The 43,997-nt window shown below is 69.0% G+C and carries 41 protein-coding genes and 3 pseudogenes; 31 read left to right on the top strand and 13 right to left on the bottom strand.

Features of this window, described 5'->3' with window-relative positions; all coding sequences use genetic code 11:
- Positions 1–95 precede the first annotated feature (95 nt).
- Positions 96–991, bottom strand: a pseudogene (istA, locus tag ACFCZF_RS34905) (IS21 family transposase); the annotation flags it as partial.
- Positions 992–1,208: 217 nt separating this feature from the next.
- Between istA and ACFCZF_RS34900 the strand changes: the two are divergent.
- Complete coding sequence (locus tag ACFCZF_RS34900; protein WP_376675054.1) at positions 1,209–2,783, top strand: ISL3 family transposase; 1,575 nt, start codon at positions 1,209–1,211, stop codon at positions 2,781–2,783.
- A gap of 2 nt (positions 2,784–2,785) precedes the next feature.
- Positions 2,786–3,401 (top strand): annotated as a pseudogene (locus ACFCZF_RS34895) (transposase); the annotation flags it as partial.
- A 234-nt stretch (positions 3,402–3,635) separates the two neighbouring features.
- On the opposite strand, the gene ACFCZF_RS34890 reads toward ACFCZF_RS34895, so the two are convergent.
- From ACFCZF_RS34890 to ACFCZF_RS34880, 3 genes and pseudogenes are all read right to left on the bottom strand, one after another.
- Positions 3,636–5,969, bottom strand: coding sequence for a tyrosine-type recombinase/integrase (locus ACFCZF_RS34890; protein ID WP_376675053.1), 2,334 nt, complete (start codon positions 5,967–5,969; stop codon positions 3,636–3,638).
- On the bottom strand, positions 5,966–7,033 hold the full coding sequence (locus tag ACFCZF_RS34885; RefSeq protein ID WP_376675052.1) for a tyrosine-type recombinase/integrase: 1,068 nt from the start codon (positions 7,031–7,033) through the stop codon (positions 5,966–5,968). The genes ACFCZF_RS34890 and ACFCZF_RS34885 overlap by 4 nt, the downstream gene beginning before the upstream one ends.
- 76 nt (positions 7,034–7,109) lie before the next feature.
- Positions 7,110–7,316, bottom strand: a pseudogene (locus ACFCZF_RS34880) (transposase); the annotation flags it as partial.
- Between the two features lie 65 nt (positions 7,317–7,381).
- On the opposite strand from ACFCZF_RS34880, the gene ACFCZF_RS34875 reads away from it, so the two are divergent.
- Positions 7,382–7,537: a hypothetical protein gene (locus tag ACFCZF_RS34875; RefSeq protein ID WP_376675051.1), complete on the top strand. Its 156-nt coding sequence runs from the start codon at positions 7,382–7,384 to the stop codon at positions 7,535–7,537.
- A 99-nt stretch (positions 7,538–7,636) separates the two neighbouring features.
- Here the strand turns inward: ACFCZF_RS34875 and ACFCZF_RS34870 are convergent, their stop codons facing one another.
- The gene (locus ACFCZF_RS34870; protein WP_376675050.1) at positions 7,637–8,209 is read right to left on the bottom strand and encodes a hypothetical protein; all 573 of its coding nucleotides are present in this window, start codon (positions 8,207–8,209) and stop codon (positions 7,637–7,639) included.
- A gap of 291 nt (positions 8,210–8,500) precedes the next feature.
- On the opposite strand from ACFCZF_RS34870, the gene ACFCZF_RS34865 reads away from it, so the two are divergent.
- Positions 8,501–8,848 (top strand): STAS domain-containing protein, encoded by a 348-nt coding sequence (locus tag ACFCZF_RS34865; RefSeq protein WP_376675049.1) that lies wholly within the window; start codon positions 8,501–8,503, stop codon positions 8,846–8,848.
- A gap of 97 nt (positions 8,849–8,945) precedes the next feature.
- Here ACFCZF_RS34865 and ACFCZF_RS34860 read toward each other — a convergent pair whose 3' ends face one another.
- A complete protein-coding gene (locus ACFCZF_RS34860; protein ID WP_376675057.1) occupies positions 8,946–9,515 on the bottom strand; it encodes a hypothetical protein in 570 nt (189 codons plus the stop codon).
- Between the two features lie 651 nt (positions 9,516–10,166).
- Between ACFCZF_RS34860 and ACFCZF_RS34855 the strand changes: the two genes are divergently transcribed.
- Positions 10,167–11,819, top strand: coding sequence for a YhjD/YihY/BrkB family envelope integrity protein (locus ACFCZF_RS34855; protein WP_376675048.1), 1,653 nt, complete (start codon positions 10,167–10,169; stop codon positions 11,817–11,819).
- 125 nt (positions 11,820–11,944) lie between these two features.
- On the opposite strand, the gene ACFCZF_RS34850 is transcribed toward ACFCZF_RS34855, so the two are convergent.
- From ACFCZF_RS34850 to ACFCZF_RS34840, 3 genes are read right to left on the bottom strand one after another with little or no spacing between them, the layout of a single operon-like run.
- Positions 11,945–13,438 (bottom strand): phytoene desaturase family protein, encoded by a 1,494-nt coding sequence (locus ACFCZF_RS34850; RefSeq protein WP_376675047.1) that lies wholly within the window; start codon positions 13,436–13,438, stop codon positions 11,945–11,947.
- A gap of 1 nt (position 13,439) precedes the next feature.
- Positions 13,440–14,564: a glycosyltransferase gene (locus ACFCZF_RS34845; protein ID WP_376675046.1), complete on the bottom strand. Its 1,125-nt coding sequence runs from the start codon at positions 14,562–14,564 to the stop codon at positions 13,440–13,442.
- Complete coding sequence (locus ACFCZF_RS34840; protein ID WP_376675045.1) at positions 14,561–15,406, bottom strand: carotenoid biosynthesis protein; 846 nt, start codon at positions 15,404–15,406, stop codon at positions 14,561–14,563. Before ACFCZF_RS34840 ends, ACFCZF_RS34845 begins: the two co-directional genes overlap by 4 nt.
- A 182-nt stretch (positions 15,407–15,588) precedes the next feature.
- Between ACFCZF_RS34840 and ACFCZF_RS34835 the strand changes: the two genes are divergently transcribed.
- The 11 genes from ACFCZF_RS34835 to ACFCZF_RS34785 all read left to right on the top strand — a co-directional run bounded on the left by ACFCZF_RS34835 (position 15,589) and on the right by ACFCZF_RS34785 (position 26,594).
- A complete protein-coding gene (locus ACFCZF_RS34835; RefSeq protein ID WP_376675044.1) occupies positions 15,589–17,190 on the top strand; it encodes an FAD-dependent oxidoreductase in 1,602 nt (533 codons plus the stop codon).
- Positions 17,191–17,467: 277 nt separating this feature from the next.
- A complete protein-coding gene (gene ctaD / locus ACFCZF_RS34830) occupies positions 17,468–19,204 on the top strand; it encodes a cytochrome c oxidase subunit I (protein ID WP_376675043.1) in 1,737 nt (578 codons plus the stop codon).
- 44 nt (positions 19,205–19,248) lie between these two features.
- Positions 19,249–19,566: a hypothetical protein gene (locus tag ACFCZF_RS34825; protein ID WP_376675042.1), complete on the top strand. Its 318-nt coding sequence runs from the start codon at positions 19,249–19,251 to the stop codon at positions 19,564–19,566.
- 105 nt (positions 19,567–19,671) lie between these two features.
- Positions 19,672–20,736, top strand: a complete 1,065-nt coding sequence (locus ACFCZF_RS34820; protein WP_376675041.1) for an NAD-dependent epimerase/dehydratase family protein — start codon at positions 19,672–19,674, stop codon at positions 20,734–20,736.
- Entirely contained in the window at positions 20,733–21,569 is an 837-nt protein-coding gene (locus ACFCZF_RS34815) for a UbiA family prenyltransferase (RefSeq protein ID WP_376675040.1), read from the top strand. The genes ACFCZF_RS34820 and ACFCZF_RS34815 overlap by 4 nt, the downstream gene beginning before the upstream one ends.
- Entirely contained in the window at positions 21,569–22,750 is a 1,182-nt protein-coding gene (locus ACFCZF_RS34810) for an NAD(P)/FAD-dependent oxidoreductase (RefSeq protein WP_376675039.1), read from the top strand. The genes ACFCZF_RS34815 and ACFCZF_RS34810 overlap by 1 nt, the downstream gene beginning before the upstream one ends.
- Entirely contained in the window at positions 22,747–23,835 is a 1,089-nt protein-coding gene (locus ACFCZF_RS34805) for a type III polyketide synthase (protein WP_376675038.1), read from the top strand. The genes ACFCZF_RS34810 and ACFCZF_RS34805 overlap by 4 nt, the downstream gene beginning before the upstream one ends.
- Positions 23,832–24,350: an isoprenylcysteine carboxyl methyltransferase family protein gene (locus tag ACFCZF_RS34800; protein WP_376675037.1), complete on the top strand. Its 519-nt coding sequence runs from the start codon at positions 23,832–23,834 to the stop codon at positions 24,348–24,350. Before ACFCZF_RS34805 ends, ACFCZF_RS34800 begins: the two co-directional genes overlap by 4 nt.
- A gap of 11 nt (positions 24,351–24,361) precedes the next feature.
- Positions 24,362–25,390, top strand: coding sequence for an NAD(P)/FAD-dependent oxidoreductase (locus ACFCZF_RS34795; RefSeq protein ID WP_376675036.1), 1,029 nt, complete (start codon positions 24,362–24,364; stop codon positions 25,388–25,390).
- Positions 25,391–25,758: 368 nt separating this feature from the next.
- The gene (locus ACFCZF_RS34790) at positions 25,759–26,277 is read left to right on the top strand and encodes a hypothetical protein (RefSeq protein ID WP_376675035.1); all 519 of its coding nucleotides are present in this window, start codon (positions 25,759–25,761) and stop codon (positions 26,275–26,277) included.
- A complete protein-coding gene (locus ACFCZF_RS34785; RefSeq protein WP_376675034.1) occupies positions 26,274–26,594 on the top strand; it encodes a hypothetical protein in 321 nt (106 codons plus the stop codon). The genes ACFCZF_RS34790 and ACFCZF_RS34785 overlap by 4 nt, the downstream gene beginning before the upstream one ends.
- A 74-nt stretch (positions 26,595–26,668) precedes the next feature.
- On the opposite strand, the gene ACFCZF_RS34780 is transcribed toward ACFCZF_RS34785, so the two are convergent.
- The 3 genes from ACFCZF_RS34780 to ACFCZF_RS34770 all read right to left on the bottom strand — a co-directional run bounded on the left by ACFCZF_RS34780 (position 26,669) and on the right by ACFCZF_RS34770 (position 29,121).
- Positions 26,669–27,649: an IS5 family transposase gene (locus ACFCZF_RS34780; protein ID WP_376675056.1), complete on the bottom strand. Its 981-nt coding sequence runs from the start codon at positions 27,647–27,649 to the stop codon at positions 26,669–26,671.
- 335 nt (positions 27,650–27,984) lie between these two features.
- A complete protein-coding gene (locus ACFCZF_RS34775) occupies positions 27,985–28,557 on the bottom strand; it encodes an RNA polymerase sigma factor (protein ID WP_376675033.1) in 573 nt (190 codons plus the stop codon).
- Between the two features lie 111 nt (positions 28,558–28,668).
- The gene (locus ACFCZF_RS34770) at positions 28,669–29,121 is read right to left on the bottom strand and encodes an SRPBCC family protein (RefSeq protein ID WP_376675032.1); all 453 of its coding nucleotides are present in this window, start codon (positions 29,119–29,121) and stop codon (positions 28,669–28,671) included.
- Positions 29,122–29,417: 296 nt separating this feature from the next.
- Here ACFCZF_RS34770 and ACFCZF_RS34765 point away from each other — a divergent pair, with 296 nt between their 5' ends.
- From ACFCZF_RS34765 to ACFCZF_RS34735, 7 genes are all read left to right on the top strand, one after another.
- Entirely contained in the window at positions 29,418–29,591 is a 174-nt protein-coding gene (locus tag ACFCZF_RS34765) for a hypothetical protein (RefSeq protein WP_376675031.1), read from the top strand.
- A 114-nt stretch (positions 29,592–29,705) separates the two neighbouring features.
- A complete protein-coding gene (locus tag ACFCZF_RS34760; RefSeq protein WP_376675030.1) occupies positions 29,706–29,903 on the top strand; it encodes a toxin-antitoxin system HicB family antitoxin in 198 nt (65 codons plus the stop codon).
- Entirely contained in the window at positions 29,900–30,196 is a 297-nt protein-coding gene (locus tag ACFCZF_RS34755) for a hypothetical protein (protein WP_376675029.1), read from the top strand. Before ACFCZF_RS34760 ends, ACFCZF_RS34755 begins: the two co-directional genes overlap by 4 nt.
- Before the next feature lie 134 nt (positions 30,197–30,330).
- Complete coding sequence (locus tag ACFCZF_RS34750; RefSeq protein WP_376675028.1) at positions 30,331–31,017, top strand: GAF and ANTAR domain-containing protein; 687 nt, start codon at positions 30,331–30,333, stop codon at positions 31,015–31,017.
- Between the two features lie 1,094 nt (positions 31,018–32,111).
- Entirely contained in the window at positions 32,112–32,630 is a 519-nt protein-coding gene (locus tag ACFCZF_RS34745; protein ID WP_376675027.1) for a hypothetical protein, read from the top strand.
- The gene (locus tag ACFCZF_RS34740; RefSeq protein ID WP_376675026.1) at positions 32,627–32,899 is read left to right on the top strand and encodes a hypothetical protein; all 273 of its coding nucleotides are present in this window, start codon (positions 32,627–32,629) and stop codon (positions 32,897–32,899) included. Before ACFCZF_RS34745 ends, ACFCZF_RS34740 begins: the two co-directional genes overlap by 4 nt.
- 16 nt (positions 32,900–32,915) lie before the next feature.
- Positions 32,916–33,083, top strand: a complete 168-nt coding sequence (locus ACFCZF_RS34735) for a hypothetical protein (protein ID WP_376675025.1) — start codon at positions 32,916–32,918, stop codon at positions 33,081–33,083.
- Positions 33,084–33,447: 364 nt separating this feature from the next.
- Here the strand turns inward: ACFCZF_RS34735 and ACFCZF_RS34730 are convergent, their stop codons facing one another.
- Positions 33,448–33,762 carry a hypothetical protein gene (locus ACFCZF_RS34730; protein ID WP_376675024.1) on the bottom strand — a complete coding sequence of 105 codons (315 nt, stop codon included), beginning with the start codon at positions 33,760–33,762 and terminating at the stop codon, positions 33,448–33,450.
- A 537-nt stretch (positions 33,763–34,299) separates the two neighbouring features.
- On the opposite strand from ACFCZF_RS34730, the gene ACFCZF_RS34725 reads away from it, so the two are divergent.
- The 8 genes from ACFCZF_RS34725 (at position 34,300) to ACFCZF_RS34690 (ending at position 43,653) form a co-directional block, all read left to right on the top strand.
- Positions 34,300–37,578 (top strand): RHS repeat-associated core domain-containing protein, encoded by a 3,279-nt coding sequence (locus ACFCZF_RS34725; RefSeq protein WP_376675055.1) that lies wholly within the window; start codon positions 34,300–34,302, stop codon positions 37,576–37,578.
- 2 nt (positions 37,579–37,580) lie between these two features.
- Entirely contained in the window at positions 37,581–37,754 is a 174-nt protein-coding gene (locus tag ACFCZF_RS34720) for a hypothetical protein (RefSeq protein ID WP_376675023.1), read from the top strand.
- 1,878 nt (positions 37,755–39,632) lie between these two features.
- Positions 39,633–39,866 (top strand): hypothetical protein, encoded by a 234-nt coding sequence (locus tag ACFCZF_RS34715; protein WP_376675022.1) that lies wholly within the window; start codon positions 39,633–39,635, stop codon positions 39,864–39,866.
- On the top strand, positions 39,866–40,138 hold the full coding sequence (locus tag ACFCZF_RS34710; RefSeq protein ID WP_376675021.1) for a hypothetical protein: 273 nt from the start codon (positions 39,866–39,868) through the stop codon (positions 40,136–40,138). Before ACFCZF_RS34715 ends, ACFCZF_RS34710 begins: the two co-directional genes overlap by 1 nt.
- 213 nt (positions 40,139–40,351) lie before the next feature.
- The gene (locus ACFCZF_RS34705) at positions 40,352–41,698 is read left to right on the top strand and encodes a hypothetical protein (RefSeq protein WP_376675020.1); all 1,347 of its coding nucleotides are present in this window, start codon (positions 40,352–40,354) and stop codon (positions 41,696–41,698) included.
- A 373-nt stretch (positions 41,699–42,071) separates the two neighbouring features.
- On the top strand, positions 42,072–42,395 hold the full coding sequence (locus ACFCZF_RS34700) for a DUF6083 domain-containing protein (RefSeq protein ID WP_376675019.1): 324 nt from the start codon (positions 42,072–42,074) through the stop codon (positions 42,393–42,395).
- A gap of 68 nt (positions 42,396–42,463) precedes the next feature.
- Positions 42,464–43,051 carry a hypothetical protein gene (locus tag ACFCZF_RS34695; protein WP_376675018.1) on the top strand — a complete coding sequence of 196 codons (588 nt, stop codon included), beginning with the start codon at positions 42,464–42,466 and terminating at the stop codon, positions 43,049–43,051.
- Complete coding sequence (locus ACFCZF_RS34690; RefSeq protein WP_376675017.1) at positions 43,048–43,653, top strand: DciA family protein; 606 nt, start codon at positions 43,048–43,050, stop codon at positions 43,651–43,653. Before ACFCZF_RS34695 ends, ACFCZF_RS34690 begins: the two co-directional genes overlap by 4 nt.
- The last annotated feature ends 344 nt before the right edge of the window (positions 43,654–43,997 follow it).

The following is a 43,997-nucleotide window of genomic DNA, read 5'->3' as shown; positions in this document are numbered from 1 at the left end:
CGATCACCGATCGCCTTCGAGAACGCCTTCCACCTCACACCAACTACGCTTGCACCAGCCGCATAACCCGTGTTCAGGATTCGGGGTCAAGGCCCGACCTCACCGTGGGTGCCGTGGACCTTAGCCCGCCGCAACGGAACCCAGGCGGTGAACGCGGCGTTCAGTTCCTCGACCGACGAGAAGGCGCGTCCGGCCAGGACATGGTCGCGGACGATCAGGACCTGGCGCTCGACCCGACCCTTCCCAGTGGGCCGGTAAGCAGCCAGGACGTCGGGATCGAAGTCGTAGTGCCCCGCGAAGGCGACCGCCTCCGGATGCAGAGGAACGGCCTCACCAGGGGCGACATGCCGGCGGACCACGGTCTTGGTCCGGTCGTAGACGATCGACATCGGGACACCGCCGAAATGTGCAAACGCCTGCCGGTGGCAGTCGAAGAAGGTGCCCAGATCCTGGCTGGTGGTAAAGCAGCAGAACGGATCTCGCGAGTACGACAGCGTCATGTGGAACGAGTAGACCTTCGGGATCCCGACATGGGCGAGGATCCTGCCCTCATCCCCCAGTCCACCTGGGCCTGCGCTCCGGGCACCACCTCGAACCGGCGGTGCAGGCCGGCCAGCTCACCCGGGCTGATGCCCAGTTCCTCCGCGATCCGCGGCCTGGCCTCCTGCAAGTACATCTTCACGCGCTGGTAGTTGCCGGTGAATCCGTACTCCGCCACCAGACGCTCGTGGATCACCGCCCCCTTGAGCAGGACCTCGGCCCGCAACATCGCGTCGATCAGCGGCGCGACCTCGTCCACCACCCGCTGACGCGGCTGACCGTTCGCGGCCCTCTTCGGAGGCGCTACCGGTACCTCACCCGACAGGTACTTGGCGACCGTGCGACGGTTCAGCCCGGTCTCCTTCGCGATCTCCCGCAGGCTCATCGCACCCGACTCATACAGCCCGCGAAACCGCCTCAGCTCCAGCCACCGATGCGGGTCCAACACCACTGTCAGCCGCCCTCCGCCGATCCCAACCGACGACAGCAGGCTCCCGGCCACGGCCTTTCAACGCATCAAGAACGGTGCACTCTCATTCGTACGAGGTGGCGCACGTTCACGGCCCTGGCAAGATTTCCGTGAAGCGGGGGTGTGCCTCCGTGCGCCGGTGACGCTCCGTCACGGGTAGCGGGACCGTCAGCGAGTGTGTGATGACCTCGTACGGATTATGTCTCCGCACCTGGATGTGGTGCGGGTAGAGCGGGTGTGGTCGGCGGGCGACGTGGTCCGTATCGCCGCTCGGACGCGCGAGTTGATGGTGGAGTGTCCGGACTGCGGGCACCAGTCGGCGCGGGTGCACAGCCGGTACTTCCGCACGCTGAGCGACGTCGCTACCGGTGGACGCCCGGTGCTGATCACTCTGTCGGTGCGGCGGTTGTTCTGTGACAGTCCCAGCTGTGGTCGGCGGACGTTCGCCGAGCAGGTAGAGGGGCTGACGGTGCGCTACCAGCGTCGCAGTCCGCTGCTGCAGCATCTGGTGGAGATGGCCGGCGTATTGCTTGCCGGCCGTGGCGGGGCCCGGCTCCTGCACATCTTGAAGGCGCCGCTGTCGCGGACGAGCGTGCTGTTCCAGCTGATGCGCATGCGGCTGCCGTCGGTCGCGACACCGCGGGTGCTGGGCGTGGACGACTTCGCGTTGTACGCGGACATCTACGGCACGCTGCTCGTCGACGCGGATACGCGGTTGCCGATCGCGTTGTGGGCCGGGCGCGACGCCGAGCAGCTGGCCGCCTGGCTGCGTTCGCATCCCGGCGTCGAGGTGGTGTGCCGGGACGGCTCGCTGGTCTACCGGCAGGGCATCACCGACGGGGCACCGAACGCGGTACAGGTCAGCGACCGTTTTCACCTCTGGCGGGGGCTGTCAAAACGGGTCTCGGACATTGCCGCCGCCCACCGGGGCTGCCTGTCCGCCGCAGTACCTCAACCCGAACCCGCTACATCATCGTCGGCAGAACCGTCCGAGACGGCTGATTCTCCCGCTCGCCGCCACGCCAAGCGGCTGTTCGAGGCGGTGCACGCTGTCTCGGACTCCGGCCGCTCGCTCAGCGCGATAGCCCGCGAGCTGGGCCTGAACCGACGCACCGTGGCCAAATATGCCCGCGCTGCCTCCTGGCAGGAATGCATACGGCGCACTCCGCCCCGCCGAACCACGAGCCTCGACCCGTACCTGGAGTACCTACGTCAACGCTGGGACGAGGGCGAGCGAACCGCGACGGTGCTGCACCAGGAGATCGTCTCCAAGGGTTACTGCGGCCACTACCAACGGGTCAAAATGGCCATCGCACCGCTGCGTCGCGGGCTGCCGATCGACACACCGCGTGAACGGCTACCCGCGCCCCGCCAGGTCGCCCGGTGGATCGCCACCACACCCTCCCAACGCGGCCTGCATGCAACCGAGGGCCTCCGCCAGCTGTTCGAGCACTGCCCGGAACTGGAGCGCACCCACGACCTGGTACGGCAATTCGCCGCCATGCTCGACAACCGCGACGCAGCCGGGCTGACCGATTGGCTCGATCACCTCGCGGCCTCGAACCTCCCGGCCCTGGCCAGCCTGGCCAAGGCCATCCGCGAGGACCAGGCCGCGGTCGTACAGGGCATCACCACACCGTTCAACTCCGGCGTCAACGAAGGCCGGATCACAGACCTGAAGCTACAAAAACGGATCATGGCCGGGCGCGCAGGAGTTCCGCTCCTGCGCCACCGCGTCATCCTCATGGCAGGACTCCGACGCCGCTACCCGTGACGGAGCGTCACCGGCGCACGGAGGCACACCCCCGCTTCACGGAAATCTTGCCAGGGCCACGTTCACTTGTACGCCGACACCTGGTCGAGGAAGCCATGGGGCGCCAGACACTCGCGCTGCTGCGGCAGTTGGAAGCCGCGTGCACGAGCGCCGATGATCTTGCCGATGCTGCGGTGCAGGCGTACGAGGCACATGCTGATGCCGAGATCATCATCAGTTTCCCAGGGCTGGGTCCGCTCAGCGGAGCTCGGGTTCTGGCCGAGATCGGCGACGACAGGACTCGGCGCCGACGCCAGAGGTCTGAAGGCGTATGCGGGTTCCGCCCCGGTCACCCGGGCCTCCGGCAAGAGCGTGTCCGTCGCGGCCCGCAGGGTGAAGAACCAGCGGCTGGCCGGCGTCGGCTATATGTGGGCCTTCTCAGCGATGGCCCATTCAGACGGAGCGCGGGCTCACTACGACCGCCGACGTGAGGCCGGAGACCGGCACACGGCCGCTCAGAGGAACCTCTTCAACCGGATGATCGGCTGCCTCCACCACTGTCTGACTCACCGTGTCCCGTTCAACGAGGCCGTAGCCTTCCCGACCTCGCGAGAACCCCGCCTTGCCCTCGCCGCTTGACACGTTCTTCGCATCGGATGTCTTCTTCCCGGCGTCGAAGCCCCGCGAGCCGTGGGTAACAGTGGCGTCCGCCTTCACCGACTGCGAGTCGATGATCGCCGCACTCGGTTCCGGATCACGGCCTTCGGCAACGCGGACGGTCTCGCACAGCCGGTCGTGCAGCTCCGCCACGAGTCCCGCGTCCCGCCAGCGGGCGAAGAAGGCATAGACCCGTGGCCAGGGCGTTCTGTGGAATCAGTTTTGTCTACTTCCTGCTGGTTTGCCCTGCCTGACGTCGACGATCAGCAGCAGGGTCGCGGTGGCGGGAACACCGATCTGACGCGGAGTGGGACCCGCTGGCGTGGGGACGTCGGTGAGTCGCTCCAGTAGCTGGTCGAGGGCCGCCTGGCCGTCGTCGACGGCAGCGCGTTCGTCGTCGGTCAGGGGGATGGCGGCGAGCATCTTCTGCAGGTTCTCCTTGGCCTCCAGGAGCTGGCCCTTGCTGGATGCCTTCGGGGTGTAGAAGTCGCAGCGTGCGCAGGCCATGCGGTGCTGGCACTGCTCGAAGAACGTATAGGTGCACCAGCCGTGGCCGAGGTCGTAGTACTGCCAGGGGTCGCCGTTCGCGGCGGCTCCGGACGCGACGGCGTCGCGGTCGACGAGGACTTCGACGGTGCGGACGTTGCGGGCGAAGTAGCCGGCGTCGTTGTAGGCCCGGGCGAGGGTGTTCGGGGTGATCTTCGCGTAGTGGGCGGTGGCTTCGGGAGTCCGGTGTCCGAGCCATTCCTGCAGCTCGAACAGGGTCATCGGCTCCTTGGCGTTGTAGAGCTGGCTGGCGATGGTGGAGCGGGCTCGGTGGCTGGTGATGTTGCCGCGGACGTCGGCGGTGGGGACGCCGGCCTTGCGGCAGAGCATCGGGATGATCGTGCCGTTGATGTAGTGCTTGGAGACGCGGCGGGCGCGGAAGGCGAACAGGAAGTCCGCGCGCTCGTTGGTCTTCGGGTCGAGGATGGCGGGCTGGTCGGGGCGGACCGCCTGCCAGGCCTCGATCGCCTGCCCCAGCAGCGGGTCGACCGGCTTGGTGAACGCGGTGCCGGTCTTGTGGGTGGGGACGTCGAGCAGGCAGACCGCGTCCCAGGCCAGGACCTCGCCGGAGTCGCCGGGGATGGGCATGCCGTCGTGCTGCCAGCGGATGCAGCCGACCCGGAGCCGGGCGACTTCGTCGCTGCGCTGTCCAGCGAACAGCCAGGTCAGCGTGATGGCCCGGATCAGCTCGGCCGGGTAGGTGCGGCCGTCGGCGGTCGGCAGGTCGCCGGACTCGACGTTCAGCCCGGCCCACAACAGCTTGGCCCAGATGTCGTCCGCGATCACGCGGGGGTCGGGGCCCATGAGGGCCTGGACGCTGCGGGGCGTCCTCAGCGCGTGGGCAGGGTTGAACTGTTGCGGGATCCACTCCCATTCGTGCAGGTCGCGGAAGAACGCGCGGGGCACTTTCAGGTAGCCGGACTTTGCCTGCGGGGTGAGCGGCTTGCCGATGCGGCCCTGCGACCGCATGCCCGCCGTCCACTGGGAGTAGTCGCCGACCGTCATGCGGTCGACCGCGGCAACCCACGACACGCAGGTCTGGCGGGTCCAGAGCTCCGGCCCGGTGACCTCGGGGTGTTCGGCGGCCAGCCAGCGACCGATCTTCGCGAGGACGCTGCGGTAGCTGCTGCGGACGCCCGGCGTCAGCGTCGAGGTCGCGTGCCAGCGCTCGACCCAGTTGGCCCAGCTGCCCGCTGTGCCCTCGATGGCCGTGGGCCCGGGGCCGTGCCGGGGACGCGGCGGCGGATCGGCGTGGCCAAGAGCGGCAACGGCGCGGTGAATCCCGTGCAGGTCGCTGGCCCACTCGCTGTCCTGCATGGCTGCCGAGGCGCGGACCGCGTCCAGGGCCGCAGTGGACAGGTCCTCCAGCCGGGGGCTGCGGTTGAGCAGCAGGATCTGGCAGACCGCCGAGGTGAGCCGGCTGGGACGGCGCTGGTAGCCCCAGTCGCCGAGGACCGCGAGGACCTTCCCGACCGCGGCGTCGACCGCGCTCTCGCCGAAGACCCGGTGGGCGAGAGTGGGTCGCTGGAAGCGTCCGACCTGATCGAACGCGGTGAAGCCGCCGAGGAGGTAGGCGTAGGCGATCACGAACGGGCGGGCGTTCGGGCCGATCTGACCGCCCCACCGGCGCCGGAAGTCGGCCCCGGACCGGTCGATCAGGTCGGCCCAGTCCTGGTCGGACCAGCCCCAGTAGCTGCGGCCGCGTTCACCGCAGCGGACCAGGACAAGGCCGGCCGCGTCGCGGGCGAACCGTCGCTGGTGGCCGGTGCCCGGTGCCCACTGGAGGCATTCCCGGGCGTGGGCCAGCGGCTCGACCAGCCGCCTCGGGGCCGCCTGCGGCGTCAGTCCCAGGCGTCTGACCTGCTCGATCCCCAGGGTGCCGAGCGCCTTCGCCTCGGCGTGGGTCAGCAGGGCTCGCCGGTCGTAGCGGGCGAGGTCGAGCGGCCATATCCAGTCCGCGGCGTCCGCGCTGTCCGCGGACGTCGCCGGAGTCGTCGCTGTCAACGGTCCACCCCGCCCGGATGGCCGGCGCGGGTGAGCATGTCGATGCGCCAGGAGTGGATCTGCTGCATGCCGCGGTTCAGCTTCTCCGCGAGGTCCCGTCCGGACAGGTGGATGTAGGTCATGGTCGACTCGGTGTGGCGGTGTCCGGCGAAGGTCGCGATGGCGTGCAGTTCCCAGCCCATCCTGGCCAGGTCGGTCAGGCAGAGGTGGCGGGTGGTGTGGGTCGAGAAGCGCGGCAGATCGGCGGCCAGGGCGACGCGGCGGATCACCTTCGACCAGGTCCACAGGCTCAGCGGCTGACCGTGGTTGCGGCGCGACTCCGACAGGAACAGCGGGCCGCGGGCCCGGCTGATCGTCGCCCTGTGCGCGAGGTAGCCGGACAGCAGCACGCCCGTCGGCGCGGAGTACGGGACCACGCGCTCGCGGCGGGTCTTCGTCGTCTCCGCCCTGATCCGAAGCGTCCGGTGAGCTGGATCGACGTCGTCGGTCCGCAGCGAGCACAGTTCCTCGCGTCGCAGAGCGGCGTCGTAGGCCAAGGCCAGCATCACCCGGTTCCGTGCCGGCTCATCGCGTACGACGTCCAGCAGGTCGAGCCACTGCTGTTCGCTGGGGATCCACGGCAGCTTCACCAGGCGCGGCACCAGCCCGCGCTCGTGGCTGCCGAACTTCCGGCCCGGCGTGTAGCGGCCTCGGCCGACCGGGTTCGACTCCCGCAGCCCTTCCTCGATCAGGTAGTCGTAGAACAGGCGGACCGGCACCAACCGCTGCTGCAAGGTCGCGTTCGCCAGACCCGCCCCGGAGTCCAGCGCGACCACGTTCGCTCCACGGCGACTCGGCCGAGTGGACAGGTCCTTCACGAACGCGGCCACGTGCAGCCGGCCCGCCGTCATCGGATCGACGTCGTCCCGCTCGCAGATCAGCAGGTACTCGGCCAGACCCCGCGCGTACGCGTCGATCGTCCGCGGAGCCCGCCCGAGGTCCGTCCACACCCGCAGCCACTCGGCCGCCCGCTCATGCCGGCCCAGGACCGGCCACTTCTCCTCCAGCACTACCGCGCTGCCCAACACGCCTCCTCAGCCCATGGGGACGCCGCAGGATACGAGACGCATCCTGCGGCGCGTGATTCCACGTAACTGATAGAAAGTCGTGCGGGAGGTAGCGCCACTGAACCCCGGTCCGGTCCACGTACAAGATCGCGTCCACGATGTCGCGCAGGTCATGTTCCGGCGGCCGGCCGAAGTCCAGGGCCCTGCCCCGGCGCTCGAAGCGCCAAGCAGACAGCACCGGCTCGATCAACTCCCAGCGCGCATCGGACAGATCACTCGGGTACGGGCGTCGCGTCGGCATGCTTCGTGGTGTACCGCCGCGGACTGAGTGCGCCCAGGCGAACAGCCCTGGTTCAAGGCGTCCAGTTGCTGTTCGCGTTCGTCGAGCCAATTCAGAAACGTGATGGCGGCCTGGATGTCCTTGATAACTCCGGAGGCGGCACCGTAGGAGTAGCGGCCTCGGGCAGCCCGCACGCCGACGTCGTCACCTGGCTCACCGACCCGAACGACACCCAGAGCTGACCGAACGCCGGACACGCCACGGGCCCCGGGGGGATCAGCCATGACATCTCCGGGGCCCGGAATAGGCTTGCGCTGTCCAACGACCGCGCGCCCCCGGCGTCACGCGGGGGCCGGCTGCGGCTCCTCTAGAACCTCGGCGACCTTTCGCGCCATCTCCGCGACGTGCGGCGGCAGGTAGTCGCCCAGGGAGCCCACGTCGTCACACAGGCGGGCGCGCAGCCCGTGAAGGCACGCCTCGGTGAACAGCTTCTGCGGGTCCTCTTCCGGCCTCCCGGCCTCCTCCGCCACCCTCTGCCCGCTGTGGAACTGCATGCTGGGCCACGTCTGAGGCACCGTCGCGCTGGCGGGAGCGTCTTCGCCCAGCAGGCCCGCCAGCTTCGCCCACTCGCCGTCACCCGGACCGGCCGACCGGTCACGCTCTTGGCAGAGCTGGAGGTAGGACTCCAACCGCTCCCGGTGCATGCCCATGCGCTGGTAGTACGCGGCGATCAGCATGGCCGCCATGTTCATCGTGTCCGCCGCGTCCGTGGCCCGGCACAGCGTCATGCGCTTCCAGTCGTGCGCGGCGAAGGGCTCGGTGTAGGTCAGCACCTCCTGGCAGTTCTGCACCGCCTCGGCAACCAGCTGGTGGATCGCCCGCCGCAGCGGCTCGGGCATCTGGGTGTCTTCCATGACCGCACGCTAGAGGGGGCCATGCCCTCGGAGACCGGCGTCGCGGCTCTTGGTCACCCGGACGGACCAGAGGCTGACACGGGCGCCGGATTGAACTACGGGCATGGCGGCCTCGGCGGGTGCCGTGTGACGATGGACGGACACCGAGACTGGCCAGCACAGCGAATCGCCGGCCAGGGGAGCTGAGAATCGCCCTCGCTTGGGCATTCAGCTCCCGCCATGGTCGCTCCGCCCCTCTGGGGGCGTTTCGTCTCTGGGCTCATGACCCCCGGAAAGGGGGGCGCGCCCATCATGTACATCACCACCACGACCGACGGCACCAGCGTCCGGATCGTCCCGCACGGGACGATCGACTACGCCACCCTGCCCGCGCTGCGCGCTGCTCTCAACGAGCTGTCGCCAGCCGTACGCGATGTGACCTGGGACCTGCACGATGCCGTCTTCATGGACGTCGCCGGTCTCCACTTGCTGTCCGAGACGCCGCCGCACGCCCCGTACCCGGAACGGCAGCGGACGGTGGCAGTAGCGGGCCTGGCCTCCCAGCCGCTTCGCCTGCTGAAGCTGGCCGCAGAGCTGTTCCCCACCCGGGCGTTCGCATGTCTGCTGCCTGCCGATGCGCCCCCGGACCCGGTTCCGTGACGGTCGGCGCTCATGCCGGACCGGAGCACGTGAGCAGCTGGTCATCGAGGGCACGAGGCTCCGGCTTGAGCGGCAAGCTCCCGCCGGGGGAGACTGCTTACGGGACGAGCGGGGTCATAGAGCGGGCGTGGTCCCACATGCCGTGGAACTGTTCCATGGGGCGCTGCTGTTCGCCGTGGAGGGCGTTGAGGACGACGAGGCATCCGGTGAGGGCCGGTACCGCCCACTGCGCGCAGGCGAGCTGGCGCCGCGCCTGGTGCAGGTCGATGGGGTGCTGGCCCGCCTTCTCGTTGTCCTCGGGGGCGGAGGAGGTGGCCAGCTCGACTCTCTTTCCGAGAACGCGGGCGTAGGCGGTGGCGGCCAGGGCCGCCGCCGTGGCCACCGTCTTGGCGGTGGTGGAGGCGCCCACGCCCTGCTGGGTTCTGACCCGGTGGGTGTTCACGGCGAGCAGGCCGCCACCGCCGAACAGATGCGCGCCGATGGCAGCAGCGTTGACCGGAACCCACTTCGCCCAGCCGGCCGAAGCGATCCGCGCCCTGGCGGCGACCGTGGAGCCCTCCTCCTCGGCCGCCCCGTTGAGCCCGACCGCACCCATCAGGGAGCCGCCGAACCAGGTGGCCAGGCCCACGTCGTGCAGGCTGCGGATGAGGGTGTGGCGATCAGACAGGAGCGTGCTCCTTGAGAGGAAGCGGGATGGTTTGGCTTGGTTTCGAGCGCTTCTCAAGCCTCGCCGGATTTGACCTTCGCCGCCATCACGGCTGACCCAGACGGTGTGTCCGCAGGTACCGCCGCCGAGCCCAGTCCGTGGCCGGGAACCACTGGGGTGAGCGTCAACGGCGTACGTCCGGCGCCGCGTTCCGGGCAGGTGCCACCGGAGGTAGCCCGATGAGCTGCGACGTCCTGGACAGGGACAGCACTGACTTCCGTGACACGTAAGCGGATGCGGTCGCTGAGCTGATCAGGGGTGAGAGTGAGCACCGGGAGCAGGTGGCCGCACCGGGACGGGCACCCGCGGCGAAGCCAGGTCTTCAGAGAGAATGTGCCTGGGGCGGCTCAGCCGACGACTGGCCATGCGGCCAGTCCGAGCGCCTTTCCGTCGCCCGCCGAGTCCGCTCCAGAGCTCTGATCGTGAACCGGCTTCGGTGGCCGGCGCTGCACCCCAGCTTGAGGGAAGCCGACGCTATGGGGTGCTCCAGGGACGCTCGCGACACGCGTTCTGTGGGCGTCCTTCAGGGACTCGGGCGGTTCGCTGCGCTGTGTATCGTCCGGACAGAGCCGAAGACGCGTCAGCGGACGTGCGAAGGAGCAGCGTGTGTCAATGGGCGCTGGACACAGCATGTGGTCGGCGCTGCGCCTGCTCATCACTGAGGTGCGCAGTGGTCTGCGCGGTAAGCACGTGGCGTTGGTGGCGGCTGGTACGGCCTTCTTCTCGCTGATCTCCCTGGTCGCCCTGATGCTGGTGCTGCTCCGGCTGTGCGGGTGGCTCCTCGGTGTGGACGGCACGCGAGGCGCCGTGTCGCAGATCGGTGACGCGCTGCCGGCCGGGCACGGGGTACAGGCAGGCGTGACGGCTCTGGCCGGGGCGGCAGTGGAGCTGTCCCTCGTTGCCTTCGCCCTGGCGCTGCTGCCTGCCAGCCTGTACGGGGAGGGGCTGCGCCGCAGCTTTCTGCATCTGTCACCCGTGGCCGTGCAGGATGACACGTTCACCGGCTGGCGGGGCAGACTGGGCATGGTGCCTGCCGTGGTGGCGGCGCCCTTTGTGATGAGCACGGCTCTGCTCGCCGCCCCGTGGCTGGCTGGACTGGCCAACGCGGGCGGTTGGCGCCTTGTCCTGTCCGCCGTCGTAGCGTTTCACCTGCTGTGGGTCTTGTTGTCGACGGAGGTTCTCCTCGTCTTCCGGTTTGTCGGCGTGGGCGTTGCGGGGTGGCGGGCGACAGTCGTGTCCGGATTTGTGACGGGCGCGTTCTTGTGCGGCTTCCTCGGCGGCTTCGTCCTGTTCCTGGCCGTGCCTTTCGACTGGAGCGCCCCCTTCGGGGGGCTTGCCGCGCCCGGAGCCACGGTGGCCGTGAGCCTGTGGTTGTACCTGCTGCATGCGGTGCTGCTCGTCGGCTACCAGCTGATGCTGTGCCTGGACGGTCGCGCAGGCCGCCTCCTGGCGCCGGCCGGCGAGTCGTGCACTGGCCTTGCACCAGGTGGCCGGGTGCCCGGCCGACACCGCGGTGGGTGGCCGTGGCGTGCGGACGTGGCTTCGCGGGTACGGCTGCGCCTTCGCCACGACCGAAGGGCGGGGTCTGCGAAGCCGCAGTTCAGTGACGACACGGATGGTCTGGCCCGCTGGGCCCGGTTGCACCAAGGGCATGACCCGTCCGGCAGCGTGCTGGCCTCGGCGTGGGTGGTGCTGGCGCAGCGCTGTGCGCGCACTCGCCTGCTACGCGCCGTGCCCCCCGACCTTCTGTCGCTGGGGGGACCGCTTGCGGCTGCGGCCGCAGTCGGGCTGGCCTTCGGAGGCGGCCTGTGGCCGGTGGCTTCTTGCGCGCTGGTCGTCCTTTCGGGCCTGCTTGACGGACTGGACGGGGCGGTTGCCGTGACGACCGGTCGGGCCCGCCCTTTGGGCGCGGTGGTGGACGCGACGGCCGACCGGATCGCGGACCTGTTGCTGGTCGCTGTCCTGTACGCGCTGGGAGCGCCGGCGTCGTGGTGCGTGGCGGCTGCCACCGTTGCTCTCCTGCACGAGTACCTACGGGCCCGGGCTGTTGCGGCCGGGATGCGCGGGGTGGGAGCGCTCAGTGTCGCGGAGCGGCCGCTGCGGGTGGTGCTGTGCGCGGTTGCGTGTCTGGGAAGTGGACTGCTGCCCGCGGGAACACCGGGCACGGGGTGGCCTTGGGCCGACGTGTGTGTTCTGGTCTGGGTGGCGGCTGGAGGGGTGGGTCTGGTGCAGTTGGCGGTGGGCGTGGCGAGGGCGCTGCGGTAGCAACGGGTGGGGGTGCTGCTGATCCGTCGCCGCGACATGTTGAGCGGGCCGGTCAGGGGTTGGCCGGCCGCCCGGCAGTCGGCGCCAGGTCCTCGAGCCGGCCGAGGCACGGTGGGGCCGGATGGTCAGGCGCTGCCGATCTGGGATGCGACGATCTCTGCCGACAGCGCGACCAGGGGAAGGCCGCCGCCCGGGTGGGTGGCCCCGCCGACGAGGAAGAGTCCCGTGATGGGGGAGCGGTTGGCGGGTCGCAGGAAGGCGGCGCGGATGCCGTTGGAAGAGGTGCCGTAGATGGCGCCGCCCAGACTTCCGGTCTCCCGTTCCAAATCGTGGGGGGTGCGGGCCTCGTGCCACAGCAGGCGCGGACGCACGTCGACGCCGCGTTCGGCCATGACGTCCAGCACGTGCTCGGCATAGGACTCCCGAAGCCCCGGTGCGGTCCAGTCGATGGCCCCCGGGGCGCCCGAAGCGGAGTGCCTGGGCGCGTTGACCAGCACGAACCACGCCTCGTGCCCGTCGTCAGGACGCAGGGCGGCGTCATCGGGGGCGCTGATGTACACCGTGGGGTCGGCGGGGGGAGCGGCCGGCACGCCGAAGACAGCATCGAACTCGGCGTCGTAGGCGGCCGGGAACAGCACCCTGTGGTGCGGAGTGCGTGGATCGCGGCCGCGCAAGGCCAGCAGGAGGACGAACCCGGCCAGCGAGGGCTGGGCGCGGGCGAGGGCCGCCAAGGGGCGCTTGCGCCGCGGGTCCGCTGTCAGGTGGCCGTAGAGAGCTGCGGCGTCGACGCCGGAGACGACGACATCCGCCCGTTCGCTCCTGCCGTCCGCCTGCCGGACGCCGGTGACCTTCCCGGACGAGGTATCGACCGCGGTGACGGGACAGTCGTAGCGGAAAACCACTCCCAACTCGGCGCACCGCTGCTCCAGGACCTCGGCCAGAACACGCAGACCGCCAGGCACGTACCAGGTGCCGTAGCGCTGCTCCACGTACGAGGTCACCGCCATCACGGCCGGTGTGCGTCGTGGGTCGGAACCGCTGTAGGTGGCGTAGCGCTCGAGCCAGAGGCGAAGCCGTGGATCACGCAGGTAGCGCCGGCCGGTGCCGCGCAGTGTCCGCCAGGGTGCGACGGCGGCCAGCTCGAGGGGGCGGGAGGAGCGACGCAGCAGTTGGGCAGGGCCGCTCATCGGCCGGCGCAGCACGCTCTCGCCCACCAGATGCCAGAGCTTTTCGCAGTGAGCGTGGAGGCGGGCCCACTGTGCGCCCGCTCCCGCGCCCAGGGCATCATCCAGGACGCCCGGCACCAGACGCAGGTCACCGGGCATCTCGAACTCGGTCCCGTCGGCGAACCGGTAAGCGCAAGCGGGATCGACCGGCCTTACGGAAACGAAGCGCTCCAGCGGGGCGCCGGTGTCCGCGAACAGGCGACGGTAGACATCGGGCAGGGTCAGCACCGACGGTCCCGTATCGAAGACGAACCCGTCCCGGCGCACGGTGCCGAGCTTGCCCCCGCACGCAGCCGCCTGCTCACACACGGTGACCTGGTGCCCCTGCCGGGCAAGCCGGGCCGCGGCCGCGAGGGCACCCATGCCCGCGCCGATCACGACGATGCGGGCCATGTCAGCGCACCCCCCGCAGACGTCGGCCCTTCCACGTCAGCGTCGAGCGCCGATGTCCGAGCCAGGACCGTGCCGTCAGTGCCGTCAGCAGCGCAATGGACACCGGGTGCGCAAGGGCGTCCGGCCAGCACCGGCCGCCCGTGCGCCGCGCGGCCAGCACCCGTCCGAGCACCGCCGCACCGTAGCCGGCCGCCCCCCACGCCGACCCGCGCAGCGCGGCCAGTGGAGGAATCACGTAAGCCCAGACGAGCAGCGCACACACGGCCGCTGCCCCGCCGCCCGACCCGAAGGCCGCCCACAGGGACTTGCTGTAGCCCTCGCGCAGCTGCGGCCAGCCGTCGTACATCCGGCAGACCGCGATCCGGCTGCCGTCCACGATCCCACCCCGTTTGCCGGCGCGCTTGAACGCCCGGACGAGCGCCATGTCTTCCAGAACCTCGTCCGCGACCGCGGCAAATCCCCCGCACCTGGCAAGGGCGGCAGCGTCCGCGATGAGGAACTGCCCGTTGGCGGCGGACAGACCCGGCCTTGCTGAGGTCTCCGCCCGGCGCAACGGCAGAGCCGTCAGCCACGACCACTGCAGCAACGGCTGGAAAAGCCGGTTGGCGAGCCCTGCGGCGGCCTGGCAGGGAAAGGGAGAGACGAGATCGAGGCCAGCACCACGCAGTACGGCTACACAGGAGGCCACCGCATACGGGGAAAGGACCACATCCGCGTCGACGAACACCAGCACACGGCCCTGCGCGAGGGCCGCGAGCTGCTGGCAGGCATGCGCCTTCCCCGGTGCACCGGGCTCGGGCGCCGTGCCACTGACGACCTGAGCGTGGGCAAACGGTTCGCACAGTCGGCGCAGCACGTCACCGGTCGCGTCGTTCGACTGGTCGTCGAGCACAATGACTTCCGCCTGAGCAAGGTGCTGCTGCGTCAGCAACGCCTCGAGCGCGGGTCCGACACGTTCAGCCTCGTTGCGTGCCGGCATCAGCAGCGACACCCGTTCGCTCACCAGCGGCGGATCCGGCGGCGGAACCCTCAAGAGCCTGGCGTTGAGTGCGCAGTGCACCGTACCGGCGATCGCCAGCAGCGACCCCGCGGCGACCACCGACCGTGCGGCACGGGCGCCGCTCACCCGCACCTCCTGGCGGCAGCCGCCACATGCCAGGCCAGCGGAACAGCGACCAGCCCCATGAGGACGCCGCCCACCAGCGCCACCTGCGGGCGACCGAAGAACACGAGGTTGGCCATCACCGAGGACGCGTAGGTCCACAGATACAGGACCACGGCCGGACCACCGGCCCTGCCAACGCCGGCAACAGGGTCAACGGGGTGCCCCGTGACAGCGTCCAGCACAGCGATCATGACGACGGACACCGCCACCCATCCGATGAAGTTGGTGAGCGGCACGCCCTCCACCCCGGGAAGCCCTGGAGAGGGATCCGACCAGCTCCAGTGACCGGCATCGACCATCTGCGGATCGAGAAACACATCCCAGGACGCCAGCGCCCACCCCCCGATGACCGCCGTGGACACCCGTGCCAGACGACTGCCGGCCCGCCAAGAACGTGTAGCCAGGAGACGGCCTGCCTCCAGCGCGGGCCACGCCATCATCATCCACGCCAGCGGCACCACCACCGGTACGCTCACCACGCTCGGACCCAGGGAGTCCGTGTACCGGTAGGCACCGAACGGGTACCCCGTCCGCACACCGACGGCCTCCACCGCCAGACCCCCCAGGCCCGCCACCAAGAACAGGGCCAGCGGACCGCGCGCCCCATGACGCAGCGCGGCAACAAGGACCGACGCCAGGCAGAACGCGACCACACCGACGATGGTGAGGATGTCGCGCTGCGAGCCAGAGACCAGCGGATAAGGGATCTGACACAGCACGGCCGCCGCCGCCAGCAGCCAGGCTGCCCGCCGGCCGGCACCACACCTGCGGCGCACTACCGGCCGCGCCGTCACCTGGACCATGCCGCGAGCATAGAGACGATGTCCCGCCCCGCCGCTGAGGCGAGGACCGGCACCAGCCGCCTTCACCGGGACGGACCAGCCCACCGGCGCGGCACTGCCGCTCCACGCGCACCCGCCCATAAGACTCACCAACGACGTCGTTACCATCCGGCTGCCGACAGCAAAGGAGGAAGCGGTCCACGATGCTCAACCTCCTGCGTGACCCCCGTGACCGGGCGGCCAAGCACCTGCCCGGACGAGACCGCAGAGCCGTACGGATCAGTGCCCCGCCCGCCGCGCACACCGCCTGGCAGGACAGGCCACCTCCAAACATCGCCGTCATCGGCGGGGGAATCGCCGGCGTCACCGCCGCCGTGGCCCTCGCGGAGCGCGGCATGGCGGTGGACCTCTTCGAGCAAGAGGCCTACCTCGGCGGGCGTCTGGCGGGCTGGCCGACCCGCCTGCGCGACGGCTCGACCGCGACCATGTCACGCGGCTTCCACGCCTTCTTCCGGCAGTACTACAACCTCCGGGCCCTGTTGCGTCGCGTCGACCCCTCGCTCGGCAACCTGACGCCGGTGCCCGACTACCCCCTGCTGCACGACACCGGGCATACCGACACATTCGCCGGACTGCCGAAGACCCCGCCCTGGAACGCGGCGGCTTTCATGATGCGCAGTCCCACCTTCCGCGCCGCCGACCTCACGACGATCGACAGGCGCGCCGCCCTCGAACTCTTCGACGTGAAGGTCCCCCAGGTCTACAGCAGGCTCGACCACCTCGACGCCCGAACCTTCCTGGAACAAGTCCGCTTTCCCCCCAGCGCCCACCACCTGGCCTTCGAAGTCTTCTCGCGCAGCTTCTTCGCCGACCCAGCCGACCTCTCGGCTGCCGAACTGGCCACCATGTTCCACATCTACTTCCTGGGCTCCAGCGAGGGACTGCTCTTCGACGTCCTTCAGCGTCCCTTCCCGACCGCCGTCTGGAACCCCCTCCATGCTCACCTGCAGCGGCTCGGAGTCACGGTCCGCACCGGTACCACCGTCGCCGCTGTCGCCCCCGGACAGACGCGCTCCTACGACATCGTGACCGACGAACCAGGAGCAGGCCGCCCGCACGCCGCCGACGCCGTGGTCCTCGCCGCGAACACCCAGGGCCTGCAGCGCATCGTCAGGTCGTCACCGAACCTGGCAGACCAGGAATGGCGTGACCGCATCGCACGTCTGCGCAGCGCGCCTCCCTTCCTGGTCTCACGTCTGTGGCTCGACACCCCACTGCAGGCGCACCGCCCCGCCTTCCTGGGCACTGGCGGCTTGGGCCCCCTGGACAACATCAGCGTCCTCAACCGCTACGAAGACGAGTCCCAGAAGTGGGCGAAGCGCCACGACGGTGCCGTCGTGGAACTGCACGCCTACGCCCTGACCGAGCAAGCAACCGCGCACCAAACGCAGACCCAGCTGACACAACAGATGCGGCGCGTCTACCCGGAGACAGCGAACGCCACCGTGATCGACGAACGCCACGAACTCCGCACGGACTGCCCCCTGTTCCCCTCCGGCGGCTTCCAAGACCGCCCGACAGTGACAACGCCAGACCCATGTCTCGTCCTGGCCGGAGACCTCGTCCGCATCGACCTTCCCGTAGCCCTCATGGAACGCGCCGCGACCAGCGGCTTCCAGGCGGCAAACGCCCTCCTGACCCAATGGAACATCCGCGGACACGACCTGTGGAGCATCCCCACGCAAGGACGCACAGCTCTGCTGCGCGCCATGCGCGCACTGACGGCACGAGAAGCACGCCAGTAGCAGCACGCTACCGCGCACTACGGAGGGGGCAGTCCTGCCGGCCTGTGGCTGCGTCGCTGATGCAGTCCCGTCGATCCGCCTTCCGCTCAGCAGCCGACGGTCAGCCCTGGAGGAAGAGCGACGAAGCCGCCCTTCTGAATCCAATGGCGTACCCGAATACGCTGTTCGGGCGTAATAAGACGGCTGTGGTGGGCGTGCTGCTCGCTCAACGGCGCATCGTGCGTTCTGTGCCGCGAGGATGTCAGCAATAGGCATCGTTTTGGAAGAAGAGCGACTCGTGACCATCCTCAGCGGACATGGACCTGCGGCCGAAGAACCTCACTACGAAGACGAATTGCCTCTGCGGCGCCGGAGATTCGGCAGTGTCGTAGTCAAATGGTTGACGACTACCGACCATAAGACGATCGGCACACTGTACCTGGTGACGTCGTTCGCGTTCTTCCTGATCGGTGGCGTGATGGCGCTCGTCATGCGCGCCGAGCTCGCCCGACCCGGTCTGCAGATCATCTCGAACGAGCAGTACAACCAGGCGTTCACGATGCACGGCACGATCATGCTGCTGATGTTCGCGACGCCGCTGTTCGCCGGCTTCACGAACTGGATCATGCCGCTGCAGATCGGCGCACCCGACGTGGCCTTCCCCCGGCTGAACATGTTCGCCTACTGGCTGTACCTGTTCGGCTCGACCATCGCGGTGGGCGGTTTCCTCACGCCGAACGGTGCCGCCGACTTCGGCTGGTTCGCCTACAGCCCGCTCTCCGGCGCGGTCCACTCGCCCAACATCGGTGCCGACCTGTGGATCATGGGGCTGGCCTTCTCCGGCTTCGGCACCATTCTCGGCGCGGTCAACTTCATCACCACGATCATCTGCATGCGCGCACCCGGTATGACGATGTTCCGGATGCCGATCTTTACGTGGAATGTGCTGCTGACCGCCGTGCTGGTTCTGCTGGCCTTCCCTGTCCTGGCTGCGGCCCTGTTCGCGCTGGAGGCGGACCGCAAGTTCGGCGCCCATATCTTTGATGCCGCCAACGGCGGAGCGCTCCTGTGGCAGCACCTGTTCTGGTTCTTCGGCCATCCCGAGGTGTACATCATCGCGTTGCCGTTCTTCGGCATCGTCACTGAGATCATCCCGGTTTTCTCCCGCAAGCCGATCTTCGGCTACATGGGTCTCGTCGCGGCGACGATCGCGATCGCCGGCCTGTCGGTGACGGTGTGGGCGCACCACATGTATGTCACGGGCGGTGTGCTGTTGCCGTTCTTCGCCTTCATGACCTTCCTGATCGCGGTCCCGACCGGGGTGAAGTTCTTCAACTGGATCGGCACGATGTGGAGGGGGTCGCTGTCGTTCGAAACCCCGATGCTCTGGGCGGCAGGGTTCCTGGTCACCTTCCTGTTCGGTGGTCTGACCGGTGTCGTCCTGGCCTCGCCGCCGCTGGACTTCCACGTCTCGGACTCCTACTTCGTGGTGGCGCACTTCCACTACGTGGTGTTCGGCACCGTGGTGTTCGCGATGTTCGCCGGCTTCCACTTCTGGTGGCCGAAGTTCACCGGCAAGCTCCTCGACGAGCGACTGGGCAAGATCACGTTCTGGACCCTGTTCGTCGGCTTCCACGGCACGTTCCTGGTCCAGCACTGGCTGGGCGCCGAGGGCATGCCGCGCCGGTACGCCGACTACCTGGCGGTCGACGGCTTCACCGCGCTGAACACGATCTCGACGATCGCCTCGTTCCTGCTCGGCGCGTCGATGCTTCCCTTCCTCTACAACATCTGGAAGACGGCCAAGTACGGCAAGCCGGTCAACGTGGACGACCCGTGGGGCTACGGCCGTTCGCTGGAGTGGGCGACTTCTTGTCCGCCGCCGCGGCACAACTTCTGCACCCTGCCGCGCATCCGCACCGAATCTCCGGCGTTCGACCTGCACCACCCAGAGGTCAGCCAGATCGATCAGCTCGAGAACGTCGGCCGGTACCCTGTCGACGCTTCGGCGGATCGCGAAAGCGGCCGGCCATGACGGGCCCCCGCCCATCCAATCCGTCGCCGGACGCGCAGGGTGCCGTGCTCGCCAATGAAGTCGCGGGCTACCTGCTTGTCCAGGACGAACTGACGCAGGCGCGGAACGAGGCGGCTACCCTGTGTGCTCGTCTTCCCTGGCTTACGACCGGGCAAGCGGAAGACCTGTCCCGCCACTACGTGCAGCAACGCCTTGGCCTCACCCGGCAAGCACTGAAGGCCACCGCTGACCGGGCGGAGAGGCTGCGCGGCGAATACGAGCACCGCTACAGTCAACTGCGCAGTGCGCTGCTGCGACGACATGCCGCTTTCGCATGCGTCCTCCTGGGGTGTCTGCCGATGGCATCCCTTCTCACCCGCTGAACGCAGACCCTCGACCGGGAGAAGGCGCACGCCATAAGACGCCGTGTCCGCCGGATGCCGCAGTGCCCTGTGTGAGCAGAGGACTGGCGGGGGACTTCATCCTGCATGCGTATCGTGGTCACCGGTGCGACCGGGAACATCGGTTCCGTCGTCGTGCGACGCCTGCGGTCCGAGGGCGGGCACGACCTCGTGGGCCTGGCTCGGCGGCTGCCGGAGGGCCCCGACAGCCATGGTGTCGAGTGGCGTTCGGTGGACCTCAGTAAGGATGCCTGCCACGACGCGCTCGTTGCGGCGTGCAGCGGCGCGGACGCGGTCGTCCACCTGGCGTGGGGCTTCCAGCCGTCACACGACCTCGCCTACCTCGCCGAACTCGGCGTCGGAGGCACCCGCCGCGTGCTGCGCGCCGTCACCGAGGTCGGTGTCCCGCACTTGGTCCACATGTCCTCGATCGGCGCCTACTCACCGAAGAAGGACGACCGTCCCGTCGACGAGTCCTGGCCCACCGGTGGCGTGCGCAGCTCGCGGTACAGTCGGCACAAGGCGGCGGCCGAGCGCCTCCTCGATCAGCACTTGGCCTCCGGTACCGGCACGCTCATCACTCGTCTGCGGCCTGGAATCGTCGGGCAGCGTGCCGCGGGCAGTGCCCTCCTGCGGTACGGAGTGCCAGCTCTCGTGCCCTCCAAGGCACTCGGTTTGTTGCCGGTTTTGCCGATGGACCGAGGGCTGACCATTCCGATGGTCCATTCCGACGACGTCGCAGAGGCGGTCGTCGCGGTGCTCCGCCGGCGTGCGGCAGGTCCCTTCAATCTCGCCGCCGGCACGCCCGTCACCGCGGCGGTCCTCGCGGACGTGCTCGGCGCCAAGCTCGTGCACGTGCCCTCGGCGGTCGTCCGCGCCGCCATGTTGGCAGCCTGGCACGCGCACCTGCAGCAGGTGGACGCCGGCTGGCTGGACATGGGCTTTGCACTCCCGACGCTGGACACGGCCCGCGCGTGCACGGAACTTGACTGGGCCGCGACCATGGACGGACCACAGGTGCTCGCCGAGGTGATCGAGGGCATGCGGAAGGCCGCGTCCGGACCGACGCCGGTGTTGCGCCCGCGTACCGTACCGGGCGCGCTCGGTGACGCGCTCCGTAGCGGGCCGGTTGCTGTGCGGCGGCGCCCGTGACCGCCGGCACGGCCCCGACACGTCCCGGGCCGCCGCCCTTGCTGGCGCTGCTCGCCGCTGCCCACGGCGGGCCGGCGCTAGCGGTCGGCGCGATCGCGGGACTGCTGGCTCTACGCAGCGATTTGGGTGTGCTCGACGCGGTCATCGTCACCGCGGCGGTATTCACCGGCCAGCTCACGATCGGCTGGGGCAACGACCTGCGTGACCTTCCTCGCGACCGCGCCGTCGGCCGGACCGACAAGCCGCTGGTGACGGGCGCTCTCCCGGCCGGCTGGGCCGTGATCGCACTCGCCATGACCGCAATCACCTGCCTCCTACTGTCCGCGCTCGTCGGCTGGCGCAGCGCGCTGGTCAACGTCGTCCTCGGCGCTGGCGCGGGCCATGCCTACAACCTGGCGCTCAAGGCGACCTGGTGGTCGTGGGTGCCGTACGCCAGCGCCTTTGGAACGTTGCCCTCGGTCATCACCCTCGCCGCTCCCGACCCGGCGTGGGCTCCTGCGTGGGCGACCGGCGCCGGTGCCGCGCTCGGTGTCGGGGCGCATTTGCTCAACACGCTGCCCGACTTCGCCGACGACGCACGCACCGGCGTGCGCGGCCTGCCGCACCGCATCGGCGGGCGTGCGTCGCGGGGCTTGGCCGTCGTGCTGCTGGGGGCCGCCTCACTGCTGGCCGTGCTCGGCCCCGCCGGTCCCCCTACAGGATGGGCGTGGGCGATTCTCGCCCTCGTGTCCGTCCTCATGCTCCTCACATCAGCCGCACGCGGTCGTGCTCCCTTTCGGGCGGCGGTGGCCATCGCCTTGCTCGACCTTGTACTGCTCGTGGCGGCCGGTTGATGGCGCCGGCACCAACCGATTTCGACGTTGCTGTGGTCGGCGCCGGACCCGCCGGTGCGGCCGCTGCCCTGGGTGCACTGCACGCCGACCCGAGTCTGCGCGTCGTTCTGTTGGACCGGTCGGACTTCCCGCGGGACAAGGCCTGCGGCGACGGGGTGGCCCCGCATGTCCTCGACCTCCTTGCCGAGGTCGGTGTCACCGGTCTCGTCGACGACCAGGTCCCGGTCGCCCGCCTCCGCCTCGGTTTCGGCGGCCTGGTAGCCGAGCGGCCGATGGCCCGTCCGGCGTGGGTGGTGCCGCGCCAAGTCTTCGATGCCCGACTGGTCGACGCGGCCGTCACCGCCGGCGTCCGATTTCTGCGCCACCGGGTCCGCGCTCTGCGGCAGCACGCCGACGCGGTGGTCCTGGACGACCAGATCTCCGCAGCGGTCGTGGTCGGCGCCGACGGCGCTCACTCGGCCGTCCGACGTGTACTCGGCCAACCCCGCGGTCCGGTGGCTCTGGCGCTGCGCGGCTACGCGCCTGTTGCTCCCGGGTGGCGCGGCGCGCAGGTCATCGAGTTCGGCACCCGGCATCAGCCGTCGTATGCCTGGTCCTTCGACCGCGGTGACGGCCTCGCGAACGTTGGGTACGGGGAGCTGCTCCACGAGGGCCGCCCGGCCCCGTCCCGTGCCCTGCTGCTGGAACGCCTTGAGGTGCTCCTGTCCGGTGCCGCCGAGGGCGGACAGCACTGGGCCGGGCACCATCTTCCGCTCTCGATGGCGCGCTGGCGCCCCCTAGCCGGCCGCGTCCTGCTCGTGGGCGACGCCGCCCGCTTGGTGAACCCGCTGACCGGGGAGGGCATTCACCACGCCGTGGCCACCGGCATCGCGGCCGGCCGTGCCGCCGCCGCGGCTCTGCGGGACGAACGGCCCGAGCGCGCGGGCGAGGACTACGTCCGCGCCACCCGCCGCATCCTGCAGCCCCACCTGCGCCACACCGCTGTGGTTGCCCGGCTTGCCCGCAGCACGCGCCTCATCGAGGCAGGGCTTCGGGCCTCGGCCGCCGACCAGCGCGTCTTCGACGACTTCGTCGAACTCGGCCTCGCCCACGGCCGGCTCACCCGCACCGTCGCACTCGGCCTCGGCCGGGCGCTCCTCACACCCACCCGGCCGAACGGCCGACATCAGGAGCCAGCATGACCATGCGCGTCCTCAGCGTCCGCGGCGTCCTGCCCGACAACCGTCACCGGCAAGAGGAGATCACCGAGTCCTTCACCACCACCTTGGCCAAGACCACGGTCGCGCGCGGTCTCCTCGAGCGGTTCCACCACAACGCCCGCGTCGAGACCCGGCACAGCGTCCTCCCGCTGAAGGAGTACGACCGCCTCAGCGACTTCAGCCGGTCGAACGACCTCTTCATCCGGGCCGGCGTCGAGCTCGGCTCGCGCGCGGTCGTCGACGCGCTCAAGGACGCCGGCCTCACCCCGGCCGACGTCGACTACATCGTGTCGTGCACCGCGACCGGCCTGGCCGTCCCCAGTCTGGAAGCGCGCGTCGCGGCGCAGATCGGGCTTCGCCCCGACGTGGTGCGCCTGCCCCTCGTCGGCCTCGGCTGCGTCGCCGGCGCGGCCGGTATCGCACGCCTGTCCGATCTGCTGCACGGCCGCCCGGACGGGGTCGCGGTGCTGATGTCGGTCGAACTGTGCTCACTCACCCTCCAGCGCGAAGACCACTCACCCGCCAATCTCGTGGCAAGCGGCCTGTTCGGGGACGGCGCCGCCGCCGTGGTCGCCGTCGGCCCCGAGCACCCCTTGGCGCTCGCCGACGACCCCGCCCGGCCCGAGGTCCTCGCCTCGCGCAGCCGCCTCTACCCCGACTCGGAGCGCACGATGGGCTTCGATATCGGATCCACGGGGTTCAGAATCGTGCTCGACTCCTCGGTTCCCGACCTCGTACGACGCTACGTCGGCGACGACGTCCGTGCCTTTCTCACGGACCACGGGCTGACCGACCGCGACCTCGGCTGGTACGTCGTGCATCCCGGCGGCCCCAAGGTCATCGAGGCGATGCAGGACGCCCTCGGCGTCGACCGCGACGCCCTGCAGGTGACCTGGGACTCACTGCGCAGGGTCGGCAACCTGTCCTCGTCCTCCGTGCTGCACGTCCTGGCGGACACGCTCGCCCATCACCCGCCCCGGCCCGGCTCCCACGGGCTCATGCTCGCCCTGGGCCCGGGCTTCTGCTCCGAACTCGTACTGCTGCGCGCGCCGGAGAGTGCGGGATGAGCGGCCAGGTCCTGTTCACCGTCCTGGTCGCGGCCGTCGGTCTGGAGCGGGCCGCCGAGCTGGTTGTGTCGCGGCGCAACGCCGCTCACAGCCTCGCACGGGGCGGCGTCGAGTCCGGGAGGGGGCACTATCCGGTCATGGTGGCGCTGCACACGGGGCTGCTGGGCGGCGCCCTCGTCGAGGTGTGGGTGCGCCGACCGGACGCCGTGCCCGTTCTCGCCTGGACCATGTTCGCCCTCGTCGCGGCCTCGCAAGTGCTGCGATGGTGGTGCATCGCCACCTTGGGGCGACATTGGAACACCCGGGTGATCGTCGTGCCCGGCACCGCGCGCGTGACCGGCGGACCGTACCGCCGGCTCCCGCACCCGAACTACGCCGCCGTCGTCGTCGAGGGGCTCGCGCTCCCGCTCGTGCACTCGGCCTGGATCACGGCGGTCGTCTTCACCGTGCTCAACGGGTTTCTGCTCGCCACCCGCATCCGCACCGAGGACGCCGCCCTGGCGCGGCTGGCCTAGAGGAGAAGCGTATGGACCTGCTCATCGTGGGCGGCGGACCCGCGGGCCTCGCCACGGCCCTGCACGCGGCCCGGACAGGACTCGACGTGACCGTCTGGGAACAACGCGCCGGTACCGTCGACAAAGCGTGCGGCGAGGGCCTGATGCCCGGCGCAGTCACCGCCCTGGCAGCCCTCGGCGTGCACCCGCCGGGGCACGACCTGCGAGGCATCCGCTACGTCGCGGGGCCCCGCCGGGCCGACGCCGACTTCCGGGCCGGCCCGGGCCGCGGAGTGCGCCGCACCGTGCTCCACGCGGCGCTGCGCGACGCCGTACTGACCGCGGGCGTACGGGTCGAACGGCGCACAGCGCGTCACGTCGAGCAGACCCAGGACGGCGTGGTGGTCGACGGCACCCGTGCCGGCTACCTCGTGGCGGCCGACGGCCTGCACTCGCCGATCCGCCGGGCCCTGCTCCTGCACCGGCCGCAACGGGCCCACCGGCGGCACGGGCTGCGGCGCCACTACGCGCTCGCGCCCTGGGGCGACCGGGTCGAAGTGCACTGGGCTCGCCACGCGGAGGCCTACGTGACCCCGGTGGCCGGTAACCTCGTAGGCGTTGCCGTACTCACAGCCGACCGCGCACGGTACGACGACCACCTTGCCGCCTTCCCGCAACTGCAGCAGCGGCTGGCCGGAGTTCCCACCGCCGGACCCGTGCGCGGCGCGGGCCCACTGCGCCAGGAAACCATCGCGCGCACCGCCGGCCGGACGCTACTCGTCGGCGATGCGGCCGGCTACGTCGACGCCCTGACCGGCGAGGGCATCGCACTGGCCCTCGCGCAGGCATCTGCAGCGGTGCGGGCCGTCGTCAACGGCGACCTGGCGCACTACGAGCGGCAGTGGAGACGGCTCACCCGCCGCCACCGCTGGCTAACTCACGCACTGCTCGGCGCGACCAGGACGCCCCCGGTCCGCACGGCACTCGTGCCGGCCGCGCAGCGGCTGCCGTGGTTGTTCTCCGCGACCATCGACGTACTGGCAGGCCCCGCGAAGGCGTGACCTGGTGACTCCCCACGCCGATGAAGGCAGCAACACCAACTTCAGCACCGCGAGTATGCGGCCACCCGCAGGCAGGACCTTACGGGTGAGTTCTCCAAGCCAGAGCCTGGAGAACTCACCCGCGGGGCTGAGTGAGTGTTTGAGATCCAGGCCCACACCTCGTCTGACGCTGCGGACTGGGGTAGATCCGAGCGATGGGCAGTGAACGCATGGCCACAAGGACGGCCACATCTCGTCAACACCGCGCTCTCGGCCAGCAAGAAGGGCGAAGTCGGCCGTTCTCTCGTCGTTGAGCTCCGTGGGCAAGGAAACGCGTTCCGGTCCTCGGGCGCTCTGCTGGTACTGGACGTCACATGGGGAGAAAAGTCATGCAGCTTTCTGGCATACGCCGTACAGCCGTCGTGGTCGGCACCAGCATCTTCGGCACGCTGGGACTCCTGTCGGCCGGAGTCTCTCCAGCGCAGGCGGCGGGTGAGAACTGGACGGTGTACTCCACGCATTTCTCGCCCAACGGATACGACCTTCCGCTGCGTCTGGGGCGGCACGACAACACGGCTGGCCACACCACGGGCTTCGGCAAGTACCACATCGATGACCGGGGCCACCGGCTCGGTGTCAGCTGGAGTGACTTCAAGCAGGACATCGACCTGGCCTTGGACGACTCCCGCACCAAGTGCTCCAAGAGCGGTAACACCTGGACGTGCACATCCAACCTTCCCAGCGGCGTGAACAGCACGTGGGGCAACATGAGGGTCGCCTACACCCACGACGACACGGGTACTCCGGACGGGCGCGCGAAGGGCATCATCACCGCCTTCTACCTCAACGACTGTGGCTGCTTCGCGGCCAAGGGTGAGGAAGGCATTCAGGAGGGAGTTCGGGAGTGACTCTGCGGGAACGCTACGCTGACTATCTTGCGGAATTCAGTGAAGATGTCACAAAGCAAATCACGGATCATCTGGTAAACGATGGCTTCGGGAATCTGCAAAAATTTGGATTCACTGAGGATGAGCAGGGGGTGTGGGCGGAGGTTGAGATCAGTCTCACCGGCGAAGTAGTCGGACGTTGGGGTTCTGACCTCTACACGCGCCGAAACCTGGTCATCTGGCGCAACGACGGTCCGGTCGACGACGCCCCGTTCGGTGCGTCCCTCTTGGGCGTAGCGGTGATGGAGGATTTGGCTACCTGCGGCCGACGTCCCTGATCCAGAAGCCGAAGGGTGAGCCACTGATGCTGCACTCGGGCGAAGGGGGAAGTCAGCGGCCGGGCCGACCGGGCTCAGGGCTTCTTCGTCCAAGTCGTGCGAGGGCCTCTACGAGTGAGTCTGCGGGTCATCAGCGTGATGAGTTCCCAGGTCAGGTGGGCTTCTGAATGCTGTGGGAGGCGTTCGTAGTCTCGGACGTTGCGCCTGGATTTCATGATCCAGCCCAGCGTCCGTTCGACTTTCCAGCGTCGTGGCAGGACAACGAAGCCCTTCGCGCTGCGGGGGCGGGAGACGGTTTTGAGCGTCATGTGTAGGAAGTCGTCGGACCAGGTGGTGAGCTGGCCGGCGTAGGCGGAGTCCGCCCAGACCTGGGTGATCTGGGGCTGCATGACGCGCAGGCGCCAGAGGAGTTCGCGGGCCGCGTCGCGGTCGGTGGTGTTGGCGGGTGTCACCGTGATCATCACTGGGAGCCCGAGGGTGTCGACCGCGATGTGTCTCTTGCGTCCGTTGATTTTTTTCCCGGCGTCGAAGCCGCGGGTGGCCTTGGAGACGGTCTCGGCTCCCTTGACGGACTGGGAGTCGACGATCAGCGTCACTGGCCAGGGGCATCGCCCCTGGCCAGTGCGGATCTGGCGGCGGAGCTGGTCGCGCAGGAAGGCGACGACACCGGCCTGGTGCCAGCGGGCGAAGTGGTAGTAGACCGTCTGCCAGGGCGGATAGCCGGCGGGCAGAGCCCGCCATTTCACGCCGTCGCGGACCCGGTCGGCGGCCGGCAGGCTCGCCGCGGTCTCGGGCCTGCTGAACAGACTGGCCGTGACCTTCACGGCGACCTCGTCGTCACGGGTCAGATCGCGGACGGCCCGCACCTTCTCCTCGACAGTCACTGGCCGGTCGACCTGCTGACCGACCAGGCGTTTCGCCCCGTCCGTGGTCCATTGCCGTTTTCCTGAGCGGGAGTTGAAAGGGGCGTCCTCGATGGCCACCCACCGTTCGGCCTCGTCAGGGATCGATGCCAGGATCTTGTGGACGGTGCTCGCTGTGGCCTCCGTTCGCAGCCTGGTGCTGCCTACGCTGGCCGTGTGTATGACGTGAACGAGCAGGCCGTGCGGGCTGTGTGTGAGGGAGAGCTGCGGCTGCTCGGCAGGCCAGGGTGCGCGTCGGCGCAGACGGAGGCGGGCTGCTGGATGCCGAGTTCGCCGAGGTCGACAGACCTACCGGTCGCGTGGCAGTGAGGGGCAGGCGCTGAGGAGTTCGTTGTGGCGCCGTGGGCCGGCCGGCTGGGCGCCGCTACTTCCACCAGGGCACCTTGGCCGACGACCGCTGACGCCCGCGTCGCGTGTGGACAGCAACGTGCCCGGCCGCAGCCCCTCGAACGGTCCTGCACAGCTTGTCAAAGGCTGTCGGTGGGGACTCGGTCGCGCAGGGCTGTCAGGCCACGCCGGATGTGGCTCTTGACCGTCCCCAGCGGTGTGCCGGTACGGGCGGCGATCTGCTGATGCGTGAGGTCGTGCAGGAACGCGAGGGTGAGCATCTGCTGTTGCGATCGGGCAAGTTGCCGCAGGGCATCGCGCACCAAGATCGCTTCCAGTGCGCTGTCGGCCATCGGGGGCGGCGGCGCACTGGGCTGCTGCGCCACAGTGTTCATGTTGCGCTGGCGCCGCTGGTGCTGGGTGTAGAGGTCGTGGACGCGGTGGCGCGCAATACCGTGCAGCCAGGCGACGAACGTGCCCTGCCCGGGGTCGAAGGCGGCCCGGGCGCGCCAGGCGGACAGGAACGTCGCCTGGACGACGTCCGCGGCATCCTCCGGATCACGCAGCGCCCGCAGAGCGTAGCGGTGGATTACAGGCCCGTACGCGCGGTACGCGTCGGTCAGCGCCTGCGGGTCTCCCGCCCGCAGCTGCCGCGTCCAGTCCTCGTCTTCGTACTGGGCACAAGAGGCGTTGGACGGCTGGGTGGAGAGCATCGAACGGCCTCCGGGGATGCCGACGGGTGAGAGAGTGTGGTCAGCAGAGCGAGATGGGACGGTGGCCGGCCACCGCTCACGCGTTGATCGCCTGCCCGGCTCGCTGTGGGTTCAGACCTGGCCGCGCCAGGCGCCGGTCTCCTGGCCACCGCGGTTTTCGATGAACTGCTTGAACCGTGTGAGGTCGCCGAGTGACTGGCGCTTGATGAAGCCGAGCTTGTCGCCGATGGTCTCGGCGATGCCTTCCGGGTCGTAGTCCAGCTGCAGCGTGACCGTGGTCCGGTGGTCGTCGAGACGGTGGAAGGTGACGACGCCGGCCTGCTTGGCGTCGCCCTTCACGGTGGTCCAGGCGACACGCTCGTCGGGGACCTGCTCGGTGATCTCCGCGTCGAACTCCCGCTCGATCCCCGCGATCTTCGTCTTCCAGTGGGTCAGGGTGGCGGTGCGCTGCTCGATGCGCTCGACACCCTCCATGAACTGGGGGAAGTCCTCGAACTGGGTCCACTGGTTGTAGGCGGTGTGGATGTCGACGTTGACCTCGATGAACTCTTCGACATGCGACACGGGCGGGCCTCGTTTCCTGACGGGGGACTGCAGGGACGCACTGCGGGAGTGCCTGGTAGCGCTCCGTTCATGCATTGCTGTCTGCCCTGTGCCTCCGCGTGCCGGTGCCGCCCGATGCAGAAGCCGCTCGAACAGACCACACAGGGTTCCAGAGGCAGTGATGCCTGGCCCGGGCGGCCCCTCAGTCACCGAGGCGGGACTCGACAGGTGTCGCGGCGCAAACGATTGACCCCCGCCCCGGACGGGGAGGGTGCAGACGGCCGCCGGACGGACTGGCGGCGTGGGGAGGGACGAGGATGCCGGACAAGAGCGTGTGGGGCGACTACGCGGAGAGCAGGGCGGACAGGGCGTCCGAGCGTGAAGGTGAGGACAAGCAGACCGACGCGATCGGGGAGGGCCTGGCAGCCGTTGCGTACGCGCTGCTGGATGTCGCCGCGGCGATCAGGGAGCACACCGAAGCCCGCCAGTAGCAGGGAAGCGGCCCGGCGGCAGCAGCGGCTGGAAAACAGGGCGCACCGCCGGGCCCCTCCCGTCTTGGACGCCACCGTCTTACGCCACCATGAAGCGGTGGCTATTCTGCAACCATGTCTGTCACCACGATGACTCTGCGCGTTCCTGACGATCTGGCCCCCGCTATCCGGGCCGCCGCGTCCGAGGCCGGCCTGAGCGTGAACGCCTATGTCGTGCGCGCGGCCCGCCGCGCGGCCACCCTCGACGCCGCGCAGCGGCTCGCCGCGCTCGGTCTCGGCGACGACCTGGCGGGCGAGGGCGACAGCCTGTGAAGCGTGGTGAGATCTGGTCGCTCCCCGACGGCCGCAATGTCCTGGTCATCAGCTTGACCGGCCTGGAGGAGGCCTACGGCGCCGTCCTCGCGATCGTGCTGCACGACAGCGGCAGGTTCCCCGACACCGCCATGTCCGTGGTGATCGGCGACCCGCTCCCGTGCACCGCCGTCGCCGTCAACATCGTCCAGTTCAGGGCCGGCCGCTTCGACGGCGCCACACTCCTCGGCCTGGTCGACCCCGCCACCATGGCCCGCGTCGATCAGGCCCTGCGCGCCGTCCAGGACCTGTAGCCACCGCAGCAGCCACGGCGCGATGGTCCGCTGCTCGGGACGAGCCTGCGCCGGGCGCGGTCGCATGCGGATCACCGTGTGCGACGCTGGGCAAAGCGGCCTCGGTTCTTGAGGGGCGTGGGGAGGAGGACGGCATGGACTGGCGGGGGTTCGCGCAGCGGATGGCGTCGCTGGCGCGGGATCTGCTGGCGCAGGAATCCGTGGATGCCACGCTGGAACGGATCACCTCGGCGGCCACCGAGCTGGTGGAGGGCTGTGACGAGTCCGGGATCCTCATCCTGAACGGCGGCACGGTGCGCTCTCTCGCCCCGACCGGGCAGCTGGTCGTCGAGAGCGACCATCTGCAGGAGCGGCTGGGGGAGGGGCCGTGTTTCGATGCCGCCCGCACCACGACCGGCGAGCGGACCTATCGGATCGCGGACTTCACTCAGACACAGCCACGCTGGCCTGCCTATGCCCCCCAGGCTCATGAGCTGGGCGTGGGCAGCATGATGGGTTTCCTGCTCTACACCGAAGACGAGGAACTCGGCGCCCTGGACCTGTACTCCCGCAAGCCCGGCGCCTTCACCGAGAACAGCGAGACGGCCGGCTGGATGCTGGCCTCGCATGCCGCCGTCGCCCTGGCCGGCGCCCGCACCCACGCACAGATGGACCAGGCCATCGCCACCCGCCACACCATCGGCGAGGCGATGGGCATCCTCATGAGCAGCCGCCGCCTCACCGAGAATCAGGCCTTCGACGTGCTCCGCCGCTACTCTCAGGACCACAACATCAAACTCCGCGAGGTCGCCCGCCGGGTGTGCGAGACGGGCCATGTGTGAAAAGGCCAGGGGGCGGCTCCCCCGGCCCGTTGTCTGGAACGAGGGAGCCTGAGCGGGGACGGCCCCCAGGGGAAACGCTGCCGACCCCACCTACGGCAAGAGTCCCCCGCGGCGCTGCGCTAATGTCCGCATGACGGCTCCGATCTCCAAGCAGGCACCAAGCGGTCCCGCGCATTGACGTCGGTGGTTGACGGCATCGTGACCATGCCGCGTGGTGGCCGTTCCTCGGGTGACAGGCGTGTGCCCTTGCTCTGCGGCCCTCGGTTCCCTCCCGGCGTTGGGCTGGGGCTGCTCCTCCGGTGCTCGCCGTGTCATGGCAGGTACCGCCTGACCCTCACCCTCGTGGGCCAGGGGCTACCGAGAGCGCTCGACCGGGGCGTCAGAAGCTGCTCTCGAAGTCCGAGGTGCCAAAAGCGCTGAGAGTCAGGCCGGTGCCGACTATGCAGCCGTCGACCACGTCCGGCCGGTACTGGACCTGCCGGGAGCTCCATCCGCCGCGCCGGCGCCGGTGCCCCCGGACCGGCAGGCTTCCGGCGGGTGGGGTGGTTCTGCAGCGCCCCGGCCGACGGCCCATGCGCTACCAGTTCCCCCGCCCAACCAGGTGGATACAGCGAGGAACCTCCCTTCTGGGAAAAGCCCTCCCACTACCAAGGCTGCGCGCCTCCCCAGGTGGAGGTGCTCTTGGCCTGGCATCCCGAGAGCCGCTCGGATAGCCAGAGCGGAGTAGCGTATTGCCGTCGTGCCCGGCACCGCGGGCGGCCGGGTTCCGGGCGTGACGGCAGTCACCTGTCCAGCATGCTGCGTACAGCATCGGCCGGATTCACGCCCAGCACGTGGGCGACGACGAGCACGCCCAGAACAAGCGCGGATTCGGCTCAGGCGGTGCGGGTCTCGTCTTCGGAGACTTTCACTCAACGTGACCACCTTTACTCCTTGAGCAACATCTGAGCAGGAATTGTGGCCTCCATCACAGACTGTCGCCGCACGTTCTTGATCACATGGGCAATGACCAACCGGACACAACACCTTCCGCCGAAACGGGGGTTGAGGGTGTCTCGAACGTGCCCGGACGCAGGTTCCGAAACGGAGAAACCGTGCAGAACACCAACCGTCGCACTGTCGCAAGAGCCATAGCCGTCCTGGGGGCCATCGCCATTGTGGCGGGAACGGGCGGCACCAGCGCCACTGCCGACGAGCGTGCCACCACCCGGAGCGGCCAGACCGCCACCCCGGCTGCGTACATCAGCTACCTGGCATCCTCTTCGGAGGAGGGCGCGGCTCAGACCCTGGGCGACTTCAAGGGCCTGTCCGCCGCCGAACAGGAGAAATACCTCGACTACCTCAACAACCCTGATGTGTTCAAGGCGCTCATGCAGGACGCGCCCGAGCCGACGCCGGACACGGCGGCACGCGTTCAGTCCGCCGTGGCCGAGGACACCACCACCTCCCTGTTCGGCGGGGACGTGGTCGTCGAGTCCGAGCACGAGTCGACGTTCACGCCTGACACCAAGCCCGGGACTGCCGCCGGCGCTCAGGCTGCCAAGCGCAAGCTGTCAGGGGGACCTGGGAGTCGACGTACAGCCACACTCAGAAGATCTTCGGCGTCACGGTGACCAAGCTGTCGGTGTGGGTGAACTACTACACGAACGGCAACAAGATCACCAAGGTCAACTTCGCTGACGGCGGCAAGCGGAACTACAACGGCGCCGTAACCATCTCCAAGGGCGTACCGAAGCACTGGAAGGACGGCTCCTACGCCAACGGATCCGTCGTGTGGGAGGGCAACATCGTCTTCAAGGGCTTCGGTGTCAGCATCGACAAGCGCGAGAAGGTGTGGGCCAACGAATACGGTTACCGCGGTGGGTACCTGAAGAACATTTGACCTGTAAGGGGATCACATGACCTGGAACGGTAGGACGATGGTCATCACTCTGACCGTCGTTCTCGCTGCTCTCCTGGCCCTGGCGATTGCCGGATTCGCGTTCTTCGCTGCCAGCGGGGGCGAATCGAGCGGCAGTGACCGGAAGATCGACGGGGCGGCCCTGGCCGCTCCTGCCTGGAGGTAGCAAGGTGAGGCTGTCTGGTGCGCCAACTCGTCAGAAAGTATCGATCGGCATTCTTGCCGTGCTGATCGTTCTCATCGTGAACGGCATGGTGAACAACATCACCTGGTGACCTGTGTCCATGGGGCCCCGGCGACCACGCGGGGTCCCATGGACTCTGTCGTCCCCTTCGGCCCAGTGAGGAACTTGCCAGGTCGTGCGACGCGGGGTCAGTCCGGTGTGGTGTCAGCGCATGCCCCAAGACCAGTCACCGCTGACCCGGGCGGCGGAAAGAGTGGCGCGGCGCCGTCGGCGCCAGAGTCCGGCAGTCGGCCCTGGCCGCTCAGGCGGCGGTACTTCTTGGCCTCGTGTGTACGGCCGACAGCCCTTACGCTGCCTGGTCCCAGTGATCCGGGAGAGTGTCCTCGTCGGGCGGGCGCTGCGAGGCCTTCTCGCAGGCGCGCAGGACGGTCCAGGCCAGGGTGGACAGGCAGGTGAGGTACCAGGGCAGTGGCCAGACGGCAGGCCACCACGCTGCTTGGGGCGCGAGGAGGAGTTCGGTGGCGGTGGTGGTCATGCCGACGGCGAGGCTCCAGCACAGCAGGCGCCCGGCCCACTGGACGGCGCGGGTGAGCCGGTGCGCGGCGGGGGAGTGGCGGCGGGTGGAGCTGGAGCAGGGCATGCGTCTGCCCAGTGCGTTCATCGGGGAGCGTCCTTCACAGCAGGGGTGGTTGCCGCGGGTTGGGGGACCACGCATGCGGGACGGGGCAAGTGTGCATTTCGTGAAGGCCTTCACCCAGGCACCACTCGCGTTCGCCACCCCCTCTGAGACAACTTTTCCGTCCAGCACGCTCTGGCCGTGACCAGCCAGAACGATTCGGTATCTCTCGCTTCATGGCAGGCCGGAAGGTCTGAACCTGGCCGAAAGGGTGCGGTCGCTCGCCTCATGCGCTGAGACCAACACCTCATTCGAATGATCTCAGTCAAGATGTCTGCCGAAATCGGTGACTGCATCACCAACTACGCTCGCTCAACGCAGCTATTGTGCTGAAAGGCTCCTATTTGAGCCGGTGAACCGGTGGGGCTGATTCCGGCTCGCATGGATATGACGTTCGAGGGGACGCCTCGCCGGTTTGTGTGCTTCTTGTGACAGGTTGTGTGCCGCTGGTGACCGCTGGGGTTGCTGGGTCTGACTTCCTGTGGGGGGAAGCTGATGCACTCGCGTGCTGCGCGCACGCCCATGTGGCGTGCACGGAGAACACACAGAACCGCTCTCGTCTCGGCGATCACCACGGCCGCCGTGGTGATCGCTGCCGCCCCTGGCCTGGCGGCCGGCCCGAAGCCGGCGCTCCCGGAGCCGGAGAGCCCCTGGACGAAACCGACGAAGGTCGAGGCTCCCGCGACGCCGGCCGGCTCGATCAAGGCACCGGAGTCGGAGGCGGAGGCCAGACCGCCGGCCGAGGTCGCGGCCTGGCGGGCGGCGCAGAAGGCCCGCGCCACGGGCGAGGAGCCTGCCAAGAGTTCCACATCCCGCTCGGCGGCTGCTGCGGACGCCGCGGCGGCCGACTACCTGCCCGAGGGGCAGGGCGAGGTGCCCTGGCACCAGATCCTCGACACCCGCCTAAACGACGCCCTGGTCGCGCGGGTGAACGTCTCCAACGGCAACCTGATGCTCGCGGCCACGGACTTCGACATCGCGGGTGTCGGGCAGAAGCTCCAGCTCACCCGTACCTACAATTCCCTCGAGGCTCCGTGGGGGAAGGTGTCGCAGCGCTGGTGGCAGGGATACGAGCGCTACCTGCAGGTGGGCGACGGCGAGGTGGACGTCTTCGACGCCACCGGCAACCTGCTGCGCTTCACCGCCAAAGCCGACGGTACGTACACCACCCCGGTCGGCTACTCGAAGGACCTGAAGAAGAACGCGGACGGCACCTACACCCTCACCGACCGCAAGTCCGGCACCAAGGACACCTACAACGAGCACGGCACCCTCACCAAGGTGACGGACAAGAACGACGGCACGATCACCGTCGACCAGCACGACGAAGGCAGCGAGCACAAGGGCTTCAAGCTCACCGAGACCCGCTCCGGCCGATGGGTCGACCTGGTCAAGACGGACGCGAGCCAGTGGCAGGCCAAGGACCACACCGGCCGCACCGCCGTCCTCGACCTCGACGCGGCGGGCAACCTCGCGAAGGTCACCGACACCGCAGGCAAGGCCACCGCCTACGAGTACGACTCCTCCCGCCGGGTGACGAAGGTGACCACCCCCGAGGGCACCATCACCCTGTTCACCTACGACAGCCACAACCGCGTCACCTCCATGCAACGCGCCACCGAGTCCTCGTCGAGCGGTCACACGGGCCCGACCTGGCGCTACGACTACAGCGCGGCCACCCCGGCGGACGCGGGCACGACAACGGTCACCGACCCCGACGGCGACGCCACCAAGTACGTCCACAACGCCGACGGTGAGGTCACCAAGGTCACCGACCCGCTCGGCCACTCCCGCCACGCCACCTACAAGAACCACCTGACCCAGACCGCCGTCGACGCGATGGGTACCGGTACGGACGGCACCGGCGGCAACACCACCACCTACGGCTGGGACGACCGCAACAACGCCGTCTCCCAGAAGCTGCCGATGGGCGCCACCGCCCAGGTCTCGCAGTACCAGACCATCGCGGGCACCGACCTGCCCAGCGACCTGACCGGCGCCAACGGCCGCAAGGACTCCTTCAAGTACGACGCCAACGGCAACACCATGTCGGTGACCACCTCGGGCACCGCCGGCGCCACGCGTGAGTACACCTACAACAAGGACACTCCGACCTGCGGCGGTTTCGAGGGCCAGCGTTGCACCGCCGAGGACGGCAACGGCAAGGTCACCTCCTTCACCTACGACGACCACGGCAACCTGACCAAGGTGAAACCGCCGGCGCCCCTGGGCGAGACGACCTACACCTACGACGCGCTGGGCCGGGTGGAGACGGTCAAGGACGGCCGCGGCATCACCACCGTCTACGGCTACGACTCCCGTGACCGTGTCCGTGAGGTCTCCTCCACGAACTCCACGGTCACCTACGCCTACGACGGTGACGGCAACGTGAAGTCCCGCACCGACGCGTCGGGCACCACCAAGTGGGACTACGACGAGCTCAACCGCGAGAGCGTGCGCACCCTGCAGAACGGCGCCCAGACGGCGCTCGCCTACACCCCGGGCGGGGACGTCGACTTCTACACCGACCCGACCGGAAAGACGGACTACACCTGGGACAAGGCCGGCCGCCTCGACTACCTGACGGCGCCGGACGGCAAGAAGACCGACTTCGACTACAACATCAACGGCAAGCGCACCAAGACCGTCTATCCCGGCGGCACCACTCAGGCCGTCACCATCGACGACAACGGCCGCCCGGAGAAGATCAAGACCACCTCCGGCACCCAGGCCTTCATCGATCTGACCTACAGCTACAAGAACACCGCGGGCAAGGACACCACCAAGATCCGCACCCGCACCGACAACCTCACCAACTACACCACCACCTACACCTACGACTCCCAGGACCGCCTCCGCTATGCCCTGGAGGCCGACTCCGCGGGGGCGCGAAAGGCGTCGTGGCTGTACTGCTGGGACAAAGCCGGCAACCTCACCTCCCGGGACGGCAGCAAGAACACCTGCCCCGGCGGCACCACGTACACCTACAACGACGCGAGCGAGCTGACCGGGAAGAACGGCTCCACCGCGGGCTGGTCCTACGACAAGCTCGGCAACGAGACCGCCGCCGCAGGCAACACCCCGCGCACCGGTGAGACCTGGACCGACTACAGCCAGCTGTCCGGCATCACGGCCAGCGGCAAGAGCTACGACCTGGTCCACGCCGGCACCAGCAACAATGAGCGCACCAAGCTCGGCTCCACGTGGTTCCACCACACCGCGCTCGGCCTGGCGTCCACGACCACGAACGGCGTCGACACGGGATTCATCCGCGAGCCTTCGGGCACGCTGAACTCCATGACGACTGGGGGGAAGTCCTACTACTACCTCACCGACGCCACCGGCAACGTCCTCGGCCTCGTCGACGACGCGGGCAAGCGCACGCATACGTACGCGTACGGCCCCACCGGCCTGCCGCGTACGACACCGACGGAGGCCGTCCCCCAGCCGTACCGCTACGCGGGCGCGTACGCCGACACGACCGGCCTGTACAAGATGGGGCACCGCTACTACGACCCCACCCTCGGCCGCTTCACCCAGCCCGACCCCAGCGGCCAGGAAACCAACCCCTACCTCTACGCCGCCGGCGACCCCATCAACAACACCGACCCCACCGGCCTGGACAACAGCCCGCTCGAGTACGTGAACTTCGCTCTCGGCGCGGTCGGCGCAGCCGCTGGCATCGTCGGCCTGGTAGCTACTTCACCAGTAGTCGTAGGCGCGGCTGCCGGTGTCGGAGCGGCCATAGGGATCGCGCTGGTCGTTGAGGGTGCCGCCTGCCTGTTCTCGGAGAACTGCTGATCATGCAAATCCTGGCCTACGCGCTACTGGTCGGCTCGTCCGCCGCGATGGTCCTCTTCTTGCTCCTTGCGATTCGCAGCACCCGCGGAAGCGACGAGTGGAAGAAGTACCGAGCAGCTACCGTCACCGCCATCGTGCTGATGATGGGCAGTCTGACCTTCAGCCTGCTGGTGTAACTGCGAATCCTCTGGACCTCGCCGATCACCTGGCCACAGGCACGCTCCAACGCCGCCTGTGGCACCGCCTGATCATCCCGCGCGAGGCCCGAGACCAGTGGCACGCCCGGTTCTCGGAGCTCCCTACCAGCCAGGACGGAGCGCCCTCGCAGAGGAGGTCTTCTGCACCGGAACCGGCGCCACCGACTCGGGATCTTGACCACGGCCCCGGCCACCCCGCAGAGGGGAGGCCGGGGCCGTTGCTGCTAGCGGTACGGGCCGTGGGATCGGGCCTACGACCTGCTCCGACGCTGGCAACGCGACGCCACGTGGACAATGATCGTCACCCAGTTGCAGGCGGAGGCTGACGCGAAGGGCTTGATCACTTGGGTCGTAAGCGTCGACTCCACCGTGTGTCGGGCTCACCAGAACGCCGCAGGTGCGCCGGAAAGGGGGATCTGCAGAAGGATCCGCCCGGTGGCGTTGTTGTGGAGCCTGCGGACCACGGGCTTGGGCGCTCAGCCAGGAGCACAGGGTGCGGGTGGTTGCGATCGCGGAGACGTTGACGCTCGTGCGATCGAGTCCTCGTAGACGAGATGCACGTGTCGCTGTGGTGGGACAGCGGTGTCCTCCCGGGGAACGCGCCGGCGCCGGTGGCGAGGAGCCCTGCTCTCAGGGATGCAGTTGGCCAGGGGCGGCACGGCTCGTCTCGGCCTGCCGCACGAACGTGGCGGCGGGGGCGTCTGAAGAAACGTGCCCTTCGGGGATGTGGTTGTCAGAGGGGGCGTGTAAAGTCCGGCGACGCACGGCGGAGGCCGTGCCGGGTTGGATTAATGCACGTGTGAATCCCCGACAAATCGGCTCATAAAACACGGTCGTCAGTGCGGAGCGTCACCCATACGTGGGTGTGACTTGCGTCACGCCCACATCAGGAAAAAGTGGGAACTACCAGCGCTGTTTCCGTCCCAGGCCCCCGAATGCGCGCTGATCAACATGTGACTACCTGTCGCATCAGGGCGGCAAGGCAAGGCATAGTGGGGACATCGCCACCCCCGAGTGTGACAGGCATCATAAAAGCTGAGTTTCACTTGCGTACGCGGCGATAACCGCATTCGGACATAAGGAAAGCCCCACCCGACGCCGGCCAAGCATCCCGGTGAGGCCTTCCCAGCACGCCCGTGTGCAGTGCGGCCGACCTATAGGTCGGTCAGAGCCCCGGTCCTCAGACCGGGGCTTTCCGCGTTACCAGGGCCAGTTCCGCGCGACCTCGTAAGCCACGTGGATCAGAAGCCCCAGCCATCGGGAGGCCCGCTTGGGCGGCTCCCGCCTGCTGCAACAACGGCAGTGCCCCTCCGACTCGTCGTGCTCAGTCATCGGGACCCATCACCCCATTCCTCTGGAGACTGCGGATTTCGCAGCTCCGCGGAGGCCACATCTTTCGTGGACCCCGCGCGGGGTGGTCCACGCGTACGCATGAGCCCTGGGGTTACGAGGTGCTGGCACTTTACCTGAGCGCTACGGATCCCGTTTCCCGTCAAACGCGGCACTACCAAACGTCGATTGACACTCCGTGCCATACCGAGCAGTCGCATAGGCGAACTTCCCAAACCTCAAACGGTGCTCAAGTCCCGGAACAGCAGAACCTTCTGACAGCCCGACGGGTACGCCGTGCCAGTTCCCCCACCCAGCGTGCGGAAGCTCACATGCGAAGCACACTGCAAGGGTGAGCGTGCGCCCCCTGCACCCCGCCGTGCCCCTGAACCCCGTGCCACCCCCCACCAGGCCGCGCCATCCGCGCAGTTGCCGACGGCCAACGTCGGCTTCGACGGAGCGGCCCCCTACTCTTGCGCCCGGCTATACCGTGGTGAGACACGCCAGTCACGCGCCCTGGAGCCCTCGATGAGCGAACAGCCGGCCCCCGCCGACACGGCCCGACAGCAGCTGGAACCCGCGGCCGCCGACGCAGTCCGCGCCTACGCGGCCAAGACCCGCGAGAACGCCGACCAGCTCGCCGTCGTCCTCGAAGACATCGCCACCAACGGCCTGCCCCCGGTGGACAACTGCACGCCGTGGGAGGAACTCCGCGAGACCCACCTCGCCCGGCTCACCCGCCAGCGCCCGGCCGTCGCCTGATGACCCGACAGCACGGCCCACGCCGCGCCCGGATCGCCTTCTCCGACGCCGCCGCCAAGCAACTGGAGACCATCACCAGCGAGGCGGAACTCCACGCCCTGGACCGCGCCCTGGTCGTCGTCTCCGTCGACCCCGACATCGGCGAGACACTGCCCGGCGACTCCTCCAGCCCCCACCTGCGCCAGTACACCGACGAGGTAGAACGCGTACGCGTCCTGTACTGGTTCACGGCCCTGCGCACCGTGGTCGTCGTCGCGTACGTCGAGGTCTGACGCGCCGCCACATCTTGGGGAGCAGTCCGGGCCCCGGCGGCTGCAGCCATCCCCCGGCACCGCTGGCCAGACGCCGGTCCGCGCGGACGGCGCAGCGCCTGACGCACGCATCTGCTTGTCGGGTTTTGTTATGGCTGATCCGGCTCCTGCCGCATTGTCAGTGCCTGGTCGTACCGTCGATGCAACGACCTGCGACGGTGAAGGCGGTGTGTGTTGGCAAATGTCGTCTGGCACAAGAACTTCCGGATTCTCCTCGACCTGACCCGGGACGACTTGGACCATCCGGAGTTCCCCGGGCTGTGGGACTTGATCTACACGGCGGACCGCTTCTACGGGCGCCGGGGCGTGCCGGTCAGCCAGCGGGACCTGCAGTGCGGGGGAGTGTGCCGCGACCTGGGAGTCGAGGCGCCCATGCATCTGCGGATGCGCGGCGGCCGACGCGAGGCCGTCCACGAACGCCGCGAGGACGAAGAGCGCCACAGCGTCCCGATGAGCGACGAGCACAAGGCCTACCAGGAACGCATCCTGCGCGCCGCGCACGAAGGCGGCTTCGGCGGCGACAGTGAGGTCCGCACCCGCGTGGGCCGTACCTGGATCCAGACCGACACCCTCGTCGAAGGAGCCGACGGCCGCCGCATCGGTTGGGAAGTCCAGCTCTCCACCATCGACGAGCGCGGCCTGCGCGGCGTCCGCGCCCGCGCCGGCAAGGCCGCCAAGAACGGCATCACCCCGGCCTGGCACACCGACCGCGCCGCCTACGCCCAGCGCAACGACACCCACTGGACCCGCAGCGACCGCCTCCCCGCCCACGTCATCGCCCGCAACGGCGACCTGCGCATCGTCTCCGGCTTCCGCGCCCTCGACTTCTGGCACTGCGACACCAGCGCCCTCTACCCCTGCCCCCACGGCATCCGGCGCTGCGGCAAGGCCCACGCCACGCCCAAGCCCCGCGACGTCTTCTTCGACGACATGGTCCGCCAGACCGCCGCCGGCACCATCGTGCCGATCCACTTCCGCGCCGGGAAGACGGTGCACCGCTACTGGGTGACCAGCGCCGACCGCGACCGCCTGGACGACCTCAACAGCGACGACACCCGCCTGCCGCTTGAGCGCGAGGCAACTCCCGCGAGCGGTGCCAGCCGTAACCGACCCACCTGCCAGCCGGCCGCCGCACCGCCCACCGCGCAGGACCCGCCCGCTCTGGCCGGCCTTCCGCTGGCCCGTCCCCTCTTGGCCGCACTGCCGTTGCAGGCTGCCGCACCGCCGACCGAGACCGCGCCCTCAGCCCCCGGACAGTGCGAAGACCACATCCCGCAGGTGGCCGACAGCACGACGGGACTGCCCACCGAACTGGTCACGCTGCAACAGGCCGCCGACGCCGCCCACCGGAAGCTCCAGCAGCTCGACGACTCCCACGAGCGGGACCTTCAGCGCCAGGTGTGGCGCGAGGCCGCGGAAGCCGCGCAGGCCGCGGTGACGCAGTACGCCCGCACCAAGCGTCTCAACCGGTACGAGGTCGAAGCGCGCCTGCGCCAGCTTGTACGGAACCCCATGCAGTAGAGCCGCCCTCTGCTCGCATGCAGTGTCGTCTGCATGGCCGACTACCGTTGGCTCCTGCGGCTGGTGGGGCCTCGAACGGCTGACGAAGCTGCAAGGGTAAGCAACCTGGCCGCCCACACCCGTAGCCCGTACCGGTGGACCGTGTGAGTAGTTAGCTGCTGTCCCGTCAGCAAGTGCCTCTATTCTGTGAGTTGTTTCGTCATAGGTGCCTGTTCAGGCCGTGGCGGAGTGCGGGTCTTCACACCTGGGAGGCTGAGCGGACGTGGGGGTACCTTTCCGGCAGGAACCGGGTGAGCAGTCGATTCCGGCGTGGGGGCGAAAGCTGACGGTGCCGTGCTCGCACTGCACCGTGGCGACGCACCGTCACCGCAGCATGGACTTCGACGGTGTGAACGTCTACCGGCCCCAGGCCGGTCCTGACCCGGCCCGCGTCCTCGAGAGTGGGGAGCCCGAGGTGGAGCAGGCGTGGATCGCTCTGGTGCCCGGTGACTACCCGGCCAGGCTTTTCGCTGACACCGAGGTCTACCATCTCGTCGGTGGGATCGCGTGGCCCGGTCCGCATCACCGTGACTACGGCAGTGCCAAGGTCGCGCACGACGCCTGCTGTCCCGGACTGCACCGCAGCCGGCCCGACACCAGCCGCGGTGCTGGCGAACTGTGGCGGGCGATGCGGCTGCGTCTGGCCCGCAGCGTCTGAAGAGCCCGAAGCATGCATGGAGAGACCAGGCCGGTGCGCTGGCCCGGCCCCTCCCGGAGGAGGCACCCGTGAATCACGCCCAGCTCGTGGCCCTGGGCCGGTCTCTGCGCGTCGCGGGGGAACACGGACAGCATCTCGATGACGCCGACACCGTCTTCAACGTGGAAGAGATCCGGCAGGACCTCGAGCGGTCGCTGGCCCTGATGAACGATGCGATCAGCACGCCCAAGCCGACCACGCGCTGCCCTGAGCACCCCGCGGGCCCTGTCGATCCGGACGCCTTCGACGGGTGCCTGCTGTGTGAGACCCGCCGGCGGGCCGGCCTGCGTACTCCCAGGCCACGCTCAGGAGACGCCCCCACATCAGCGTCCGGGGGTGAGGAGGCGCCCTTGAGGGTGCAGAGCCAGTACGGTATCCGCTCCGATCAGCCCGAGCCGAGGAAACGTTGGATCCCGGAGATGTGGAACGGGCAGGCCTGGCAGATGTGCGGGACACCCCGCCAGAGCGAGCAGGAAGCCCAGCACTACCTCGAAGGGCTACTGCACAGCCCGGACGCGGCCTCCGCCTACCGCCTGGTGTACGCCTACACCGACCACCAGGTGCTCCGCGTCTGGGGGCGGCCGCTCGCCTCCCCGCCTCCGTCGGCCGCCCTGTGACCTCCACCGATCCCCGCCAGGCGCCCGACGACGCCTTGGCCCGGATCGCCCTGGCCCACGCCCGCGAAGACGCACGCCGCCGCCCCGGGGCCAGCACTGCGGCCAGGACCAGGACCGCGTACAGCCGTCCCGGTCGGGGGCCTGCGGTTCCTGTCGGCGACGTCGTGCTCGGACTGTTCTCCCAGGCCGGGCTGTCCAGCCTGAAGTGGGCGACCCTCCTCATGCGCTGGTCCACCGTGGCGGACGTGATTGCCCAGCACGTCTCCCCGGCCAGTTTCGACGCCTCGTCCCTGACTCTGACCCTGCACTGCGATTCGAAAGCATGGCTCACTCAGTGCAGGCTCATCGAGGAGCCCCTCCTGAAGCGTCTCAACGAGGAACTCGAAGACCTGGACTTCCGCGTACACCGTCTGCGGTTCGTGAAGTCCACCCCCTCTGCGCCCCGCATCCCACCACCCGGGGCCAAACCCGAGCCGTGCCGTCCCCTGGCGTTTGCGCCCCCACCGAGTGACCCCATGGTCGAAGCGGCCTGGAAGCTGCAGGGGCAGCGGCTTCCCCGCGAACCTCCCCACCCCGAACCGCTCGAACCGCGTAGACCGTAGACCCCGGGGGTAGGCCGGCCGATACAGCAGCGACTCACTCCGCCGGGGCCTCGTACCTCCGTGGCCGCGAAGGCCAATCGTCCAGCGGAGCTGGATATCCTGCTGCGATGCCCCGCAGACGAGCGCGGGACACGGGGAGGGGAACCCATGGCTGATGACGCCGACACGGCCCTGCACCATCCGCACGACCTGCCGGCGGAGAAGGCCGTCCTGAAGGCGATGCTGCGCTCAAAGGACGCAATCGCCGAGGGGCCTTGACCCCTGATGTTGGACACACGAGACACTGGATCCTGAGGATCTGAGGACGGACATCTCGTGGTCATGAAGAACTATCCGCCGGAGTT

Origin of the sequence: Streptomyces sp. NPDC056296 (assembly GCF_042268605.1) — a bacterium.
Taxonomy (GTDB): Bacteria; Actinomycetota; Actinomycetes; order Streptomycetales; family Streptomycetaceae; genus Streptomyces.
This window is presented reverse-complemented; position numbering and strand designations above follow the sequence as displayed.

Excerpts from the sequence above, each read along its gene's own strand:
- ACFCZF_RS34720 (WP_376675023.1), top strand. The coding sequence starts at position 37,581 with ATGCAAATCCTGGCCTACGCGCTACTGGTCGGCTCGTCCGCCGCGATG.
- ACFCZF_RS34835 (WP_376675044.1), top strand. The coding sequence starts at position 15,589 with ATGCTCAACCTCCTGCGTGACCCCCGTGACCGGGCGGCCAAGCACCTG.
- ACFCZF_RS34850 (WP_376675047.1), bottom strand. The coding sequence starts at position 13,438 with ATGGCCCGCATCGTCGTGATCGGCGCGGGCATGGGTGCCCTCGCGGCC.
- ACFCZF_RS34700 (WP_376675019.1), top strand. The coding sequence starts at position 42,072 with ATGGACTTCGACGGTGTGAACGTCTACCGGCCCCAGGCCGGTCCTGAC.
- ACFCZF_RS34900 (WP_376675054.1), top strand. The coding sequence starts at position 1,209 with ATGTCTCCGCACCTGGATGTGGTGCGGGTAGAGCGGGTGTGGTCGGCG.
- ACFCZF_RS34775 (WP_376675033.1), bottom strand. The coding sequence starts at position 28,557 with ATGCTCTCCACCCAGCCGTCCAACGCCTCTTGTGCCCAGTACGAAGAC.
- ACFCZF_RS34760 (WP_376675030.1), top strand. The coding sequence starts at position 29,706 with ATGTCTGTCACCACGATGACTCTGCGCGTTCCTGACGATCTGGCCCCC.
- ACFCZF_RS34750 (WP_376675028.1), top strand. The coding sequence starts at position 30,331 with ATGGACTGGCGGGGGTTCGCGCAGCGGATGGCGTCGCTGGCGCGGGAT.
- ACFCZF_RS34790 (WP_376675035.1), top strand. The coding sequence starts at position 25,759 with ATGCAGCTTTCTGGCATACGCCGTACAGCCGTCGTGGTCGGCACCAGC.
- ACFCZF_RS34710 (WP_376675021.1), top strand. The coding sequence starts at position 39,866 with ATGACCCGACAGCACGGCCCACGCCGCGCCCGGATCGCCTTCTCCGAC.
- ACFCZF_RS34840 (WP_376675045.1), bottom strand. The coding sequence starts at position 15,406 with ATGGTCCAGGTGACGGCGCGGCCGGTAGTGCGCCGCAGGTGTGGTGCC.
- ACFCZF_RS34855 (WP_376675048.1), top strand. The coding sequence starts at position 10,167 with ATGGGCGCTGGACACAGCATGTGGTCGGCGCTGCGCCTGCTCATCACT.
- ACFCZF_RS34865 (WP_376675049.1), top strand. The coding sequence starts at position 8,501 with ATGTACATCACCACCACGACCGACGGCACCAGCGTCCGGATCGTCCCG.
- ACFCZF_RS34795 (WP_376675036.1), top strand. The coding sequence starts at position 24,362 with ATGGACCTGCTCATCGTGGGCGGCGGACCCGCGGGCCTCGCCACGGCC.
- ACFCZF_RS34725 (WP_376675055.1), top strand. The coding sequence starts at position 34,300 with ATGTGGCGTGCACGGAGAACACACAGAACCGCTCTCGTCTCGGCGATC.
- ACFCZF_RS34805 (WP_376675038.1), top strand. The coding sequence starts at position 22,747 with ATGACCATGCGCGTCCTCAGCGTCCGCGGCGTCCTGCCCGACAACCGT.
- ACFCZF_RS34715 (WP_376675022.1), top strand. The coding sequence starts at position 39,633 with ATGAGCGAACAGCCGGCCCCCGCCGACACGGCCCGACAGCAGCTGGAA.
- ACFCZF_RS34800 (WP_376675037.1), top strand. The coding sequence starts at position 23,832 with ATGAGCGGCCAGGTCCTGTTCACCGTCCTGGTCGCGGCCGTCGGTCTG.
- ACFCZF_RS34870 (WP_376675050.1), bottom strand. The coding sequence starts at position 8,209 with ATGGAAGACACCCAGATGCCCGAGCCGCTGCGGCGGGCGATCCACCAG.
- ACFCZF_RS34730 (WP_376675024.1), bottom strand. The coding sequence starts at position 33,762 with ATGAACGCACTGGGCAGACGCATGCCCTGCTCCAGCTCCACCCGCCGC.
- ACFCZF_RS34765 (WP_376675031.1), top strand. The coding sequence starts at position 29,418 with ATGCCGGACAAGAGCGTGTGGGGCGACTACGCGGAGAGCAGGGCGGAC.
- ACFCZF_RS34810 (WP_376675039.1), top strand. The coding sequence starts at position 21,569 with ATGGCGCCGGCACCAACCGATTTCGACGTTGCTGTGGTCGGCGCCGGA.
- ACFCZF_RS34735 (WP_376675025.1), top strand. The coding sequence starts at position 32,916 with ATGACCTGGAACGGTAGGACGATGGTCATCACTCTGACCGTCGTTCTC.
- ACFCZF_RS34820 (WP_376675041.1), top strand. The coding sequence starts at position 19,672 with ATGCGTATCGTGGTCACCGGTGCGACCGGGAACATCGGTTCCGTCGTC.